Raw genomic sequence first — 57,671 nt, forward strand, 5'->3', positions numbered from 1 at the left:
TGCCAGACGCATTTCGGCGCGTAACCCGCCGGAGGGGCGAGTCTCAAGGTGCAGACTGCCGCCCATGCGATCCATCGCCATGTCAACAATGGCCAGACCCAGACCACTGCCGACGGGCGACCTGTATTGCCCGCGAAAAAAGCGGTCGCGAACCTTTGGCAGGTCTTCGGGCGGAATACCCGGCCCGTCATCTTCGATCACCATCGCAACCCAGTCTTGCGCATCGTGCAGGCTGACTCGCACAGGACGCCCGGGTGGCGCATGATTGCGGGCATTGTCGAGCAGATTGCGCGCCGCCAGAGCGAGCCGTTCGGGCGGCACACGCAGTTGGGCGCGCGCCAGTTCGGGCGCGATCTCAAATCCGTCCGCCCCCATATCCATCGTCAGGGCGGCGAGAAAAGGCCCCATGTCAACGGGCTCTGCCGCATCGTCTGACCGACCATTTTCAACCCCCGTCAGATCGGTTAATTGCCGGACAAGACGGGCGGTGCGGTCAACGCTGATGATCATCTGGTTGAGGGCCTGAAGCCGCACAGCCTCCTGCCTTGCCGCAACCGCAATCTGGGCCTGGGTTTTCAGCCCGGCTATCGGCGTGCGAAGCTCATGCGCGGCGAAGGCCGTAAAATCACGTTCATGGTCGCGCGCGGCGGTCACCCGGTTCAGTAAGCCATTCAGGGCATCGACAAGGGGCCTGATCTCGGTCGGCAATCCGCTGGCGTCGAGCGGCGTCAGATCCGCAGCCCGACGGTGCGACAAGGTATGGGCAAGCCGGCGAAGCGGGGCCAGACCGCGCTGCACGCAAAGCCAGGTGAGCAAGGCCAGCACGGGCAGGATCAGCAAAGCGGGCAAGGCCAGGCCCCGGATCACATCTGATGTAAGCCGGTCGCGCATGGCCAGACTGTCGCCGACCAGAACCCGCACCCCTGTCTGGTCATCGACGGTGGCATAGACACGCCAGCGCGCGCCATTGATCACGGTGTCGGAAAATCCGCTTTTGGCAGGACTCATGGGGGTCACCGGCGCCGAGCCTGACCGGCCGATCAGGGCACCGTCCAGCGACCATATCTGACAGGCCAGTTGCCGCTCATAGGGCCGGTGCGCCGACAGGGTGCCGTGATTGAGGCGCGCTGAGGCATCGGCGGGCGTGACCATCAGGGATTGAACCATGCGGGCCGCCTCAATGAGGCGCGCGTCAAGGACATGTTCGAGCTTGGCGCGGGTGCTGAGGTCGATCCAGACAATGCCTGACAGCCAGACAAGGCCGGTCATCAGCATTAAAACCAGAAACAGCCGACCTCTGATGGATGTCATGATGTCGCCAGCCGGTAGCCCAGGCCGCGCACGGTTTCAATCACCCCGGCCCCCAGCTTGGCGCGCAAATGATGAATGTGCACCTCTACGGCATTGCTTTCAATGTCTTCCTGCCAGCCATAGAGGCGGCTCTCCAGATGCGATTTGGACAGGATCTGCGTGGGCCGGTCGGTCAGGGCCTGAAGAATGGCAAATTCGCGCCGCGACAAACGTGCGCTGCGCCCTTCATAATGCGCCTCCTGCGTCAGCGGCTCCAGACTGAGGGCACCGCAGACGACGATGTGCTGATCACCGGTCGGGGCGCGGCGCATCAGGGCGCGCAAACGTGCGGCCAGTTCATCGAGATCAAACGGCTTGCCCATATAGTCGTCAGCGCCTGCGTCCAGACCGGCAATCCGCTCCGGCACACGGTCGCGCGCGGTCAGCATCAAGGTACGGACATGCGTCCTGTCGGCCTTCAGGGCCCGCAACAGATCCATGCCTGAGCCATCCGGCAACATCAGATCGAGCACGGCGACATCGAAATCGCTCACCGCCAGCGCCGCCAGCCCTTCGGCGCAGGACGCCGCGCCGGTCACGGCGAAACCGGCCAGACCCAGCCCGACCTCAAGACCATTCAGCAGGACGGGATCATCTTCGACCACAAGCGCGCGCATATCGTTCCTTACCACCTTCTCGTAACGGACATTTATCGGCCAAGCTTAAGCCAGCCTTAAGGTGCCCGGTTCAAGCCGGTTTATCCGACATATCTATCAGGAGAGTTCAATTGTCCGTCATCTCGCGCCGCCTGTTTGCGGCTGCCGCCGCTATCGTCCTGACCAGTTTGGCCCTGCCCGTTGTGGCCGGGGCTCAATCCCAACCCGTCACAAAAGACCTGATCCTGAACGATCCCGCCGCCCCGGTCGGCGGCAATCCCGATGGCAAGCTGACGATTGTCGCCTTCATGGACTACAACTGCCCCTATTGCAAAGTCAGCGCGCCCGCCCTCAACCGGATCGTGCGGGAAGATCACGATATACGTCTGGTTTACAAGGACTGGCCGGTCATCCGCGCCACCTCGATGGACGGCGCACAACTGGCCCTGGCGGCGAAATATCAAGGGCGGTACGTTAAAGCCCATGATGCGATGATGGCGATACCGGGCAGTCATCTCACCAGAGCCCAGATGCTTGCCGCCTTGCGCAAGGCGGGCATCGATATGACGCGGCTGCAAAGCGACCTGAAGACCCATCGCCGCGACATCGACGCCCTCATCGCCAGCAATGGCGCTCAGGCCGACGCTCTGGGCCTGACCGGAACGCCGACCTTCCTGATTGGCGGATACCGCGCCGCCACGCTTGATTATAACGGCTTTGTCCAGGCCGTAGCCAGGGCGCGCGCCGCGCCACAGTGACGGTGCGCCCGCCTTGCCTGTTCATGTCTGAGCCTGTAGGATTGCCGAATGACCAAAAATGCCTCTGATCTTCCGCCAAATCCCTGGAACAGTCGCTTTGACCGGGCCGACTATCTGTTCGGCACCGAACCGAGCGCCTTTGTGAAAGCAAATGCGCATTGGCTCACTTCGGGGCTCACTTCGGGGCGCGCGCCTGCCCGTGAGGTTTTTCTCCCCGCCGACGGTGAAGGCCGCAACAGCACCTATCTGGCCGGACTGGGCCACAAGGTCACAGCCTCCGACTATTCGACGGTGGCGCTGGAAAAGGCCCGAACCTTGGCCGCCAGCAAAGGCGTATCGGTCGATTTTCGTCAGGTGGACCTGAATGGCTGGGCCTGGCCGCAGAGCCGGTTCGATGCCGTCGTCGCCGTCTTTATCCAGTTTGCCGATCCGTCCTTCCGAACGGAAATATTCAACGGTATCAAAGGCGCAATCCGGCCCGGCGGCCTGATACTGCTGCACGGTTACACGCCCAAACAGCTCGAATACAAGACGGGCGGCCCCTCGCAGGTCGAGAACCTCTATACGGAGGCGCTGCTGACATCGGCTTTTGCAGGCTGGCAAATCCACCGCCTGACATCGTATGAGGCCGATCTGACGGAAGGGGCAGGCCACAATGGCCGCTCCGCCCTGATCGATTTCATTGCCCGAAAGCCAGACTAGATCGCTCCCCGAAAGATGCGTCAGAACCACCAGATCCAGCGCGGCGTCGTGGCGCAATATTCCCGCCAGTCATCACCAAACCTTGCCGCCAGATGGCGCTCTTCGCGGGCAATGGCCAGTTGGCCCACCAGACCTGTGCTCACAATCGTCATCAGCAAAAGCCAGGGCCATGCGAGGGCAAGGCTCAGACCGGCAATGACCAGCGTATTGCCAAGATAGATAGGATTGCGCGACTGAGAAAACGGCCAGGCGGTCACGAGATGCGAGGCGGCGCGATTGGGCAGGATGGTGGTTCTGGCACGGTGCAGCGCCAGCATGGCGCCGAAATCCAGAACAAGCCCCGGCACGATAAATAGTGCGCCCAGAGCACGACACCACAGCGGGATATGCAGGTGCCAGACCGGCACGAATTCTTGCAGGGCCCAACTCGCGCCGAGCGCCAGCCCATAGATGACCGGCGGCCAGGGAATCCGATTGGGCGCAGTATCCTGAGAAATGGTCATACGGATCCTCGTGTTCGTGGCCTCATTTGCCAAACAGGCTGCTGGCGCTTCGGTACAGGACATAGATGGCGACCAGAAAAATCAAACCGGCAAAAATGCGGTTGAGCGCATTTTTATTAACCGACAGCCGGGTGGCCAGCGCAGTGCCCAGCCAGCCGCCGCCGATGCCCCCGGCGATAAATTCTGCCGCGACCAGCCAGTCCACCCATCCTGACAGCGCGTAGTTCAGGGCCGTCACAAGGCCGAATGTCCCAACCGCGAACAAAGACGTGCCTACCGCGTTAATCGTGGGCATTCCGGTTGCCAGAATGAGCCCCGGCACAATCAGAAAGCCGCCGCCAATGCCAAAAAAGCCCGACGCAAAGCCGGATGCCAGGGCAACGGCGCCGGTCAGAAAACACATTCGGCCATCGACCGTCCGGGCGACGCCGTCAGTCTCACGGCGCGGGCGCAGCATGGCCACGCCAACCGCAAGCATGACAAAGGCGAAGAGAAACAGAAGCGTCTGGCCGCCCACGGCCTTGCCAAGCGTCGATCCCGCCAGGACGCCTATGGTGCCGACAAGCCCGAACACCAGCGCGCACCGCCACCAGACCGTGCCGCGTCTGGCGTGGCCGATCAGCCCGGAATAAGCATTGGCCGATACCGCCAGCGCACCTGTGCCTATCGCCATGTGCGGATCTTTTATCCCGACGACATAAAGAAGCAGCGGCGTTGCCAGAATGGAACCGCCGCCACCGATAAGGCCGAGGCTGAAGCCGACGAGGCTCCCCGACCCGATGGCTGCGATCACTTCGCCGAGCCAGTTCTCCATGTACCTCTCCTGCCTCTGCGCCAAACATTGATCGCCGCCAGAGCGAACCGGATCCCGCTATTTTACGTTTTACCGCATCTCGCATTCAATTTGTAAGTCAAATGAAACGCGCATTGCTCTGGACTGTAACCGCATGACGCCCGTTAGCAATGGAAGAAGGCCCGGACAAGCTCACATTTTTTTATCCCAAAAGATGGCTTTAGCCCAAAAGATGGAGTCACGTTTGGGAAAACGCCCTACGCCTCGAAGGGTTTTGACGGCAGGTCTTCGAGCGCGTCCATGTGCAGCAGATCCTTTACCGCCAGCCGGACGAGATATTGCATACACCAGTGCGCCTCTTCGGCATCGCGCTGCTGAATGGCTTCGAACACGGCCAGGTGGGCCGGAACCGGGTCCCTGCCGAGCAGATTGTGCCTGATCTTGTAGCGCGTCGAAAGCGCCACCGTGGCGCCGATCGAGGCGTTCAGGGCCGAAAGCTGCTCATTGCCCGCCGCCGCCATCAGGGCTGAGTGAAAATCCATATCGGCCTGTAAGCCTGCGTCGGTCAGCAAGGTGTGGCGCGCCATCCCCTTCAGGGCTTCCGACATGGCGTCGAGGTGCGCATCGGTGCGTCTTTGCGCCGCCAGCCGGGCGGCGGCGGGCTCAAGAATCAGGCGCATCTCGAAAAGGTTTTTGACGAGCTGTTCGTCAGGTGTGGAGGCGAACATCCAGCTCAGCACGACCGGATCGAGCATGTTCCACTGCGCCCGGTCGGTGACGCAGGTGCCGCGCTTGCGGCGCGGTTCCACTATGCCCTTGGCGGCCAGAGTCCGTATCGCCTCGCGTACGGCCGAACGCGAAATGGCGTACATATTGGCCATGTCGATCTCACTGGGCAAGACCTCGCCCGGCAGCCAGCGCCGCCCCAGAATGTCGATACCCAGCTTCTGCGCCAACTGGGTGTGCAGTTCTCCCGGCTTTCCCGGCGTCAGGGCGTCGTCTTCCGAATCGCTGGCCAGCCGCTTGCCGCCGAGTTTACTCATGGGTTGCTTCTCCCGCCTGTTCGCCATGCGCTACGCTATCTGCATTCTTTATATATGGCCATATATATGGAAAGATCGCGCGAGTCAGGTCATGGCCGGGATTTTCCTTATATTAGGTCAGACCATAGTCTGACAATAAGCGCGGTCACGAAGATTGCATGGCCCTGAATGGCTGGACAAGGCCAGTTAGCCGCATACCCAGACTTGAACAAGTCAGACATAATATGTTAGGTTTGCGACCAGAACGCCCGCAGAACGCCCGCCGCCTGACAACAGGCTGAGAGGTGCGCGCAAACAGAGCGCATGTTGAGCCAGGGCGGCGGGGGCGGAATGCTGAAAGGCAAGGGCGGCATAAGGTGGTGGATCATCAGCCTGGTCATGCTGGGCACCGTCATCAACTATCTGACGCGCAGCGTGCTCAGCGTCGCCGCGCCGACCATGATGGCTTCGCTGCATATGAGCGAACAAAATTACGGCGTCATCACCGGGGTTTTTCAGTTCGGCATCATGCTGCAACCGGTGGCGGGCTATATGCTCGATCTGACCGGGCTGAGGCTGGGCCTGACCCTGTTTGCCATCGCCTGGGGACTGGTCACAATGGCGCACGCGCTGGCCGGCAACTGGCAGGGATTGGCGTTTCTGCGCGGCCTGCAAGGCTTCGCCGAAGGCATAGCCCAGCCGGGCGGGCTGAAGGTGGTGGCCGAATGGTTTCCCGCCAGGGAACGCGGATTCGCCAGCGGCATCTATAATATCGGCGCTTCCGCAGGCTCGATCCTGGCCCCGCCTCTGGTGGCCTGGGCCATTCTCAGCTACAACTGGCAGGCCGCCTTCATCATCTCCGGCGGCCTGGCCCTGATCTGGGCCCTCGCCTGGTTTTTCGGCTACCAGACGCCCGACCGCCACAAACATCTCTCCGGGGCGGAACGCGCCTATATCCGGGCGGGCCAGAATGTGGGCCAGGACGCCATCGGCCAAACCCAGCCTGCTGTCATGGTGCAAAAGCCTTCGCCGCTGCGCATCCTGCGCCAGCGCAATTTCTGGGGCATGGCCATCGCGCGCTTTCTGGCCGATCCGACCTGGAGCACGCTGGTCTTCTGGGTGCCGCTCTATTTGAGCACGGCGCGCGGCTTCGACCTGAAACACATAGCGCTTTTCGCCTGGCTGCCTTTTGTGGCGGCCGATCTCGGCTGTCTGTTCGGCCCGGCCCTGGCGCTGTGGCTGCAAAATCGAGGCGTCAGCCTGATCAATGCCCGGCGTGGGGCCTTCACCATCGGCGCGTGCATGATGCTATGCGTGCCGTTTGTCGGCCTTGTCGCCAGCCCCTATATGGCCATCGCCCTGCTCTGCGTCGGGGCGTTCGCCCACCAGACCCTGTCGGTCAATGTCATCACCCTGGCGTCGGATCTGTTTGCACCCCATGAAGTGGCCACAGTGGCCGGCATGGTCGGCACCGTGGCCAATCTCGGTGCCTTGCTGATGTCGGTGGCGATGGGGTTTCTGGTGGCGAAGACCGGCTATGGCCCCTTTTTCATGCTGATCGGCGGACTTGATCTGATCGGCGCGGCCTGGCTGTGGCTGATGATCAGGCCCGTGGCCGCCGCGACGGAGCGCCATCCATGATCCGCAACCCTGTTCTGACGGGTTTCAATCCCGACCCCTCTTTCCTGCGCGTCGGCGACGACTATTATCTGGCCACCTCGACCTTTGAATGGTTTCCCGGCATCCAGATCCACCATTCGCGCGACCTGGTTCACTGGCGTCTCGTCAGCCGCCCGCTCAACCGGCCTTCACAGCTCGATCTGCGTGGCGTGCCCGATGGCTGCGGCCTGTGGGCGCCGTGCCTCAGCCACAGGGACGGCCTGTTTTTCCTCACCTATTCGCTGGTGCTGCGCTATGGCCGGACAACGGTCAGCGGGGCGGACGGACTGGCCTTGCGCGACTTTCACAATTTTCTGGTGACAGCCCCTTCGATCGCGGGCGAATGGTCCGATCCCGTCGCGCTCAACAGCAGCGGCTTCGATCCGTCGCTGTTTCACGATGAAGACGGCAGGAGCTATCTGCTCAACATGCTGTGGGATCACCGCTCCGGCCAGCAGCATTTCGCCGGTATCCTCCTTCAGGAATACGACATTGCCAACCGGGCCCTGGTCGGCGAACGGCGCATTATCTACAGCGGCACGACGCTCGGCTTCACCGAAGGCCCCCACCTGCTGCGCCGCAATGGCTGGTATTATCTGATCGTCGCCGAAGGTGGCACGGGCTGGGATCACGCCGTCACGATGGCCCGGTCGCGCCATATCGACGGCCCTTACGAAACCTGCCCGACCGGCCCCATACTGACAAGCCGTGGCCACCCCGACAGGCCGCTGCAAAGGGCCGGACACGGCGATCTCGTCCAGGCCAGTGACGGAAGCTGGCTGATCGCCTATCTGTGCGGCCGCCCCGTGCCCGGTCGGGCCTGCTGCGTCATGGGGCGCGAAACGGCGATCCAGCCCATGCGCTGGCGCGATGACGGCTGGCCGGAAACCCTGAACGGCGACGCCCTGCCCGCCCTGGTGGCCCCAAGCCCGCAGCCCGTGGAAACGCCCCCGCCCGACGCGGCGCACCGCGACTTTGACCAGCCCCACCTGCCCGGCGAGTTTCAGTGGCTGCGTTCGCCACAGCCCGAACGCCTGTTCAGCCTGACGCAGAGGCCGGGCTTTCTGCGTCTTTTTGGCCGCGAAAGCCTCGGCAGCCAGTTCGAGCAGGCGCTGGTGGCCCGCCGCCAGCAGGATTTCTGTTTTCAGGCCACCACCCGGCTCGACTATGCACCGCGCAATTTCCAGCAATCGGCGGGGCTTGTCCTCTATTACAATGCCCGCAAATACCATTATTGCTACATCACATGCGATGAATCCACCGGACGACGCCTGCGTCTTATGTCTGGTCTATCGGGTGCGGAAGGCGCTGAAGCCCGTACAGACAGCCTGCCCCTGAGCGATGGCCCGGTCGAAATCACGGCTGAGGTCATCTATGACCGCCTGCGCTTCGGCTTCCGTCAGGGCGAGACGGCGGACTGGACGTGGTTTGCGGTGACGCTCGACATGTGCGCCCTGTCGGATGAGGCCGGGCCGCGCGACGTGCCGAACTTCACCGGCACATTTGTCGGCATGGCCTGCCAGGACATGTCGGGCGAGCGGCTGGCCGCCGATTTTGACGGGTTCTGCTATCAGCCCTTGCCCGCCGAATCTGCCTGAAAATCGCCCGCAAAAACAGGTTTCTATATTTTACGTTTTTCCGCATTGCGCATGGCGGCGCTCATTTCGCCCATAGACGGCGAGATTCGACCACATTACATCATACCTTATAGATAGCTCATCTACAGAGACATCTATCTGAATTGCCATCAAGTCAGACCTAATTTTCTGAATCCTTCCGTGGGGGCCGTAAGGGCTAAAATGCACGGATTCATTTTTATATATTTGATTTAATTGATGTTATATCGATAAATCCCATAAAATTTTACGATTTACAGCGCAAAATTCCTGTGATGATGCAAATTTGTCGCGCTCATATAATTTTGTTATGTCTGCCATAAAGTCGGTTGCGTAATAGAACTCGTGCTTTTAAGGTCTGACATAACATCCGCGACATATCCTGTCCGGGTGCCAATCGGGCCGCCAGAGCCTGACCGGCAGGCCAGGCGCCATCCATAAAAATTGCCGAATGGCAAGGGAGAGGAAATCAAGATGAAAATGGGAAGCTTATTCCGCAGTTCTGACCGCGACGTGTCGGGTGCGCAAACGCCGTATCTCAAGCGCACATGGCAGATCGGCGGGGCCTCGATGCTGGCCCTGGCCCTGGCCACGAGTACGGCCTGGGCCGCCGATGCGGCCAGCTCCAAGCCCGCCGACGACACGACGGTCGTGGTCGTCACCGCCTCGCGCATCACGACGCGCGGCTTCAAGGCCCCGACGCCGACCACCTCAATCGATACGCTGGACATCGCCAATATGGCCCAGCCCAACCTGTTCACAACCGTGGCGCAACTGCCCTCGCTTCAGGGCTCCAGCGGCGTGGCCACCAACACCTACAGCACGTCGAGCGGCCAGCAGGGGCTCAGCTCCTTCTCCCTGCGCGGCTTAGGCGTCAGCCGCACCCTGACCCTGCTGGACGGCCAGCGCGTGGTGCCGGCCAATATCGGCACCGGCGCGCCCGACATCAGCCTGTTCCCGCAACTGCTGGTCAAGCGCATCGATGTGGTCAATGGCGGCGCATCGGCCTCATGGGGCTCGGATGCGGTGGGCGGCGTGGTCAACTTCATCACCGACAAGCATTTCGAGGGCATCAAGGGCAATATCGAGGCCGGGCAGACCACCTATGGCGACGACCAGCAGGGCCTGTATCAGCTTGCCTTCGGCAAGTCCTTCTTCGATAAGCGGCTGCACACCGAATTTGCCCTCGAATATCACCGCGAGTCGGGCGTTCCGGCCGGGGATTTCGGCGATTCCGCGCCGAATGGCCGCGGCTGGTATCGCAGCTCCACCCTGGTCAATACCGGCATCACCAATAACGGATCGCCGCAATACAGGTTTGTCGATCATGCCCAGTCCTATACCTATTCCAAATACGGCCTGATCACCTCAGGCCCCTTGCAAGGCATCGCCTTCGATCAGAACGGCAGTCCCTACAACTTCGTCTATGGCTCAAACGGCGTGCCGCAAAAGAATGCAGCGGGCGGGGTGACGGGCTGCTATGTCGGCTTCTGCGTCGGCGGCGATACGTCCGGCAATGTCGGCATCGGAGCGTCCCTGCAATCGTCGATCAACCGCGCGGACATCTATAACCGCACCTCGTTCGACCTCAATTCGGACAATGAGGTCTATTTCACTATCAACTATGCTAAGGTCGGCACGGCCAACCAGCCCAATCCGGGCTTTACCGAACCGGGCCTGACGATCCAGTGCGCCAACCCCTATGTGCCCACATCCATCTCGGCCCAGTGCGCCAGCAACAATATTACCAGCTTCAAGCTGGGTACGGTCACGCCCTTCCTGCCGAATATCCGCGTCAATACCGAACGCGAACAGTCGCGCTTCGTGCTGGGCGCCGATGGCCGGTTCAATATGTTCGGCACCGACTGGAACTATGACAGCTACTACCAGTACGGCAAGAACGTCTCCGACATCCTTGTCCACAATCTGCTGGTGAAAAGCCGCTTCACGGCAGCGATCAACGCCATCTCCCTGAACGGCGCTATTGTATGCGCCGATCCGGTGGCGCGCGCCAATGGCTGCCAGCCGATCAATGTCATCGGCGACGAAACACCGAGCGCCTCGGCGATTGCCTATCTGCAACCGGCGGCGGGGGCCTTCCAGCATACGGTGGAAACCCAGGAGGTGGCCAGCGCCAGCCTGTCGGGTGAGCCCTTCTCGCTGTGGGCGGGCCCCGTCTCGGTGGCCTTCGGTGCCGAAGCGCGGCGCGAAGCCTATCATGCCGTCGCCGATCCCTATGGCAATGGCGTGAGCAGCGAAAGCCCGTACAGCGCCGACTATCCCGCCGATCCGTTACTGAGCACCAGCGGCAATAATTTCTACGCCGGCAACTACCGCGACGGCAGAGGCAGCTACACTGTGGCCGAAGCCTTCCTCGAATTCAACGCGCCTTTGATCAACAACACCGGCTTCGGCGTGCTGAACCTCAATGCCGCCGGACGCGCCACCCATTACAGCACGTCGGGCAATGTCAATGCGTGGAAGGTGGGCTTCACCTGGGAGACGCCGTTTGACGGCCTGCGCCTGCGCACGGTCAGGTCGCAGGATGTTCGCGCGCCCAATCTGAACGATCTGTTCGGCCCGGTCACCTCGACCAACCTGCCCAACTTCACCAATCCGTTCAACAATACGACGCTCACCGTCTCGCAGAACAATTCCGGCAATGCCAATCTCAAGCCGGAAATCGCGCAGAACTTCGAATTTGGCGTTGTTCTGGCCAATCCGCACTGGGCGCCCGGCTTCAATGCCTCGATCGACTATTATGACATCAAGCTGGAAGGCGCGATCATCGGCGGCTTAAGCGCCGCCCAGGAAGTGCAGTACTGCTTCGACAAGTCGGTGCCGTCGGCGTGCAGCGCCTTCAATCTGGATGGCCCCAATCCTTATGTGAACGTGACCACCTTCAATGCCGGTTCGATCAAGACCAGCGGCGTCGATTACGAGCTGAGCTATCAGCATCAGCATCCGTTCGGTATGCAGGGCAATCTGGTCTTGCGTGCCCTGGCCACCAATGTGCGCGACTTCACCACCACCAACGCCCTGCCCGGCACCGTGGCCGTGCAGTCCGCCGGGGTCAATTCCGGGGCTACGCCGAAATGGAAGGCCCTGTTCGTGCAGAGCTACTCCACCAAGACCTACAGCCTGACGCTTCAGGAACGCACCTTCAGCGATGGCGTCATCGGCTCGCAATATGTGGTGTGCGACACCGGCTGCCCGGTTTCGACCTCCAACAACCCGACCCTCGACAATAACAACATGCCGGGCGCAACCTATGTCGATCTGGCCGGTTCCTACAATATCAGCAAGGGCGTCGTGGCCTATTTCAAGATCGACAATATGTTCGATGTGGCGCCCTATCCCATGCCGCAAACGGGCACCGGGCTCGATGTCAATCCGGCGCTCTATGACACATTGGGCCGCTTGTACCATGTCGGTGTGCGCTTCTCCTTCTAGTGTAGTGCCTGGCTAGTATCATGTCTGGCTAGTATCGTGCCTGGCGCGGATACACCCTGCCCGAAACCGGGTGTATCCGCCTGAATGCCTGCAAGACTTGCGATTTATGCGATCGGCCCTTGCAGGCCTCATGTTTCCGGATAGGGTCTGGAGCTCCCCCTCACCCGTCCGGAAACATGTCTTTTTTGAATATGACGCCAAAGCTTGAGGGGCCGGTTACAGGCTTTCCGCGTCAAGATTGAGGTTTTCCTGTTGATCCAGTTTCTTCCCGGCATTGTCATCATGGGCGTCAGCGGCTGCGGCAAATCCACCCTCGGTCAGCGGCTGGCCGCAGATCTTGGCTGCCGTTTCATCGAGGGCGACGACCTGCATCCGCAGGCCAATATCGACAAGATGGCCAGCGGCATCGCGCTGGATGATGACGACCGCTGGCCCTGGCTCAAACGGGTGGCCAGCGAACTCAGCCGCCCCGCCGGTCAGGCCGCCGATCAGGGCTGCGTCGTCTCCTGTTCGGCACTGAAGCGCAGCTACCGCGACGCCATCCGCCGCGAGGCCGGTGTCGGCGTGCTGTTCGTCTATCTCGAAGTCCCTGCCGCCACGCTCCACGACCGGCTCGTGCAGCGCCCCGGCCACTATATGCCGGCCAGCCTGCTCGACAGCCAGTTGGCCACGCTGCAAGCGCCGACACCCGATGAAGGCGCTCTGACGCTTGACGGCACGCAGCCGGTCAAGGCGCTGGCCGCCGCCGTCATGACCAGACTGGCAGCGGACGCACCCGGAGAAAGCGAATCATGACCAGCCCCTTAGCTGCCCTCTTCGGCCTGCAACCCATCGCCTGGGCGATGATCGCCGTCCTCATCTCGGTGGCCCTGCTGACCGTCATGATCGCCTGGGGCCGCCTTCAGCCGCTGCTGGCCTTTGTGGTGGCGGCACTGGTGGCGGCCCTGCTGCTCAATATGCCGCTCACCACCATACCCGGCGCCATCGAAAAGGGTATAGGCGACCTGCTCGGCTCGCTGGTGGTCATCATCTGTCTCGGTGCCGTTTTCGGCAAGCTGATCGCCGACAGCGGCGCCGCCCAGCGCATCGCCACCTGGCTGATCGGCGTGTTCGGCCCGAAGCGGGTGCCCATCGCGCTGACCCTGACCGGCTTCATTGTCGGCATTCCGCTCTATTACAATGTCGGCTTCGTCCTGCTGGTGCCGCTGATCTTTTCGCTGGTCTATCAATCCAAGCGCCCGGCCGTCGCCCTGGCCATTCCGCTGCTGGCCGGGCTGTCGATCGCCCACGGCTTTTTGCCGCCGCACCCCTCGCCCACCGCGCTGGTGGCGCAGTTTCACGCCGATATGGGCAAGACCCTGATCTATGGCCTGATCGTCGCCATCCCCACCCTGATCATTGCCGGGCCGGTCTTCGCCATGAGCCTCAAGGGCATCAGGGCCGAACCGGCGGCGATCTTCCATACAGAACCGCGCGCCGAAGCGGATCTGCCCGGCGTGTTCAACAGTTTCGCCACCGCCTTGCTGCCGGTCGTGCTGCTGGCCGCGGCCACCGGCCTGAGCCTGCTGGCAGTCAGCGATCCGGCGCTGAAAAGCCTGATCGGCTTTCTGGCCAATCCCACCATTGTCATGCTGATCGCCTATGCGGTGGCCGTCGTCACCCTGGGCATCGGGCGCGGTCAGGGCCTGCCCGCCGTCATGCAGGGAGCGCAAGGTGCCTTGCGCGATATTGCCCCCATCCTGCTGATCATCGCCGGAGCGGGCGCGCTGAAAGAGGTGCTGGTCGATTCCGGCGTCAGCGCCCAGCTCGGCGTCACGCTCGGCCACTTGCCCCTGCCGCCTCTGGTGCTGGCCTGGCTGGTGGCCACCCTGATCCGCATCTGCCTTGGCTCGGCCACTGTGGCGGGCGTCACCGCCGCCGGGATCGTGGCGCCGCTGGTGCAAAGCACCGGCGCGGATCCCTGCCTGATGGTTCTGGCCGTTGGCGCCGGCAGCCTGATGTGCAGCCACGTCAATGATTCCGGCTTCTGGATGTTCAAGGAATATTTCGGCGTGTCGCTGAAGGACACGTTTCTCTCGTGGTCGCTGATGGAAACCCTGGTCGGACTGTTCGGCCTGTTGTTTATTCTGCTGCTGCAAAACGTCCTGCACCCTTAGAGCGGTTTGCATTCTGATTGAATCGGTCAAAGGCATGCAAACCGCTCTACATTTTACGTTTTTTCCGCATCTCGCCTTCAATTTGTAAGTCAAATTAAACGCTCGTTGCTCTGGAGCCGAATGACTTTAAAACAGGCGCGTTACTCTGTTCTAACCTCTTGATTACGCCTCATGGTTCGAGGCTTAAAAATAAAAACACAGGTATGGATCCCCCATGAAAGCCCAGATGAAAGCCCAGATGTTCGCCCGGAAACTCCCGAAAAGGCTTAAGGTCAGCGCCTCGGTCGCTGCGCTGATCGCGCTGGCCGCCCTGCCCGGTCTGGCCTTCGCCGCGACCAGCCCCGCACCGTCGCATTCGGTTTTCCTGACCCGTCCTGATGATCCGCACGCCATCATCGCTAGGGCCAGCGGCGACGGCAAGACCGACGACACCGCCGCCCTGCAAGCGGCCATCGACAGCGCCGCCCATTCAGGCGATGGCGGCCTCGTCTTCCTGCCGTCGGGCCGTTACCGCATCACGCGCACCCTGCTGGTGCCGCTGGCCGTGCGCATCTATGGTTATGGCCCCACCCGCCCCGTGCTGGTGCTGGCCGATAATACACCCGGCTTCCAGACCGGCGTGGCCAATATGGTCGTCTTTACCGGCGGCGACATCTATGTGTCGGGCAAGGTGCCCGTGCCGGTCATGTCGGCTGTGCCCTATAGCGACACGGTGCGCGACGCCAATTCCTCGACCTTCTATTCGGCGCTCAGCAATGTCGATTTCGAGATCGGCGACGGCAATCCCGCCGCCGCCGCCGTGCGGATGCGCACCGCCCAGCATTCCTTCCTCAGCCACGTCGATTTCCATATCGGATCAGGTCTGGCGGGGCTTTATATGGCTGGCAATGAAGGCGAAGACCTGCATTTCTATGGCGGGCGCTACGGCATCCTGACCGAAAAGACCTCGCCCGCCTGGCAATATACGCTGATCGATTCCAGCTTCGACGGCCAGCGTGACGCCGCCATCCGCGAGCACGAGGCCGACCTCACCCTCGTCCATACCGACATTCGCAACACGCCTGTCGGCATCGAGATCGACCAGGGCTACAGCGATTCCCTGTGGGGCAAGGATGTCCATTTCGACAATGTCTCGAAGGCCGCCGTCATCATCAGCAATGAGGCCAGCGCCTTCACCCAGATCGGTTTTGATCACGCCACAGCGCGCAATACACCCGTCTTTGCCCGCTTCCGTGACAGCGGCAAAACCCTGCCCGGCCAGGGAAAAGCCTATGCGGTCAGCCGCTTCACCTACGGGCTGAACGTCTCAGCTCCCGGCGAAATGGGCCAGATGGCCACCGACATCGCCATGACCCCGCTGTCGGGCCCGTCACCCGTTACGCCCAACGCCATCCGCGCCCTGCCGCCGGTGGCGCAATGGGTCAGCGCCACGACCTTCGGCGCGAAAGGCGACGGCACGACCGACGACACCGCCGCCCTTCAGGCCGCCATTGACGCAAGCCCCGTCGTCTATCTGCCGATGGGCTTTTACCGCGTCACCGACACCCTGCATCTCAAGCCCGACACCGTGCTGCTGGGCCTGCATCCCAGCCTGACGCAACTGATCCTGCCCGACAGCACACCGGCCTTTATGGGCGTCGGCCCGGCCAAAGCCCTGCTGGAAAGCGCGAAAGGCGGGGCGGCGGTCGTTTCGGGCATCGGCCTGTCCACCGGCGTGATCAATCCGCGCGCCACGGCCCTGCTGTGGAAGGCGGGGGCGGATTCACTGGTCGATGATGTCAAGATTCAGGGCGGCCACGGTACGCAACTGGCCAATGGGGCGCGCGTCAACCCCTATGCCGCCGCGCCCGGTTTCGACCCGACCGCCGAATGGGATCGCCAGCACCCCAGCATCTGGGTCACCGATGGCGGCGGCGGCACCTTCGCCGACATCTGGTCGCCCAATACCTATGCCCAGGCCGGTTTCTATGTCAGCAACACCACCACGCCCGGCCACGTCTATGAGCTGTCGGCCGAGCACCATATGCGCAACGAAATCGTCCTCGACCATGTGCAGAACTGGGAGTTTCTGGCCCCGCAGACCGAGGAAGAGGTGCGCGAAAGTCAGGATACGGTGTCGCTCGACATCCGCAATTCATCGCATCTGCTGTTCGCCAATTATCACGGCTACCGCGTCACGCGCACGATCAAACCGGCCCTCAGCGCCATCCGGCTGCAAAATTCCGGCGATTTGCAGTTCCGCAATGTCCACGTCAATGGCGAAAGCGGTTTTGCGATCTGCGACGATAATGGCTGCGGCACCTATCTGCGCGCCAGCAAGTTCCCATTCGACAATGCCCTGATCGACGTGACGCATGGCGGGCTTGAGGTGCGCGAACGCGAATTTGCCACGCTCGATATTCCCGCCGCTACGCCCGCCACGCCCGCAACCTCTTCGGCCTCGCCTAGCGTCACCAGGCTGGAAGATGGTTTTTATTCGATTTCGGGGGCCGCCGTCGATGGCGCGGGCAAGCTCTATTTCGTCGATCACCGCTTCCAGCGCATCTATAGCTGGTCGCAGGCGCAGGGGCTGGCCATTGTCCGCGATGCGCCGCTCGATCCGGTCAATCTGGCCTTCGATGCGTCGGGCAATCTGCTGGTTCTGTCCTCCGATGGGCCAGAAGCCACGGTTTACAGCTTCCGTCCCGATCAACCCGGCAGCACCATCAGCCTGATCGCCCCGACGCCGGTGGCCGATCACCCGCAGGCCGTCATGGCCCTGCCCGGCAATCTGTGGGACAATGGCGAGTTCCGCGACCAGATCGATCCGAAGACCTACCGGTTCACCACGCTGGCCGAAATGTTCGCCCGCGACATGGCCCTGCCCAAGGCGCGCGAATATGTCTCGCCCGACGGCTCGCTGGTTCTGCCCGCCTTCCGCGTCTATCAGCAGGGGCCGTCCAACCACCTCGGCTGGCGCTTTTCCGATACGCTCGATACCTATGGTTTCGTGACGGCCAAAGCAGGTCAGCGCCTCTATGTCGTCAACGGTTCGGAGGACAAGACCTATAGCGCACTGGCGGGCAAGGGCGGCACCCTGACCGATCTCAAGCCGTTCGCCGATCGCGGCGGCGAGAGCGTGGCGGTCGATGCGGCGGGCAATGTCTATGTCGCCAATGGCCAGGTCTTCGTCTATGCCCCGGATGGCCGCGAAATCCGCCGCATCGATGTGCCGGAAAGGCCGCTGCAACTGATCTTCGGCGGGCCGGATGGCAAGACCCTGTTCATCCTGACCCATCACGCGCTGTACGCCGCCAGCCCCGCCTCGTCCTGAGGCGGTAAAAAACCTGACGCAACGGGCTGGACAGCCGTCGTCGTGCAATATATAGGCCCCCATTATATGGGAGCCTATATATTATGTCCGCGCCTGAAGACGAGCTGAAAACCGAGCTGAAAACCGAACGGGCGGGCCCTGCCGGTCAGCCGCAGATCATCATGGACGCCCTGCGCCGCATCGTGCAGAGCCTGCGCCATGCTTCGGCCCGCCATGAGCGCGATTCCGGCCTGACCAGCGCGCAGGTCTTTTTGCTGAAAACCCTGCACGCCCGTCCCGGCGGTTCGGTCAATGATCTGGCGGCGGCGGCCCATACGCATCAGAGCACGGTGTCCGAAATCGTGGCGCGGCTGGAAGGCAAGGGGCTGATCGCGCGCCGCGCCGCGCCGAACGACCGCCGCCGCGTCGAACTGCGGCTGACGCCACAGGGTGAGCAGAGCATCGCCACCGGCGGCCATACGCCGCAGGAAGCCTTGCTGGCCGCCATCGCCGTCCTGCCCGACGCACAGCGCACCGCCCTGGCCGAGGGCTTAAGCGCCCTGATCGCCACCGCCGGTCTGGACGGCGAAACCCCGCATCTTTTCTTTGAATCTCAGGAGACGCCATGAGCGCCGACGCGCTGAAAAAAGCTTCGACCACACCCGGCCTGCCCCTGTCGCTCGGCATAGGGCCGCTGATCGAAAAGGCCGATGTCGAAACCCATCCGCGCGCCCTCGATGCGCGCAGCCTGCTGATCTGCCTCCTGGCCATAGCGCTGGGCGCCCTGATCACGCCCGTGGCGCGCGCCCTGATGCTGCTGATCGGGCTGATCACCAATCTCGTCTTTTACGGGCGCGTGTCGGGCGATCTTGTCTCACCGGCGGGCAGCCCGCTTGGCGTGTTTATCGTTGTCGTGCCGGTGATCGGCTCGGTTCTGGTCGGCCTGATGGCGCGTTATGGCGCAAAAGCCATTCGCGGCCACGGCATTCCCGAAGCGATGGAGCAGATCCTTAACAATGACAGCCGCATTCCGGTGCGCATGACCTTTTTAAAGCCCTTGTCCGCAGCCATCGCCATCGGCACGGGCGGCCCGTTCGGCGCCGAAGGCCCGATCATCGCCACAGGCGGCGCGCTCGGTTCGCTGCTGGGCCAGGTGATCCATGTCAGCGCCCATGAGCGCAAGACCCTGCTGGCGGCGGGCGCGGCGGCGGGCATGACCGCCATCTTCGCCACGCCGTTTTCAGCCATATTGCTGGCTATCGAACTTCTGGTGTTCGAGTTCCGGCCGCGCTCCTTCATTCCCATCGCCCTGGCGGCCCTGACGGCGATCTGGCTGCAGCCCTATCTGTTCGGCGTCCATCCGGTCTTCGCCGTGCCGCACCTGCCCGCCGCACCTCAGGCGGCGCTGATCGGTTATGCGCTGGAAGGCCTGATCATGGGCGGGCTGGCGGTCTGTATCGCGCGCGCCACCTATCTGGTCGAAGACCTGTTCGAGACGTTGCCCCTGCACTGGATGTGGTGGCCCGCCATAGGTGGCCTCGCGGTCGGGCTGATCGGCCTCGTTTCGCCGCACACACTGGGCGTCGGCTATGACAATATCGAGCGCATTCTGAGCGGCCATTTCCTCGGCACGGCGCTTCTGGTCTTCTGCCTGTTCAAGTTTCTGTCATGGTCGATTGCGCTGGGCAGCGGCACATCGGGCGGCACACTGGCGCCGATCTTTACCATTGGCGGCGGTTTAGGCGTGCTGATCGGTCAGGGATTGAGCAGCATGGGCCTCGGCGTCGATGTGCGCATGGCCGGTCTGGTCGGCATGGCGGCCTGCTTTGCCGGGGCATCGCGCGCCCTGTTCGCCTCGATCCTGTTCGCGCTGGAAATCACCGGCCAGTTCAGCCCGCTTGTGCCGCTGATCGCAGGCTGCGTCACCGCCTATCTCGTTTCGGCCTTCCTGATGCGCACCACCATCATGACCGAAAAGCTGGCCCGGCGCGGCACGCATGTACCTTCAGACTATGTGGCGGTGGCGACAGGCTCCCGAAAACCCTGAAGGGACGCCATTGTGACTTGCCTTGGCGGCGGCGGGCGTTACAAGGACGCACCTTTCCCCTCTGAGGCCCCATGACGGATTTCGCCGCCGAACTTGCCCGCCTGCGCGCCGCCGACCGTTACCGCAGCCTGAACCTGCCGGGCGGTATCGACCTGTCGTCGAATGACTATCTCGGCCTGTCGCGCCATCCGGCCCTGGCGCAGGTGGCGATTGCGGCCCTGCAAAACGGTCTGAGCGCCGGGGCCACCGGTTCGCGCCTGCTGCGCGGCCACCAGCAGGCCCATGCCGAACTCGAAGCCTTCGCCGCCCGCTATTTCGATGCGCCGCGCACCCTGTTCTTCGCCAATGGCTTTCAGGCCAATTACGCCCTGATCACCACACTGATCGACCGCCATGATGTGGCGATTTTCGATAGTCTCTGCCACGCCAGTATGCGCGACGGCCTGCACGCCAGCCATTGCCGCAGCCTGAAGGTGCGCCACAATGACCTCGATGCGTTTGAGGCCGCCCTGCAAAAACCGCGCTCAGGCCGGGCCTGGGTGCTGATCGAGTCGGTGTACAGCATGGAGGGCGATGTGGCCCCGGTGGCCGAATTGCTGGGCTTATGCGAACGCCATGACGCCATGCTGATCGTCGATGAAGCGCACGGCACAGGCGTCTTTGGCGCGCATGGGCGCGGCGTCAGCGAGGGTCTGGCCCATGAACGCCTGATCAGCCTGCACACCTGCGGCAAGGCGCTCGGCGTCGCGGGCGGACTGGTCTGCGCGCGCGCCGACATCATCGAGTATCTGATCAATTTCGCCCGCCCCTTCATCTATTCCACCGCCCCCATGCCGCTTCAGGCCGTGCTGGTGCAAAAAGCGCTCGAACTGGTGCGCGACGAACCCGAACGGCGCGAACGGCTCCTTGGCCTGCAAGGCTTTGCCGCCGAACGCCTGAAGATGGCGGTATCGAGCCCGATCATCCCCATCCTGATCGGTGAGGACGCCAAAGCCGTCGCCATCGCACACAGCCTGCAACAGCAGGGCTTTGACATCCGCGCCATCCGCCCGCCCACCGTGCCCGCTAGCACGGCGCGCCTGCGTTTGTCGCTCAATGCCGGTCTGACGCCGGACGACATCGCCGCTTTCGCCACCGCCCTCTCGCCGCTGCTGGAGACGCCATGAGCCGTTTCATCATCACCGGCACCGATACGGGCATCGGCAAGACGGCGGTTTCGGCCATGCTGACGCTTTCGCTTCATGCCGATTACTGGAAGCCGATCCAGTCTGGAGCCGAAGACGGCACCGACCGTAACACGGTACAAAGCCTGACCGGCCTGCCCGATGCGCGCTTCCTGCCCGAAGCCTATATCCTGACCCAGCCCCTGTCGCCGCACCGCGCCGCCGAACTGGACGGCGTGGCGATCGACGAAGCCCGCCTGGCCGTGCCGCCCACGTCCAACCCGCTGATCATCGAAGGGGCGGGCGGCCTGCTGGTGCCGGTGACGCGCCAGCTTTTGCAGATCGACCTGTTCAAAGCTTGGGACGCGCCGCTGATCCTGTGCGCCCGCACCGGGCTTGGCACGATCAACCACACGCTTCTCTCCATTGAAGCCCTGCGCGCCCGCCACATGCCCTTGCACGGCCTCATCTTTATCGGCGACGATAATACCGATAATATCCGCACCATCGCCGACACCTCCGGCGCGCGCGTGCTGGGCCGCCTGCCCCGGCTGGAGCGGCTGGACAAAGACGCCCTGACAGCCGCCTTCGCCGATCATTTCCACAAGGCCGATTTCCCATGACCTCCCCCCTCTGGCATCCGTTTACGCAGCACGCCCTCATGCCGGAACAGGTGTTTATCGACCGGGCTGAGGGTGCCTATCTCTATGATCGCTCAGGAAAACGCATTATCGACGCCATTTCCTCATGGTGGGTCAATATTCACGGCCATAACCATCCGAAGATCGTCAGCGCCGTACAGGCGCAGGCCGCGCAGCTTGACCAGATCATCTTCGCCGGTTTCACCCACGCCCCCGCCGAAGAACTGGCAGCCAGGCTGGTGGCCCTGACCGGCCCCGAACTGACGCGGGTGTTTTTCTCCGACAGCGGTTCCACCGCCGTTGAGGTGGCCCTGAAAATGGCGCTCGGCTACTGGACGCATAAGGGCAAAGCGCGCGGTGGCATCGTCACGCTCGATCACGCCTATCACGGCGATACGTTCGGCGGCATGTCGGTGGGCGGGCGCAGCGTTTTCAACGCCGCCTATGAGCCGATGCTGTTCGATGTCCACCGCCTGCCCTGCCCCATGCCGGGCGCTGAGCACCTGACCGTCGAAGCATTCGAGCGGCTTTTGCAGACGCAAGGCGACGACATGGCCGCCCTGATCCTTGAGCCGCTGGTGCTGGGGGCCGCCGGTATGCTGATGTACAGCCCCACCACCTTGCGCGCGCTTTATGATCTGTGTCAGCGCTATGGCGTGCTGTTCATCGCCGATGAGGTGATGACCGGCTGGGGCCGCACCGGCACGCGCTTCGCCTGCGATCAGGCGGGGATCACGCCCGATATTGTCTGCCTGTCCAAAGGCTTAACCGGCGGCTACCTGCCCCTGGCCGTCACAATGGCCAGCGAAGAGATTTACCAGGCCTTTTATAGTCCCGACCGCGCCAAGACCTTCTTCCACTCCTCGTCCTTTACCGGCAATCCGCTGGCCTGCGCCGCCGCCAATGCGTCACTGGCCCTGTGGGACGAAGAGCCGGTGATGGCGCGCATCCAGACCCTGCATCGCCAGCAGGCCGCCCTGATCCCGCATCTCGCCGCCCGCCCGGACGTGACGAATATCCGCCATACCGGCACGATCCTCGCCTTTGATCTGCGCGTTGACGATCCCGGCTATCTGTCGGGCATCGGGCCGAAGCTTTATCGTTATTTCATCAACCACGGCATTCTGTTGCGTCCGCTCGGTGAAACCCTTTATATGCTGCCACCCTATTGCGTTACGAAAGACGATCTGGATGTTATTGTCGCAACCCTTGACGGCGCCCTTGATGCTCTCGCGCATGGCGAGCTTGAATAGCGAGCAGGAGACGCCGTTTTACGACTTTCTGACGGCTGTCATCGCCCGGCCTGACGACCACATCCGCTTTCTCAACCTGTTGTCTTTGCTCGAACATACCGGCAGCCGCAAGATCATGCTGTCGCAGATGAAGGGTATATTGACGCAGGATATTCTCAAGCATCTGGCTGAGGAAACGCGCCATGCCTTCTTCTTCAAGCGCGAGGCCGAGAAGCTGGCCATGCGCCCGCTCGAAGGCTATCCGCCCGCCGATACGATGTGCGCAGGCCCCGGCCAGCTCTATTTCGGCCGGCTGGATGCGGGCCTGACAGGCGGTTTTCCGGCCAAAAGCCACGCCGAAATCGGCTATCTGTGGGTGTCTCTGGTGGTCGAGCTGCGCGCGCTCTGGGTCTATCGCCTGTACCAGAAGGCGCTCAGCGCCGCCAGCTATCCCCTGCCGCTCAAAGGCATTATCGCCGAGGAAGACAACCACCTGATCAGCATGGTGGAGCGGCTCGACGAACTGGGTTTCGATACCGAAGCCGCCCTCGCTCCCGCCTGTGAGCTTGAAAAGCACCTGTTCGGCAAGCTGTTCGGTCATCTGCGTTCGGCGGTGCTCTGACCGCCCATAAACCGCGATAAGTTAGAGCGGTCTGCATTCTGATTGAATCGGTCAAAGGCATGCAATCCGCTCTATGTTTTACATTTTTCCGCATCTCGCATTCAATTTGTAAGTCAAATTAAACGCTCGTTGCTCTAGAGCGGTCTGCATTCTGATTGAATCGGTCAAAGGCATGCAACCCGCTCTACATTTTACGTTTTTCCGCATCTCGCATTCAATTTGTAAGTCAAATTAAACGCTCGTTGCTCTAGCTTCGGCGCAGGCGGGCCCGCGACAGGCGCTGGTCTTCGAGCGAATAATAGAGCCAGATATTGCCCTGATCGACGATGGCCGAGGCGGCGAAGGCAATATCGGTATCGGTGCGGTTGCTGGTGGGCGGCGGGGTCAGCAGCGGCTGGATACAGCGATCAACCACGCTCAGGCAATCGGGCGAAAACGCCACCCAGCCGATGCGCCAGCGCGCATCGCGCGTCGCGCCGTTGTAAAACATGACCGGCCTTGCGGGATCGTCCATCAGCATCGGCCCGGTCGAGAGGTGCCAGTTGTCCCAGCCGTCCTCGCGCGGCAGAAACGGGGCCGGTTTTTCCTGCCACGGCCCATCAACATCGGGGCCGATGGCCAGACCGATGCGCGACGCCTCATCGGCGGCATATTCGTAAAAGAGTCGCCACTGGCCATCACGGGTGCGCCCGACCGTCGCCTCCTTGGTATTGCCCATCGACTTGCTGGAGGCCAGGGCCACGCCGTTCTTCTTCAGGCTTTGCAGGTCAGGCCCCGTGGCGTAAAACAGTTCGCCGTGCGTCATATCGGCGCTCACCCCGGTATAATAGACGAGATAGCCGCCCTCAGCCAGACAGACCACGGTCGGATCCTCGACCCCGCCCGTATCATTGGGCTGCGGGCCGCCGATAATCGAAGGCTCGTCAAACATATCGAAGGTCACGCCGTCATGGCTCCAGCCGGCCCAGATCTGGCCGGTATCGGTCTGCGGCTGATCCTTCGCGGGCACGGCGCGCACCATGATGCCGAAACGGCCATCAGCCTCCTGCCAGACATAGGGGCTCATCAGGCTCCGCCCGCACAGGGCCAGCGGGCCGTTCAGCCAGACGCCCTGTATCTCCTCGACATTGAAATCGAGGCTCTGACTGGCTTTTTGCATCTTGTCTTTTTTGGGCTTGTTCATCAGGCACCGACTCCGAGCAGCAGCGACAGGCCACCATCAATGACGATGCTGGCGCCGGTAATATAGCCCGCCTCTTCCGAAGCCAGCCACAGGGCAAGCCGCGCCACCTCTTCGGGCTGACCGGCGCGCTGCATGGGAATGTTTTTCTCCAGCTTTTTGCGGTAGGCCTCGTCCTGCATGGCGCGGGCATTCATCGGCGTCAGGATCATGCCCGGCTCGATGGCGTTGATGCGCACACCGCGCGCCGCCTCCTCGATCGCCAGTGTTTCAACCAGATTTTTCAGCCCGCCCTTGGCCGCGCCATAGGCCGCCCCACCGGCCCTGACCACCTCGGCATGGATCGAGGAAATGTGCAGGATGGCGGCGGGGACTGCGCCCTCGCCCCGGCCCTTCAGAAACCGTTTCGAGGTCAGGAACGCACCGGTCAGATCGGTATCGATACGCAGTCGCCAGTCGGCCAGACTCATCTCGCGCACATGGACGCCCTGCATATTGACGCCCGCCGAATTGACCAGCACCTGAGCCGGGCCATAGTCGGCCTCGGTGGCGGTGAAGGCGGCCTCCACCGAGGCCTCGTCATCGACCGAACACTGTACGATGCGGGCGTGGCCGCCCCTGGCGCGCGCTTTCTGGGCCACGGCCTCGGCGGCGGCCCTGTCCTGATGGTAAAGAATGGCCACCCGGTCGCCTGCCCCGGCAAAGGCCATGACGCAGGCCGCCCCTATGCCGGAATCGCCGCCGGTGACGATCACACATCTGCCCTGTGCCTTATCCGATGCCATATTCCGTCTCTTTATATCTGCTTTGTGGCACTATATTGCCGCAGCCAATCTAGGGAGAGCGCGCCTCTGAATCCTATAGGGTTTAGGGCTTTAGAAATAAATTTCCGGTGCTGCATTTAATAAGTACCCAAATATTGGTGAATATTTGCAATATAATTTTGAAATTAAAGCCTGTTTCTCATATTTATCCGAAAGTATCTCAATAGAAATATTTCAATTTAGAAATATATAATCACCGTAATCGACCATTAGGTCTGAATATATACAAACCGAGACGCGAATGCACGTAAAGCGCCAAAGTCATATTTACATAATATTTATATCAGCGCCCGGTTTCAGTCTCACCTCTTCATGGTTTTCGCCTGAAGCGTCTGGTGTCGCTGACAAGTGGGCGGGTTCATTGCCTGCCCTCAAACCTTCCGGCCGTTAGAGCGTGTTCCGATCTGATTGGATCAGATCGGCGCTCTAAGCTTATGTTTTTACGCGCATCCCGAAAAGTGCGTCACACTTTTCGGGATGCGCTCTAGAGCAACGAGCGTTTAATTTGACTTACAAATTGAAGGCGAGATGCGGAAAAACGTAAAATGTAGAGCGGGTTGCATGCCTTTGACCGATTCAATCAGAATGCAGACCGCTCTAGTCAAGAAAGGTGACCCCGTTGGTTGTCGCCGCCCCCCTCCCCTTCTTCGCTTCGCTCGATCGGAAGGGTGGCAGACGGCACAGCCGACGCAGGTGTCTATTTCTTAGCGGACATGATAGCGGACACAGAACCGGTCATATAAACGGCCTTGTTATAAATTTATTGATATTATATAAGATATTATAAACCCTGATGACCGGCATTTATAACGGACATAACATCATGATCGATCGCGGCGAACATGTCGGGCTGATGGAGCCGGTCATTCCCGGCAGCGCGGCGCGCGGGCGCGGCGAGCTGATCGATCTGGCCCTCGAACTGGCGCAGCAATCGGCGGGTTTCCGCCGCAGCCTGCCGCCGGAAATCGCCACCTCCTTAAGCGATCTCGTCCGGGCGATGAACTGCTATTACAGCAATCTGATCGAGGGCCACAACACCCATCCGGTCGAGATCGAAAGGGCGCTGCAACAGGATTACAGCACAGACAGCGCCAAGCGCGACCTGCAACTGGAGGCCGCCGCCCATATCGCCGTCCAGGCCTGGATAGATAAGGGGGGGATAGACAAGGGGGGGATTGATAAGGGCGGACTTGCGTGTGATCCGCTCAGCACCGCCGCCATTTTCGAGATTCACCGCCGCTTTTACGACCACCTGCCCGACAGCCTGAAATGGGTCGAAAACCCCGATACGGGCCAGCGCATCGCGGTGACGGGCGGGGCGGCGCGCACGCTCGATGTCCGCGTCGGACGCCATGTCAGCATCAGCCCCGGCGCCGTCATGCGCTTCATGGCAAGGCTTGAAGAGGCGTTTCGCCATCTCGGCAAGGCGGAGCGGATCATGGCCACGGCGGCGGCCCATCATCGTCTGTTGTGGATCCACCCGTTTCTCGACGGCAATGGCCGGGTGGCCCGCCTCGTGTCACATGCCATGTGGCTGGAGCCGCTCGAAACCGGCGGCCTGTGGTCGGTGTCGCGCGGCCTGGCCCGTCAGGTCGAAACCTATAAGCGCCATCTGGCCCAGTGCGACGAAGGCCGTCAGGGCGACCGCGACGGTCGGGGCAATCTGAGCGAGGCCGCCCTCGTCGATTTCACGCGCTTCTTCCTGCAAACCGCGCTCGATCAGGTGCGCTTCATGGAGAGCCTCGTCCAGCCAGACCGGCTGCGCGCCCGGCTCAGGCTATGGGCGCAGGAAGAGATGGCGCTGGGCACCCTGCCCGCTCGCTGCAACCTGTTGCTCGACGCCCTGCTCTATCGCGGCGAAATCCAGCGCGGCGATGCAGCGGCGATCACCGGCCTTGGTGAGCGGCAGGCGCGCCGCGTCCTGTCGGCCTTAAGCGATGCCGGCGTGCTGGCCTCGCCCTCTCCGCGCGGCGCCATCCGGCTGGCCTTCCCGGCACGACTGGCCGGGCGCTGGATGCCGGGCCTTTTCCCCGAAGCCTGAATCAGACTATCAGATAGCTACCGGATAGCGGTTAGCTATCTTACGTCTTTACGGCTAGCTATCCGCTAGCTGGCCGAAAGCTTTTGTCTATCTGTTAAGTATATATTAGCTTTCGGAAAGCTATGGGTAAGTTGTCTGGTGACTATCTGGCGGCTTTACGGAAGCTTTCTAACCTCAGCCGAATCAGGCTAGCTTCACTGCAAGCATAGGCTATCGGCCAGCTACCAGATAGCCGTCCGCTATCCGTCCGGGTTCACAAAGCCACCTGTGCGCAAATTCAAAGGAAGACCATGCCCGTCATCTCGTTCATTTCCCCCAAGGGCGGGGTCGGCAAGACCACCGCCGCCACGCTGCTGGCCACGCAACTGGCGCGCAAGGCCCGCGTGATCGTCATCGACGCCGACCCGAACCGGCCGATTGCCGCCTGGTCGCAACTCAAGGGCTGCCCGGAAAACCTGACCATTATTTCCGACGCCAATCAGGAAAACATCCTCGACAAGATCGAGCAGGCCGCCGCCGAAGCGCCGTTTGTGGTCGTCGATTGCGAAGGCACGGCGTCGCTGACCGTCGCCTATGCCATCGGCGCCTCCGATCTGGTGGTGGTGCCGACGCAAGGCTCGCAGCTTGACGCCAAACAGGCCGCCAAGGCCTTGTCTCTGATCAAGAATACCGAGCGCCAGTCGCGCCGCCCGATCCCGCACGCCGTCCTGTTGACCCGCACCAATCCGGTCATCAAACCGCGCACCCTGACCAGCATCCACCAGCAATTGCGCGACCACGGCGTCAGCCTGTTCCAGACCCAGATGCACGAGCGCGAGGCCTTCAAGGCGATGTTTTCGTTTGGCGGCACCTTAGAAGGCCTCGACCGCGCCCAGGTCAATAATATCGACAAGGCCATCAGCAATGCGCGCAGTTTCGCCGCCGAGGTGATCGATATTCTCAAAGGCGGGGAGGGGGCGCAAACCCCCGCCGCCACCAGCACAAAGGTCGCCTGATATGACCCCCGACACAAGCAGCGAAACCCATAGCCAGCGCGCCTCGATCTTCGACGATGATCTCGATCTCGACCTGTCGGCCTTTGCGCCGCGCAGGCCCGAAAACGTCAAGCCCGACAAGGAGGCCTTGCGCACGGTCGCCGAATCGCGCGGTTTTTCGAGCCGCGAACCGGTCAGCGCGCCGCCCGCCGCCCCCGAACCGCAGCTTCAGCGCCGTTACCGCACCGGGCGCAACCGCCAGCTCAATCTGAAGGTGACCGACGAGGCGCTGCGCCGCTTCTACGCCCTGGCCGATGCGCAGGGCCTGGTGCTGGGTGAGGTGTTCGAGCAGGCCGTCAGCGCCCTGGAAGACGCCCTGAAAGCCGCTGATAAGACCGGGCGCCCCTGATCATGGCCAGGCGTCACGCAGAAAGCCAGTTCGACCTGTTCATCCCGCTGATCAGCGACCTGTCGCTGAAAGACCAGCGTGAAATCATGGAGCGGCCCTTCTTCTCGCTCGCCAAGCGCAAGCGGCTGAAACCGATCGAATATACCTCACCGGACGGCGATACCTGGGTCAAGGTGTCGGGGAATGCCGAATTCGGCATCGCCACCATCTGGGACGCCGATGTGCTGATCTGGGCGGCGTCGCAGCTCAACCGCATGAAGGAGCAGGGGGTCAATGACCTGCCGCGCACCCTGCGCACCACCTCCTATGACCTGTTGCGCGCCATCAAACGCGATACGGGCGGCAAGAGCTATCAGGAGCTGCACGCCGCCCTGCAAAGGCTGGAATCGACCACCATCCAGACCTCCTTGCGCGCCCCCAAGCGCAAGGACAAGGCGCAGTTCGGCTGGATCGACGCCTTTCAGTTGGAGGTCGATCCCGAAACAGAGGCCCCGCGCGGCATTTCGATCACCCTGTCGGACTGGGTCTATCAGGGCATTGTCACCGACAAGGCGCTGCTGACCATGCACCAGGACTATTTCCTTTTGACCGGCGGCATGGAGCGCGCCCTTTACCGCGCGGCCCGCAAACACGCCGGTGAACAGGAGCAGGGCTGGACGTGCCGGGTGTCCTTGCTGCACGAAAAGACCGGATCGGACAGTCCGCTCAAACAATTCACCTATCTGCTGAAGCGCGTCATCGCCAAGAATGCCCTGCCGGAATATGTGATGAGCCTGACCAGGGTGGCCGATGGTTCGCCCGCCGTGCATTTTGTCCGCCGCGATATAGGGGTGCGGACAGATATTCGTGAGGAACTGAAGCGGCTGGAACGGCTGAACGCCGAAGACCGCCGCCGCCTCGAACTGGATGGTCTGGAAAGATAAGGGCTTGTGGAAAAGCCGTCGGGGGAACAGTGACTTTTTACGGCGCAGATGTCGGGGGAACAGTGACCGGACTTGACACCATCTGTCGGGGGATTAGTGACCGATTCGCACCGGCTGGCGGGCGGCTGAGTCGGGGGAACAGTGACCGGATCAGGCTGATTCGCGCAAAACACGGCCAAAAGCGCCACGCGCCGCTGGAAAAGCGGTTTTCGGGGGAACAGTGACCGATTATCCCCGCTGTTTTGGCTGTGCAGGCGTCCTTCCGGGCCTGCGGATTCATCCCGCCCTGTGGATACAGGCGGGCCGGGCGGGCAAAATCATCGGGGGAACAGTGACCTTCACCACGGGGGATTGATGACTGGACAGGCGGGGGAACAGTGACGAAATCACGGGGGAACAGTGACCGGACACTCTCATATGTCTATGATTTAAAAGGTGTTTTTGCCGTTTATTTCAACCTTAACTTACTTAACTTGACTCCTTAACAAGAGTCTTTAACGCGCCGGAGAACGGGCAGGGGTCAGGGCGCGTCACTGGCCTCGCCGACCCGAAAGACGGTCGGCGGGCCAGACCGGTCAAAAAGAGCGGGAAAAAGCCGGGTGTTTGCGGCGCATTGTGGTCAAAAACCGGCAGCCAGCGGCGATAAGCCTCAGGACTGGACAGGCAGGCGGCAGGCGGTTCATATTGTCTTACAAAAAAGGCCAGTTCAGGAACCACGCAGCATGACATCCGATAAGCTTCATCTCTCACGGCGCGGGCTCTTGGGCGGTCTGGCCCTGACCGGAGCGATCACCACCCGTTTGGGTACGCAGGCTTCAGCGAAGGTGGCCGACAGCGCCCCCGCCGGGCTGGCCGCAACCCCGCCAATGGGCTGGAATAGCTGGAACAGCTTCGCCACCACCATCACCGAGGCGCAGGCCCTGCAAACGGCGCGCATTATGGCCGACAGGCTGCTGCCGCACGGCTATCATGTCTTCACCATCGACATCCAGTGGTATGAGCCGGACGCGACGAGTTACACCTACAGCGCCAAACCGCAACCGGTGATGGATGGCTATGGCAGGCTTTTGCCCGCCCCCAATCGCTTTCCGTCCAGTGCCGATGGCAAGGGTTTCAGCGCCATTGCCGATCAGGTGCACGCGCTGGGCCTCACCTTCGGCATTCACCTGATGCGCGGCATTCCGCGTCTGGCGGTCGAGCGCAACCTGCCGGTGTTCGGCACAGCCTATCATGCCCGCGACATCGCCAATACGGCCAGCACCTGTCCGTGGAACCCCGATATGTACGGCGTTGATATGCGAAAGCCCGGCGCGCAGGCCTATTATGACAGCGTATTTGCCCTCTATGCCGGCTGGGGCGTCGATTTCGTCAAGATGGACGATATGAGCCGTCCCTATGACGCCCACGCGCCGGAAATTGAGGCCGCCCATGCCGCTATCGTCAACAGCGGGCGACCGATCATTTTGAGCCTGTCGCCCGGCGAAACCCCGCTGCCGCGCGCTGATCATGTCAAGCGCTTTGCCCAGATGTGGCGCATCAGCGATGATTTCTGGGACGAATGGCCGCTGTTGGAGGCGCAGTTCACCCGGCTGGAAAACTGGAACGCCCACCGCAGCCCCGGTGCCTGGCCCGATGCCGACATGCTGCCCCTGGGGCGGCTGGCTTTGGGCCAGCGCGACAGCAAATTTACGCCGGATGAGCAGAAAACCCTGATGACTCTGTGGTCGATTGCGCGCTCGCCGCTGATCATGGGCGGCGACCTGCGCTATCTCGACGACGCCACGCTTTCGCTGCTGACGAATGACGAGGTGCTGGCCGTCAATCAGCACAGCCACGATAATCAGCCGCATTTCTTTGCCGACGGCACGCGCATCTGGACGGCGCGGGCGGAGAATAACGACGCCTATCTGGCCCTGTTCAACACAACCGACGCCGAAAAGGCGGTCGGTTTCGATCCGGGTGTGATCGGGCTTTCAGGGGGGCTTTCAGGCACGGTGGCGGTGCGCGATCTGTGGGCGGGCAGGGCGCTTGCACCGGTACAGGGTTCAGTGAGCGCCACCTTGCCGCCACATGGCGCGGCCCTGTATCGCCTGAGCCCGGCCTAGGGCGGTCTGCATTCTGATTGAATCGGTCAAAGGCATGCAATCCGCTCTATATTTTACGTTTTTCCGCATCTCGCCTTCAATTTGTAAGTCAAATGAAACGCGCGTTGCTTTAGGGCGCGGGCAGGGCGCCCGACAGTTGCGCCAGAATGGCCGGATCGGGCAGGGCCTTGCGGTCGAGCGGCAGGTCGTACACGGCGGTTGAGCCATAGCGGTGCGGCGTCTGCGGGTCGTGGCGGCGCTTGTCGAAGGCCAGGACGCGCGTGCCCAGCTTGAAGGCCTCCTTGATGTCGTGCGTCACCATCAGCACGGTCAGGTTCTGCTCCTGCCACAGCCGCGTGATCAGTTCGTGCATGTCGAGGCGGATGCCGGGATCGAGCGCGCCGAACGGTTCATCGAGCAGCATGACGCGCGGTTTTTTGATCAGGGCCTGCGCAATGGCCAGCCTTTGCTGCATCCCGCCCGATAGCTGGCCCGGATAGACGTGCAGGCTGTGTTCCAGCCCCACCGCCGCCAGCATCTCCTCGGCCAGCAGGCGCGCCTCCTTGCGGCGTTTGCCAAATAGCGTGCCAAGAAGGGGCGAGGCGGCGAATTCGAGGCCCAGCACCACATTGTCGCGCACGCTCAAATGCGGAAACACCGAATAGCGTTGAAAAACGACGCCGCGATCCGGCCCCGGTTCGGGCGAAAGAGGCTTGCCGTCCAGCTCGACCGTGCCCTTGGTCGGCGATTCCTCGCCTAAGACCAGCCGCAAAAACGTGCTCTTGCCCGCGCCCGACGGGCCGATGATCGAGACGAAACTGCCCTCGGCAATATCGAGCGAAACGCGCTCCAGCACGATCTTCTCGCCATATTCGACCCAGACATTCTTGAACGACAAAAAGGCCATCAGCCCGCCTTCCTGTGCGCCCAGGGGAAGCTTTCGCGGCTCAAGGCGCGCAGCACGAAATCCATCATCAGGGCCAGTATGGCGATCCACGCCACATAGGGCAGGATGATGTCCATCGCCAGATAGCGCCGCACCAGAAAGATGCGGTAGCCCAGACCGACATCCGACGCGATGGCCTCGGCGGAAATCAGGAACACCCAGGCGGGCCCCAGCGACAGGCGCACGCTGTCGATCAGGCGCGGCAGGATCTGCGGCAGCACGACGCGGATGGCCAGTTGCCAGGTGCTGGCCCCCAGGGTCTGGGCCTTGACGATCTGCTCACTGGGCAGGGCGGCGACGCAGGCGGCCAGATCGCGCACCATAAAGGGGGTGATGCCGATAATGATCAGGATCACCTTCGAGGTTTCGCCCAGGCCAAAGGCGATGAACAGGATCGGCAGGACGGCAATCGGCGGAATGACGGCCAGGGTCGCCACAAACGGCGAAAAGCTGGCGCGCACCAGCGGCACAATGCCCAGCGCCATGCCGATAACCAAAGCCAGAACGGTGGAGATCAGGATGCCGAGGCCGAGGCGTTGCAGGCTGGCCAGTGTGTCGGCCACCATCAGCACATGGCCGGTCATCGGGTCTTGCGTGAAGGCCATTTTGGCGAAGCTGGCGGCCATTTGCGACAGGGTGGGCAGCACCTTGTCGGCGGCATTGGCAGCGTGGCGCAAGGTGGCGGCGTGGACATACACCAGAAAGGCGGCCATCAGGGGCAGGCTGCCCAGCACAAAGGCCAGCCCCCCTTTCGGGGTGATATTCACCAATCGGCGCATACGGCACTCACGGGTTGGAACTTGAGGGTATCGGAAGAAAAGGTGCAGACATAGTCTTCAATCGCTTCCCCTCTCCCCTCGGTGAGGGGAGAGGACGGGAGGCTTGCGCGAAGCGTAAGGTGACCGGGTGAGGGGCATGTCTGGCGTATATAAAGAGCCCCTCATCCGCCCTTCGCTTCGCTCCGGCCACCTTCTCCCCTCTTGAGGGGAGAAGGGAAAGGAAAGCGCATCCTAAAGCGTATTATTCTCCGCCTCTTCCGTATAGGTCGGATCGAAGCGCAGGGTGACATGGGACGCATCACCCAGCGTCTTGTTGCCGGGGAAGGCGATGCCGATGGCGTCCACCGAGGTGGCGCTGGGGCCATATAACCCCTTGGCGAAGCTGAATTTGCGCACCTTGTCCATCGTGTCTTCCAGCGCCTGTGAATCAAATTCCTTCACGGCGGCGTCAGGCGTGGCATAGAGATAGGTGGTCGAAAGCTGGCTGTCGAAATCGGCGGGCGTGGTGCCCGACAAGGCGGCCATAGCGGCGCGCGCCTTGGCCCCTTCGGGCGTCTTGGCGGTCATGATCTTCATCGTGTCGAACCAGATACCGGCCAGCGCCTTGCCGAGCTTCGGATTGGCCTTCAGCGTGGCCGTATCGACCGCCATCAGATCGAGAATTTCGCCGGGAATTTTCGACGAATCAAACACTTCGGTGGCGCCCTTGACCTTTTTGAGCTGCGAAAGCTGCGGGTTCCACGTCACCACATTTTTAATGTCGGGGCTGGCAAAGGCGCTGACAATATCGGCGTCGCCCGTATTGACGGTCTTCACGTCCGACAGCTTCAGCCCGGACATTTCCAGCCCGCGCGCCAGCAGATAGTGCGACACCGAAAACTCGACCAGATTGACCGTCTGGCCCTTGATGGCGCTTAAGGACTTGGCGTCCTTCATGATGATGCCGTCATTGCCGTTGGAATAGTCGCCGATGATGATGGCGCTGGTATCCTTGCCGCCCGCCGCCGGAATGGTCAGGGCGTCCATATTGGTGACGGTCACGCCATCCAGCTTGCCCGCCGTATATTGGTTGATCGATTCCACATAGTCATTGACCTGGATGATATTGATCTTGATGCCGTACTTGTCTTCCCATTTCTTGACGATCCCCGCCTGTTCGGCATAGGGCCAGGGCATCCAGCCGGCATAGATCGACCAGCCGATATTGAAGGTGTTCTTGGCGACGCCGGTGGCCGGTGCGGCGGCGGCGCTGTCGGAAGCCGGAGCCTCGGCCTTCTTGGCGGCGGGGCTACAGGCGGACAGGGCGGCGGCGGTGAGCAGGGCCATCAGGCCGCAGCTAAGAGCTTTGTGCGAAATTGACATCGGGCTTTTCGACTCCGGGAGGGTGACAGCGGGGCAGGCGTATCAGATAGGCGTCAGTATTACTAATTTTAAAATTCATCGCATTTGTGCGCTGCAATCGACAATGGCCAATTCAGGGAGGGCGTCCAATCACAAGGATGAAACAAATGGAAATGTTTATTTTCAATCCGGTGCTTCCTATTAAAAATATTATCAAATAAGGTATTGGTAATATCGCAAATCGGATACCAGAATGAGCGTTTCAGACACCAGCAACCTGGCCCGGCTGAGCATGACATTGCCAGCCGATCTCTTTGAATCTCTTGATCAAATGATCGCAGAGCGCGGCCTGAAATCGCGCTCAAGCCTGATCGTTGAGCTGATACGCGGCGCGGTGGCCGACCACGCCGAAGCCTCGCGCCCCGATGATGTGGTGGCGGGCACGGTCACCATGACCTATCGCTCGGACGCCGGTACGGTGCGCCACCGCATTGCACAAAAACAGCGCGATTATCTGAAGGAGGTCATCTCCTCGCAGCACATATTTTTAGAAAACGATCAGTCGCTTGAGGTGCTGCTGGTGCAGGGGCCGCCGCAGAAACTGGCCGATCTGTGCGATGATCTGCGCCGGGTGCGCGGCGTCTATCAGGTCAAGCTGGTCACCACGGTGGCCCTGCTGCCGCAACTGCACGATCATGCCGGGGGTGGGGCTGAGGGCGCGCATATGGATTCCGAAAGACAAGCGCAATGACGACCACAGCCGATCCGAAAAGCGCTCAGGCCCATGCCCGTTCTCAGGCCGGTACGCAGGTTGAGGCCATGCCGGTTGTGCCCGCCCGCGCCGCCGATGCCCCCGAAGGCGCTGAGGTCATCTGGGAAGAAACCATCGCGGCGGGCGGCTATAGCCACAAATGGCTGAAACGCGGCGCATCTGTGCGCCTGATCGACGTGCATGGCGATGGCTGTCTGTCCATGCTGCTCTTCAATGCCGAACTGCCGACCGAGCGGCTCAATGTCGCCGACACGATCAAGGTGCAGTGGAACGGCTATCTCGGTCAGGGCAGGCTGCTCCTGTCCGATATGGGCCGGGTGATGATGAGCATTGTCGCCGATGAGGCGGGCACGCATGATGTGTTTTGCGGGGCCTCCAATCCGGCGGCCTATACCCGCAAATACGGCGAGGGGGATAATTACGGCCCGCACCCCAATGCGCGCGACCGCTTTATGCTGGCCGTCGGCAAGTACGGTCTGGGCCGCAAGGACGTGCATCCGTCGATCAACTGGTTCAAGGGCGTGCGCATTGCCGAAGATGGCGCAACCCAGCCCGACATCGGCCCGTTTGCCCCCGGTCGCAGCCTGATTTTGCGTGCCGAAATGGATGTGATCATCGTATTGGCCAATACGCCGCATGTGCTCGATCCGCGCCCCGATTACACGGTGACGCCCGTGCGGGTGACGGCCTGGCGCGGGCCGGTGACGCCGCCCGACGACGCCATTCGCAACGCCACGCCGGAGGGCCAGCGCGCCTTTCTCAACACCGAAGATTTTTATGAGCGTTAAGAAGATGACCGAAGATATGGCACTGACAGGCCTTGCGGGGTCGGTTGTTCACGATGAGGTGGTGCCGGCGCGCGCGCCGTGGATGCACACGGTACGCAAGGGCCAGTCTTTGCGCATCCTCGATCTGGAGGGCAATCAGGCCGTCGATTTCCTGATCTATGCGGCGCACGACGATGCGGAACGCTACAGCGCGCAGGATACGATTGCGGCGCAGGGCAATCTGTTTTTGCGCAAAGGGGCGCAGCTTTTATCGAACGAAGGCCGCGTCATGATGACGATCACCGACACCTCGGTGGCCTATCATGACACCATTGGCGGGGCGTGCAGTTGTGAATCGAACACCCTGCGCTATGGCCATCACACCAAATCGCACCACGCCTGCGTCGATAATTTTCTCGACGCCAATGTCCGCGCCGGACGCAACAAACGCGACATGGTGTCGAACATCAACTTCTTCATGAATGTGCCGGTCGAGGCCGATGGCACGCTCGGTATTGTCGATGGTATTTCCGCACCGGGCTTAAGCGTCGATCTCAAGGCGGCGATGGACGTGGTGGTGGTGGTGTCCAACTGCCCGCAGATCAATAATCCCTGCAATGGCTTCAACCCGACGCCGGTGCGCATGGTGGTGGTGAGCAACTGATGTTCAAAAAAGTTCTCATCGCCAATCGCGGCGCCATCGCCTGCCGCATCATCCGCACGCTGAAAAAAATGGGTATCGGTTCGGTGGCCGTGTTCAGCGAAGCCGATGTCGGATCGCTGCATGTGGCGCAGGCCGATGAGGCGGTGTTTATCGGCGCGTCTCCGGCTGCGGAAAGCTATCTGAAGATCGACGCCATTATCGACGCCGCCAGGGCCACGGGTGCCGAGGCCATCCATCCCGGCTATGGTTTCCTGTCGGAAAATGCCGGTTTTGCCGAACGGTGCGCGGCGGAAGGGCTGGTCTTTATCGGCCCGACGCCGGAAAATATGCGCGTCTTTGGCCTGAAGCACACGGCGCGCGACATGGCCGCCAGCTTAGGTGTGCCTCTGGCCCCCGGCACCGACCTTCTGACCGATGCCGAAGCGGCGGTCGCGTCGGCGGTAGCTATCGGCTATCCGGTCATCCTGAAGGCCACGGCGGGCGGCGGCGGCATTGGCATGAAGATCTGCGAAAACCCTGATGACATCCGCGAGGGCTTTGCCACTGTGGCGCGGCTGGGGGCCGGTAATTTCGGCGATGGCGGCGTGTTTCTCGAACGCTATGTCCGCGTGGCGCGTCATATCGAGGTGCAGGTGTTCGGCGACGGCAAAGGCCGCGTCACGGCGCTGGGCGAACGCGATTGCTCGCTGCAACGCCGCAATCAAAAGGTGGTCGAGGAAACGCCCGCGCCCCATCTGCCGCAAGCGACGCGCACAGCCCTGATCGACGCGGCGGTCAAACTGGCCTCAGGGGCCGGATATTTGTCGGCGGGCACGGTCGAATTTTTGTATGATGCGGGGCGCGATGATTTCTTCTTCCTTGAGGTCAATACGCGCCTTCAGGTCGAACACGGCGTCACCGAACAGGTGACCGGCATTGATCTGGTTGAGTGGATGATCAGGGGCGCTGCGGGCGATTTCGCCTTTCTCGATGCGCCAGCACCCACGCCAACGGGTGCGTCAATTCAGGTGCGCCTCTATGCCGAAGACCCGGCGGAGGGCTATCGCCCCAGTTCCGGGCGGCTGATCGAGGTGGGCTTTCCCGGCGATGCGCGCGTCGATAGCTGGGTGGCCAGCGGTTCGGATGTCAGCGCCTTTTACGACCCGATGCTGGCCAAGCTGATCGTCACCGCGCCCGACCGCGATGCGGCGGTGAAGGCCATGCAGGCGGCGCTCGATCAGACGATTCTGGCCGGGATCGAAACCAATCTCGACTGGCTGAAAACGGTCGTGCGCTCGGAAGCCTTCACCAGCGGCGAAGTCTCGACGCGGGCACTGGCCGACATCGCCTATCACCCGCAGACGGTCAGCGTGCTGTCGGGTGGCACGGCCACCACGGTGCAGGACTATCCGGGGCGGACGGGCCTGTGGGACATCGGCGTGCCGCCTTCGGGGCCGATGGATGGCTTTGCCTTCCGGCTCGGCAACCGGCTTTTGGGCAATGAGGACAGTGCGCCGGGTCTGGAAATCACCGCCACGGGGCCGACACTGGCCTTCAAGGCGGCGGCGCGCCTGTGCCTGTCGGGCGCGATCTTTGAAGCGACGCTGGATGGCGAATCCGTGGCCTTTCATCAGCCATTTGAGGTGGCCGCCGGTCAGGTTCTGAAGATCGGCCGGGTCAGCGGGGCGGGCCTGCGCGGCTATGTTTTGTTTGCCGGTGGGCTGAACGTGCCGGCCTATCTCGGCAGCGCCAGCGCCTTTACGCTCGGCGAATTTGGCGGCCATGCCGGTCGTGCCGTCATGACCGGCGACACCCTGCATCTCAACCCCTTGCCTGCTGTGCCCTCGTCCCTGCCGGGGCCGGGCGTGGTGCCGCAGATGTCGCGCACCTGGGCCTTGCGGGTGCTGTATGGCCCGCACGGCGCGCCCGATTTCTTCACGACCGAAGATATTGAGATGATCACCGCCACCGAATGGAAGGTGCATTACAATTCCAACCGCACCGGCGTGCGCCTGAGCGGCCCGAAGCCCAACTGGGCGCGTACGGATGGCGGCGAGGCGGGGCTGCACCCCTCCAATATCCACGATAACGCCTATGCTATCGGCGCGGTCGATTTCACCGGCGACATGCCGATCATTCTCGGGCCGGACGGCCCATCGCTTGGCGGGTTTGTCTGTCCGTTCGTGGTGATACAGGCCGATCTGTGGCAGGTGGGCCAGTTGGCCCCCGGCGATACAGTCCGCTTTCAGGCCGTCGATGACGCTGTGGCGGTGGCCGCCGAACGGGCGCAGGACGCGACCCTGGCCACGCTGACACTGGCCGAAGCGCCGCCCGCCACAGCCCCCGCCGCGTCGCCGATCCTGCATGAGATCGCCGAACAAGATCACAGGCCGCGCGTCATCTATCGCCGTCAGGGTGATCGTCACCTGCTGGTCGAATACGGCCCGATTGTGCTTGATCTCGAACTGCGCCTGCGCATCCACGCCCTGATGCTGGATGTGCAGTCTCAGGTGGCCGAGGGCAGGCTGCCCGGCATTATCGACATCACGCCGGGCATCCGCTCGCTGCAAATCCATTTCGACAGCCGCGTCCTGTCGCAAGGCCGGTTGCTTCAGGCGCTCGAAGTCGCCGAAGACCGTCTGGGCGGGCTTGATGATTTCGAGATACCGACGCGCATCGTCCATCTGCCCCTAAGCTGGGGCGATCCGGCCATCTACCAGACCATCGACAAATACATGGCCTCGGTGCGCGATGATGCGCCGTGGTGCCCCGACAATATCGAGTTCATTCGCCGCATCAACGGACTTAACAGCGTCGAGGATGTCAAGAAAACGGTGTTCGACGCCAGCTATCTGGTCATGGGGCTGGGTGATGTCTATCTCGGCGCGCCGGTGGCCACGCCGATTGATCCGCGTCACCGGCTGGTCACCACCAAATATAACCCCGCCCGCACCTGGACGCCGCCCAATGTGGTCGGCATCGGCGGGGCCTATATGTGCATTTACGGCATGGAGGGGCCGGGCGGTTATCAGCTCTTTGGCCGGACGATTCAGGTGTGGAACACCTATCGCCAGACGGAGGTGTTTACCGACGGCAAGCCGTGGCTGCTGCGTTTCTTCGACCAGATCCGCTTTTTCCCGGTCAGCCACGACGAACTGACCGAATGGCGGCGCGATTTCCCGCTGGGGCGGCGCGCCATCCGCATCGACGAAGAGGTGTTTCGCCTGCGCGATTACCGCGCCTTCCTGAAAGACAATGCCTCTTCGATCACGCGCTTCCAGACCGAACGCCAGACCGCCTTCGAGGCCGAGCGCGCCGACTGGCACCGCCGTGGCGAGTTCGACCGGCTGGCGGCGCTCAGCGAAGAGGCGGGCGGGGCCGCCGAGGTCGCCGCCATCACCGTGCCCGAAGGCAGCGAGGTGATCGAAGCGCCGTTCGGCGGCAGCGTGTGGAAGATGCTGGTCACGCCCGGCATGGCGGTCGAAAAGGGCGAGGTGATCGCCGTCATCGAGGCGATGAAGACCGAATGCGCCGTCACCAGTCCGGCGAAAGGCACGATCCGCGCCGTCTTCGCCGCCGAGAAACAGGCGGTCAGCCCCGGTGCGGCGCTGGTGGCGCTGGAGGCGGCGTCGTGACGCGCTGGCATATCATTCGCCTCGCCGCCGAGGTGCGGGCCGGGCAACGGACGGCGGTGGAGGTCGCCTCGGAGGTGTTACAGCGCCTTGCCGCCTATGACCGCGTGCAGCCGCAGGCGTGGATTTCGCGGCCTGCGCCGGAGGACATCCTGGCGGCGGCGCAGGTGATTGATGCACGCATCGCGGCGGGCGAAGACCTGCCGCTGGCGGGGGTGCCGTTCGCGGTCAAGGACAATATCGATGTGGCGGGCATGGCTACCACGGCGGCCTGCCCCGATTTCAGCTATGTGGCCGAAGATCACGCCCATGTCGTGGCGCGCGTGCTGGCGGCGGGCGCGCTCTATGTCGGCAAGACCAATCTCGACCAGTTCGCCACGGGGCTGAACGGCACGCGCAGCCCTTACGGCGCACCGGCCTGCGTCTTTAACCGCGCCTATATCAGCGGCGGCTCCAGTTCGGGGTCTTCTGTCGCGGTGGGGGCGGGGCTGGTGGCGTTTGCGTTTGGCACCGATACGGCGGGGTCGGGCCGCGTGCCCGCCGCCTTCAATCATTTGACCGGGTTCAAGCCGACCAAAGGGCGCTGGAGCACGTCGGGCCTCGTGCCCGCCTGCCGCTCGCTTGATTGCATCAGCGTCTTTACCGCCTCGCCCGCCGAGGCCGCTCTGATCGATGAGGTGGTGGCCGGGTTCGATGCCAGCGATGTCTATTCAAGGCCGTTGCAGGATCAGGCGCGCCCTATGCGCGTCATCGGCGTGCCGCGCGACGATCAGCTCAACGGGTGCGGCGATGCGCAATCGGCGCGGCTGTTCGCGGCGGCGATGGAGCGGCTGATCGCCACGGGCCATGAGATTGTGCGGCTCGATATTTCGTCGCTTAGCCGTGCCGCCGCGCTTTTGTACCAAGGGCCGTGGGTGGCCGAACGCACGGCGGCGCTGGGCGACCGGCCCTTGAACCGGCCCGAAACGATGGACCCGACCGTGCGCGACATCGTGCTGGGCGGGCTTGGGATCACGGCGGTCGAGGCCTTTAAGGGGCAGTATGAACTGGCAGGCTTCATGCGTGACGCCGAGGCCATCTGGGCGCAGGTCGATGCCCTGATGCTGCCGACCGCCCCCACCATCTACCGCATCGCCGAGATGCAGGCCGCACCCATCGTGCTCAATGCCCAGCTTGGCCTCTATACCAATTTCGTCAACCTGCTCGACATGGCGGCGGTGGCCATACCGGCGGGATTCCGCGCCAATGGCACCGGTTTCGGCGTCACCTTTATGGGCCCCGCCTGGACCGACAAGGCGCTGATCACTATAGCTACAACCTGTGAGGTGGCGGCGGATTTCGCTGTGCCGCCGCTTGATCTTGATAGGGAGACACGTATGGAAACGGTGAAACTGGCGGTCGTCGGGGCGCATCTGAAGGATATGCCGCTGCACTGGCAACTGACCTCACGCGAGGCGGTTTTCGTGACGGCCACCGAAACCGCCCCGACCTACCGGCTCTATGCCATGACCCACACCACCCCGCCCAAGCCCGCCCTGATCCATGATGCGGGCGGCGCGGCGATCCAGGTCGAGGTCTATGAGCTGGACGTGGCCGCCTTTGGCAGCTTCGTCGCCGAAGTGCCTGCGCCTCTGGCCATCGGCACGGTGACGCTTTCCGACGGCAGCGAGGTCAAGGGCTTCGTGGCCGAACCGCGCGCGATGGAGGGGGCCCAGGACATTACGGCGCTGGGTGGCTGGCGCGCCTATATCGCCGCCAGGGCTTAGAGCGCTTTTCGATCTGATAGACTCAGATCGGCGCTCTAAGTTTTTGTTTTATCGCTCTTCCTTATCCAAAAAGTGGATCCACTTTTTGGGGAAACGCTCTGGAGCGGGTCATATGCAATAAAGACAGTACCCCTGCGTCTCGACGCGCTTCGCTTGCTCGCCACCTCCCCATGCCTTCGGCACAGGGAGGAGGGTGTGGTACTGGAAGAAAGACTCAGGCGGCACCTCCCTCCTCCCTGTTGCGCAGCAATGGGGAGGTGGCGCGCAGCGCCGGAGGGGTATCTTCTTGAGAGGATGCGCTCTAAGCCTTTGTTTTTTAAGTCCTAAAGCCCGCCGCCGCCCAGCGCCGCATACAGGCTGGCCAGATTGGCGGCGCGCGCCAGTTGCACGGCGATCAAAGCCTGTTGCGCGCTGTAATCGGTGCGCTGCGCATCAAGCAGGTTGAGATAGGAATCGACCCCCTTGTCGTAGCGCGCCTTGCCTAAGTTTAGCGACACATCGGCGGCGTGGGCGGCCTTATCCGTGGCGCTGAGCCGGGTGGCGATGCTGGCGCGCACGGCCAGGGCGTCGGCCACATCGCGGAAGGCGGCCTGCACGCTCTTTTCATAGGTGGCCACGGCGATCTGCTGCTGCGCCTTTGCGCCCCTGAGATTGGCGATATTATAGCCGCCCCGGAAGATCGGCACGCTGATGGCGGGCGCAAAGCTCCAGGCACCGCTGCCCGATGAGAACAGATGGCCGAGATCGGTGGAGGCCGAACCGGTGGAGCCGGTCAGGCTGATGCTGGGGAAGAAGGCGGCGCGCGCCGCGCCAATATCGCCATTGGCGGCCCTGATCTGGTGCTCGGCGGCCAGAACATCGGGGCGCTGCGTCAACACATCCGAGGGCAGACCGGCGGGCAGGTCGCTGAGCACAGCGTCCCCCGGCAGGCTGTCGGGCAGGTCGGCAGCAGCCAGTTGCGTGCCCGCGATCAGATTGAGCGCATCCTTGTCCTGCTGCACCTGCGCCTCGAACTGCGCCGCGTCGGCGCGCGCCTGTTCGGTCAGGATTTCGAGCCCGCGCAGGTCGGTTTCCGAAGCCGCGCCCAGCGCGAACATGCGCTGGCTGAGATCATAGCCCTCCTGGCGCGAACGCAGGGTTTCGCGGGCCAGCCGCAGCAGATCCTGATCGGCGGCCAGAGTCAGCCAGGCCTGCGCCGTTTGGCTGATCAGCGATATTTGCGTGGCGCGGCGCGTTTCATCCGAGGCGAGGAAGCTTTCCTTCGCCGCCTGAGCCTGCGAGCGCGCCTTGCCGAACAGATCGATCTCCCACGCCGGAACGGCCAGGGCGGCGGCATAGATGTCGCTATCGATGCCCGGCTGACGGGTGCGCGTTTCGCTCAAGGTTCCGTTCAGCGACGGCACGAGGCCGGAGCGCGTCATCAGATAAGAGGCGCGCGCCGTTTCGATATTGAGCGCCGCGATGCGCAGGTCGCGGTTATGGGTCAGGGCCGCGTCGATGACGTGTTGCAGGCGCGGATCGAGGAAAACCTGCCGCCACGGCAGGTCGCCCGCATTTTGGCGCACATCCGGGCCTTGGGTCGTATCGGCGACGGGCCAGGTCTGCGCCACCGGCAGGGCGGGCCGCTCATATTTTGGCGTCATGGTGCAGGCGCTCAAACCCAAAGCCGAAGCCAGGGCAGAGGCCAGAGCAGAGGCCAGCATCAAAGAAGGAAGGGTGACAGATTTCATGACCGGAACCTCACTCAGTGCGCCGACGGGGGATGATCGCCATCATTGGCGGTGCGTTCCAGCTCGGCGTCCTCACGCATCTGCTTCAGCTTCAGCACATGTTTTTCGTCGGCCTTGAACCACTTTTGCACCAGTACGAAGAACAGGGGCACGAAGAAGATGGCCAGGAAGGTGGCCGACAGGATGCCGCCGACCAGACCGGTGCCGATGGCGTGCTGCGCGCCCGAACCCGCGCCGTTGGAAATGGCCAGGGGCATGATACCGAAGGTGAAGGCGAGCGAGGTCATGATGATCGGCCGCAGGCGGATACGCACCGCCTCCAGCGTCGCCTCGGTCAGGCTGCGCCCGTCTTCGTGCAGCGATTTGGCGAATTCGACGATCAGGATGGCGTTCTTCGCCGACAGGCCGATAATGGTCAGCAGCCCGACCTGGAAATAGACATCATTGTTCAGGCCACGGAAGCTCATGGCCACCAGAGCGCCCAGCACGCCCAGCGGAATCACCATGATGATGGCCAGCGGGATCGACCAGCTTTCATAGAGCGCCGCCAGCAGCAGGAAGACGACGGCAATCGACAGGGCATAGAGGGCCGAGGCCTGATTGCCCGATTGTTTTTCCTGCAAGGAAATGCCGGTCCATTCATAGCCAATGCCCGCCGGAAGCTGTTTGGCCAGCTTTTCCATCTCGGCCATCGCCGCACCGGAGCTTTTGCCGGGGGCGGGCGCGCCGTCGATCTCGACGGCGGACTGGCCGTTATAGCGCGTCAGGCTGGGCGCGCCGAAGCTCCATTTTTCGCTGGCGATCGACGACAGGGGCACCATCTGGTTATCGGCATTGCGCACATACCAGCGATCAAGATCGGCCGCGGTCATGCGGTAGGGCGCATCGGCCTGGACATAGACCTTCTTGACGCGGCCACGATCAATGAAATCATTGACATAGGCCCCGCCCCAGGCGGTCGATAACACGCTGTTGACATCGGACAGGGTCAGGTTCATCGCCCCGGCCTTGGCCTGATCGACATCGACATCGAGCTGGGCGGTGTCTTCCTGGCCAGTGGGCCGCACGGCGCTGAGCAGCGGGTCTTTCGCCGCCATGCCGAGCAACTGGTTGCGCGCCTTGATCAGGGTATCATGGCCGACATTGCCCTGATCCTCCAGCATCATGGTGAAGCCGGACGAGGTGCCGAGCGACGAGATGGCGGGCGGCACCACGGCGAAGACGCTGGCATTGGGATAGCTCGCAAAGTGCACGATGCCGCGCATGGCGACGGCGGCGGCCTTGTCCTTGGCGGCGTGGCGCTTGTCGAAATCCTTCAGGCGCACAAAGGCCATCGCCATGTTCTGGCCCTGTCCGCCGAAGCTGAAGCCGGTGACGCCGAACACGGCCTCGACCGCCGGGTCCTTCTGGAAATAGGCGCGCACATCATCGACGACCTTTTGCGTGCGTTCCTGCGTCGCCCCGGCGGGCAACTGGATCAGGGTGAAGATGATGCCCTGATCTTCTTCCGGCAGAAAGGCGGTCGGCAGGCGCGTAAACAGCACCGCCACGGCGATGACGATCAGGGCAAAGCCGATCAGCCAGCGCACGGGCTGAACCAGAATTGTGCGCACAATGCCCTGATAGCGGTTGCTGGCGTCGTCGAAGCGATGATTGAACCAGCCGGCCAGTCCGGTCTGGATATGGCCTTCGCCCTTTTTCACCGGCTTGAGCAAGGTGGCGCACAGGGCGGGCGTCAGGATCAGGGCCACCAGCACCGACAGGGCCATAGCCGACACCAGGGTCACCGAAAACTGGCGGTAGATCATGCCCTGTGAACCGGTGAAGAAGGCCATCGGAATAAACACGGCGGCCAGAACCAGCGCGATGCCGATCAGGGCGCCGGTGATTTCGCTCATCGATTTGCGCGTGGCGACGCGCGGCGGCAGTCCCTCTTCGGACATGATGCGCTCGACATTCTCGATCACCACGATGGCGTCATCGACCAGCAGGCCGATGGCCAGCACCAGTCCGAACAGGGTCAGGGTATTGATCGAATAGCCAACCGCCGCCAGCACGCCGAACGTGCCCAGAAGCACGACCGGCACGGCGATGGTCGGGATCAGGGTGGCGCGCCAGTTTTGCAGGAAGACGTACATGACGAGGAAGACGAGCACGACCGCCTCAACCAGCGTCTTGACCACCTCCTCAATCGACAGGGTGATAAAGGGCGTGGTGTCGTAGGGCACGACATAGTGCATACCGTGGGGGAAGCTCTTCGACAGCTCGTCCATGCGCGCCTTGACCGCCTTGGCGGTGTTGAGCGCATTGCCGCCCGGCGCCAGCTTGACCGCGATGCCCGACGCCGGGAAGCCGTTATAGGTGGCCGAGGAGGCATAGCTTTCCGCCCCCAGCTCAACGCGCGCCACATCGCTCAAATACACCCTGGCGCCATTGCTCTGGGTTTTGACGATGATGTTGCGGAACTGCTCCGGCGTGGTCAGGCGTGATTGCGCCGTGATGGTGGCGTTGAGCATGGTGCCCTTGACGGCGGGCAGGCCGCCCAGTTCGCCCGCCGACACCTGGGTGTTCTGGGTCTGGATGGCCGCCACCACATCGGACGGCATCAGATTATAGCTGGCCAGTTCCTGCGGATCGAGCCAGATGCGCATCGCATATTGCGCGCCGAACAACTGCACATCGCCGACGCCATCGACGCGGCTGATCTGATCCTTGATCGACGAGCCGATATAGTCGGAAATATCGGCCTGAGTGGTCTTGCCGTCATCGGCATAGACGCCGACCACCAGAAGAAAGTTGGTGGTCGATTTCACGACCGAAATGCCCTGGGCCTGCACCGATTGCGGCAGAAGCGCCGTGACGGTTTGCAGCTTGTTCTGCACCTGCACCTGGGCGATGTCGGGATCGGTGCCCGATTTGAAGGTCAGGGTCAGGCTGGCCCCGCCGGTGGCGGTCGAGGTGGCGCTCATATACTGGAGGCCGTCCAGCCCCTTCATGCTCTGTTCGATGATCTGGGTGACGCTGTCTTCGACCGTCTTGGCCGAGGCCCCCGGATAGCTGGCCGAAACCGTCACCTGCGGCAGGGCGATGTCGGGATACTGCTCCACCGGCAGGCGCATGATGGACAGCGCCCCGGCCAGCATGATCACAATGGCGACGACCCAGGCGAAGATCGGCCGGTCGATGAAAAAGCGCGACAGCATGGCGGCGTCCTATCCTGAATCTTTATTCGGCGCTGGTGACGACGGTGGCTTTCACCGGCGCGCCCGGCGCGATCTTTTGCAGCCCCTGCACGACCACCTTGTCGCCTGCGTTCAGGCCGCTGAGAACCAGCCATTTCTGCCCGATATTCGCCCCCAGCGTGACCGGGCGCACCGCGATCTTGCTGTCGGGGCCGACGACGAAGACCGAGGCATTGCCCTTCGGATCGCGCTGCACGGCGGCGGGATCGAGCAGAACGCCATGGGGAGCCACGCCCGTGGTGATGCGGGCGCGCACGAACATGCCCGGCATCAGAAGCCCGTTCGGATTGTTGAACACGGCGCGCAGATTGACCGTGCCCGTGCCTTCATCGACCGTTGCGTCGGAAAATTCGAGATGGCCCGTGATCGGATACACGCTGCCATTATCGAGCACCAGTTGCACCTGAGCGCTGTCCGAAGCGCCGACCGTGCCCGCCTGCACCGCCTGCTTCATGGCCAGCACATCCGAGGACGAGCGGCTGATATCGACATACATCTTATCCGATTCATGGATCGTGGTCAGGGCGTCGGCCTGACTGGCCGTGACCAGCGCGCCCGGCGTGTAGCTCGACTTGCCGATGAGGCCCGAAATCGGCGCGCGCACCGTGGTGTAGCCGAGATTGATCTGCGCCGCCTGCACCTGAGCCTGGGCGGACTGCACCTGGGCCTGCGCCTGTTGCAGGGCGGCCTGGGCGTCGTCATTATCCTGCTTCGAAATGGCGTTGATCCTGACCAGTTCGGCATAGCGGTCGGCCTTGAGCTTCGCCGAGGTCCGGGCCGCCTGGGCATTGGCCAGCGCCGCCTGGGCGCTGCTGAGCGCCGCCTGATAGGTGGCCGGGTCGATCTGGTAGAGCGGCTGGCCGGCCTTGACCGGGCCGCCTTCGGTGAACAGGCGCGCCTTGATGATGCCGCCGACCTGCGGGCGCACATCCGATACGAGGTAGGACGAGGTGCGCCCGCTCAGTTCGGTCGTCAGCGGCACGGCTTCGGTATGTACAATCTCGACCCCGACCTGGGCTGGCGGTTGCTGCATACCGCCGGGCTTGGCCCCGCAGGCGCTTAACAGCACGGCCAGCGCGGCGGCGGGGAGCAGGTGGCGGGCGGGCATGTGGAAAAGGGCGGTCATCAGGGCGGCTCGCACAAAATGAGAATGAGCGTTCACTCAACGGTGGCTTCCCTTAATCGGGAGGCTGTGTTAGGTCAAGCGCGGAGTCATTAAAATAATTGCAACTCAGAATATGTCAGTAGCTTTACAATGATGCGTCCGGTGACGCCTTCGCGCGAACAGCGCCGTCAGGAACGCCGCGCCATCATCCTCGACGCCGCCATTGCCTGCGCCATCCGCTCAGGCTTTCGCGGCGCTTCGATGGACGAGATCGCGCGCGAAGCCGGGCTCAGTGTCGGCGTCATCTATCGCTATTTTTCCAGCAAGGAAGCGATCATCGAGGCGATTGTGGCGCGCGATCTGGACGAGATCCAGAACAAGGTGGCGCGCATCGGGGCGTGTGCGCCCGAAGAGCTGGTGGCGCTGGTTCTGGCCGATGCCGATGATTTCGTCAGCCGCCAGCGTCAGCGCGACCGCGCCGCCCTGCGGCTGGAAATCTATGCCGAAGCGGCGCGCAATCCGCGCGTCGAGGCCATTTTGCGCGCCATTATCGAAGACGAGCGCGAACTGGGCCGCCAGCTTTTCCGCCGCACCCTGCCTTATGCGGCAAGCGAGGCCGAGCTGACGGCGCGCGCCGATATGTTTCGCGTCATGGCCGACGGCCTGCTGGCCAATGGCCTCTACGCGGCGGATGGCGGCGACGCCTTTATCTCCACCCTGCGCACGGTGATGCGGGCCTTGCTGACAAAGGGCTGCGAGGCCTAAAGCCTCGCACCCAGTTGCGGCAGGGCCCGGAAGGCGTCGGTGATGCGGCTGACGGCGCGGTTGCGATAGGCCAGCGGCCCGTCTTCGTCTTCGGGATGGACGAGCATGGTGGCATTGGCCTCGAAGACCAGCACGTGCCCGTCGGGCAGCAGGGAAAAATCCAGCCCGCAATAGTCGAGATCGAGCCGCCGTCCGATTTCGGCGATGGCGGCGCTGGCCCGCGCGCCGAGAAAGGCTGCGGTGTCATAGAGGTAGCGCGCTTCCTCGGCGCGCCGCCAGTCAGCATCGCCGCCCCTGTTCATGTCCGAGCTGTCGTAATGCACCATCCAGTGGCTGGAAATGGCCCAGTGATAGGGCAGGGGCACGCGGTCGATAAAGATCATCCGCCCCTTGCGAAACTGGCCGTCGGCCTGTTGGTAATCGACATATTGGGTGACATAGACCGCCTGACCGTCCAGCCGGGCGACAATCGCGGCCAGATCGTCAGGCGTGTCGGCGCGGTACAGTCCCACCCCGCCGTGCGAGGCCAGAGGGCGCACCAGCACGGGCAGGTCAAGCCCGCCTTGCACAATGTCCTGCGCCATCACCCGCACGGTTCTGGGCGCGCAGACCCCTGTGATGTCGCCGAGCAGGGCGGGGATCAGGTGGCGAAATGTCTGCTGCACGCGCTCCGGCCGGTTGATGACGGGCCGGGTGTTGCGGGCGAGAAACTGCGCCACCGCTTCGGCGGAAGGCCCGGTCAGATCGGGATCGCCGAGGCTGTTGAACACCACATCATAGGGCGGCAAAACCTGATCGGCGCGGGCGTGTTCCATATACCAGACGTGGCGGCTGTACAGGGTGGGCGGCATCAGAAACCGGTAGGGTATATTGCCCTGGGTGCGCGTGGCCAGCACCAGCACGTCGCACAGGCTGTCGGCCACCACATCATGAAACAGGGCGCAGGCGGCATAGGCGCGGTCGAGCCAGGCGTCCGCCGCCGCGCTGTCGCCATCGCGTTCGGCCAGGCTGGACAGGGTCTGGCAGGCCAGGGCCTGAGCCGGTTCCAGCTCTATGGCGGCCAGTGCCGCCTCACGCGCCTGATCGGGCAGACCGGCGCGCAGATAAAGGGCGGCCAGTCCGCCCTGCGCCTCGGCGTGCAGAGGATCAAGCCTCAGGGCGCGGCGAAACTGGCGCTCGGCATCGTGCAGACGTTCGCGCGTCGCATAGGCAAAGGCCAGTTCCATCTGCGGCGCGGCCTGATCAAAATGCAGGGCGGCGGCCAGCTCCAGCCTGATCAGCGCCGGTTCGGCGGCGGCGATCCGTTCGGACAGATGCTTATGCAGGCTGCGGGCGGGCAGGGCGCGCGGATCAAGCGCCCGGGCGCGTTCGACGGCCATCATCGCCTCGCCCAGCCGGTCTGCCTGTGCCAGCTCTCTGGCCGCAGCCAGCCACGGGCCGGAATGACGGGCCAGAGCAGGTGCTATGCCGAAAAACTCGGCCAGAGGATCAGCGGTTGTCGTCACACCGGGTAGCGATCCTTTCGGACAGGGTCAGTTTCAGCCTGGAGGCATGGCGTGAGTCTCAGGCATCAATAGGGCGCCGCGTTGCAAACCTGTCATTTTGCGGACAGCGCCTGTCTGGCCGCCGACTGGACAAGCTGCGCGGCGAGGGCGGCTGTCCGGTCAAGCGCCTGCATGGCTTCGGCGATAACGGCCTCCCGTCCGGCCTGATTTTGCGCCGCCCTGACCAGCAGCGGCGCGCTCAGGCACAGGCGCAGGATGGCGCTGTCGCTGGCGAAACGGATCGGCTGGCCGAGATGCACGGGCGGGCTGGCGGCGGCCAGATTCTGGTGCAGCAAAGCGGCCTGCGCAAAACTCAGGGCGCGTCCGTGTGGTGTGAGCTGAAACGGAAAAATGGTCGGCAGGCTGTCGAAATCATGTCCGCTCAACAGGGCCGAACGGTCAGGGGCGATGCTGTCGAGGGGCGCGAAGGCCGGATCGGCGATCAGGCGCGCCTGAACCGCCCCGGCAAAGGCGGCGGTGGCGGCGCGGCGGCGGGCGACGGGCAGGGCGTAACAGGCGCGCATTTCAAACAGCGCCGCCTGCCAGCGCAGCGCAAGGCCCCAGTTGGGCGCGTCATCCAGCGCCCGTCGGGCCGCCCAGCCGATGGGCCATTCGGCGCGGGCGCTGTAATCGCGCATCGCCGGGTGCAGGCTCTTGTGCCGCAGCCGCCCCGACCAGGCGGGCGGGCAGAGCAGGGCGCCGCTGAAGACGGGGCCTGCGAAGAATTTCGAGCCGGTGATGGCCACCAGAAAATTCTGCGCCAGACAGGCCCGGATCGTATCGGGCGCGAGGCGGCACTGGCAGGCATCGATCAGGATGTCGAGATGGTGCGGAAAGCGCTGTTTGAGGCGCAGCACGCTGGCCAGTCCGGGCGCGATCAGGCCGGTTTTCGACACATCGCTGACCACCAGCAGGCAGGGCTGGCCGCGCGCCACGGCCTCAGCGATGGCCGCTGTCAGTTCGGCCTCGATGTCCGTTTCGCGGCGCAAGCCCCCATCGGTGTCGCGCACGGCAAATTCATGCGTCTCGGCGCGGTCGCCAAAGCTCAGCTCTTCGCCCTTGGCCACGACGCGGCCATGCCGGGCGCTGGCCAGAAAATGACGGCCTGACACGGCCAGACCGACGCCGCTGCCCGTCTCATCGGGGCCGGGCGTCAAGACTTTCAGCGGCGTCTCATAAGCCCCGCCCAGCAGTTGCGACACCAGAAGATGGAGGTCGGTGCCCGACGCGGCCAGAACCACGCCGGTGGCGTCTGGCAGGCCGAACATGGCGCTGATCTCAGCGCGTAAGGCCGCCATCGCCTTTTCGTAAACAAGACCGGCATCTTGCGTTGTCAGCGCCGCGCCAAGCTGGTCGTGCAGGCTTTGCGCCGCCTGAAATGCGCCCGCTGTCGGGGTGGAGGCGGTGGAGGAGCCAAAGGCCAGAGCCTGCGGCACGGGATGGGGGGCATGGCCGTAGCGGTTCAGGCCGGACACAGGATCGGGCGTCAGGCGTTCATCGCCGCCTGACAGCCACGTCTCCATAACCGTGTCCGGCAATGTGTTCATGCGCTGGTCATGGCCATAGCTTGCGGCTCCTGCGCCGCCATGTCGATAAAGGCGTCGAACAGACGCCGCATGGCGGGTTTCTTATAGGCATATAGTGCTTCGTCATCCATGTCATGCACCACCATAGCCACGTCGAGTTCGAAAATCAGCAGGCGGCCATCGGGCAGTTCGGCGCAGTCCATGCCGAAATAGTCGAGCCCGATCAGCGCATAAAGCTCGGCGAAGGCGGCAGCGTGGCGGACGGCGAAATCCTGATCGAAGTCTTTCATCCATTGGGCCTCGGCGGCGCGCTTACCGGCGTTTTCGTGCATGTCGGCATTCATATAATGCACCATCCAGTGGCTGGATATGGCCTCATGGCTGGCGAACGGCCTGCCCTTGATCTGGACGATGCGCTGCTTGGCATAGAGGCCATCGGCATTGCGGTAGTCGATAAAGGGGATGATATAGAAGGCGTCCGCCGTCTCGGCGCGCAAGGCCCCGGCCAGTTCGTCGGGGTTGCTGAGGCGGTGCATACCCTTACCGGCATGGGTGCCGATCGGGCGCAGAATGACCGGAAAATCCATGCCCTGCGCCGCCTCTGTCAGCGACATTGCGCCCTGGCTGACCGCCGCCAGCGCCGCGCGGCCAAGCCTTATCGTGGCGGGCGATAACAGCGCCTGTGCGTCTTTCAGTCGCTGGCTGACGCCATCGCGCGTCAGGGAGGCGATCATGGCCGGGTCATTATTCAGGATCGGCCCCGGCCAGTCTTTCAGCAGAACCTCCAGCCGTTCCAGCACAGGCTGATTGGCCGTCGATTCGCCAACCGCGAGGAAGGCGACATCGTGGGGCGGCAGGTCAGGCAGGCTTTGCGTGCTGGCATCGACAAAACACAGCCACAGGCGGCAGTTTGAACCGTGCAGCAGGAAATCGAGCGGCGTATTGGCCATCATGTCGCCCGCCGTGACGAAGGCGAGGATCGACAGGCCCGAACCATCGCCATGCGTGATGCAGTAATCGCGCTGTTTGCCAATCGCCACGCCCTGCCAGGTCAGGCCGTCCTCCGCCTGACCCCGGCTGAGCAATATGGTCGAAATATCCATCAGGGCTGAGGCATCATCGGGATTATCGGTGGCGCGCTTGATCAGATGATCCCACAGGGGCGTTATATCCTTGCCGTGGTGGCAGGTGCGGACGATCTCGCTCATGCCGGTAATATCATGCAGCGAAGCATGGGTCTTCATAGGGCTGGCCCCTTCAGTTGGCGGGCGAACAATAAGACGCCGTCGATCAGGGCGTCGATGTCGGCCTCCGTGGTGCGGTGGTTGACGATGGCGGCGCGGATCGCTTTTCTGCCGTCGATCAGGGTGAGGGAAGGGGCGACGCGACCCGCCGCGTGCAGGGCTTCGATGATGCGGCCGTTCAAGGCGCCACTGGCGTCATCGCGCACGCCGAAACAGACGATATTGAGGCTGACCGGGGCCAGGACTTCCAGTTCCGGCTCGGCCTCGATGCGCCGCGCAAGACCGGCGGCCAGACGGCAATTGGCGGCCATCGACGCACCCAGCGCATCGAGGCCATAGACCTTAAGCGTGAACCAGGTCTTCAGCGCGCGAAAGCCGCGTGACAGGTCGGGGCCGTAATCGCACGGCCACAGATCGCCCGCCGCCAGACCGTGTTCGGCGCGGGTCAGATAGGCGGCCTCATTGGCGAACACCGCCTTTTGCGCCGCGCCGTCGTGCGTCAAAAGGAAACCGGCATCATAGGGCACCTGCCCCCATTTGTGAAAATCGAAGGCCAGACTGTCGCTTAAGTTTATGCCCGCAAACAAAGGGGCCAGTTCGGGGGCGCAGACGCCGAGCGCCCCCAGCGCGCCGTCGATATGGTAATAGAGGCCGTGCTCAGAGGCGATGGCGGCCAGCGCCGTCAGGTCGTCAATGGCCCCGGTATTGACCGTTCCCGCCGTGCCGATCAGCATGAAGGGCTTGAGGCCCCCTTTCTGGTCTTGCCGGATCGCAGCTTGCAGGGCGTCCGTGTCCATCCGGCCCGCTGCATCCGTGGCGATGCGGCGCAGATGTTGCGCTCCGATCCCCGCCATATCGAAGGCGCGCGGAATGCAGCCATGCGCCGCCTGAGACGTATAGGCCACGAGGGGGGCCTGTGGCGCTGTGGAAAGCGCCCTGTGCCGCGCCAGCAGAACCGCCACGAAATTGGCCTGTGAGGCCCCGGTCAGGAAGAGGCCGTGCGCCGTTTCGGGAAAGCCGAACAGGTCGCGCATCCACAGGGCGATCTGGCGCTCGACCGCGATGGCCATGTGATTGCGTCCGCCGAGATTGGCGTTGAGGCCCGCCGCCAGCATCTCGGCCAGCATCCCGACCGGCGTGCCGCCGCCCTGCACCCAGCCCATGAAACCCGGATGGGCATTGCCGCTGCTAAAGGGCAATATGTCGTCGAGAAATTGCTGATGCACATCGCCCAGCGGTGAGGGGCCAAGCGGCAGGGGGGCATGAAAACGGGCGCGCGCCGCAGCGGGCGGGGCCTGCCATACCGGCTGCTGGCGTAAAGATTCCAGATGATCGAACATATCGTCGAGCATCTGATGGCCATGCGTCCGCAAACCTGACCAGTCCTGTGGGTCGAGTGAGGTGGGCGATGCTGCCGCGGCGGGTTCCGCAGCCTGTTTTTGTGAGACAGCCAAAAGGATACTCCAGAAAACGCAGAAGCCTTTTGGCGCAGAGCCGCACCGTTTTGGCGCGGTTAGGGGCGGAAACGGGCGGAGATTGCATCCGTATGTCCGTGAGTCGCAATCCCCGCTATACCACAATATGCCAAAGAGCCAATGTCAGAGAACCGCTTGCGGCTTCGTCAGCCCGTTCAGGCACCGGCCTCATGGTCTGGAGTCTCAAAATGCTGTGGCGTCGTCCTGTGGCGGCGTGTTTCGGACGGACTTTCACCGAACAGGCGCGCATAATATTGGGCAAAGCGGCCAATATGATAAAAGCCCAGATCGCGGGCAATGGCGCTGATCGGGCGGTGATTATCCGGCGAAATCAACAGTTCGCGCGCGCGCCTCAGGCGTAAGGTGCGCAGATAGATGAGCGGCGTCGTGTCCAGAAAGGTGCGAAACCCGATCTCCAGCGTGCGAAGACTGACCTGAACTTCGTCGGCGATGTCGGCGATCGTCAGGGGTTCGTGGTAGTGCTGGCGCATAAAGTCGCGCGCCCGGCGGATATAGCCCGGCACCGCCCCGCCGCCCGACTGCACCATGCGTTCCGAATAGCGGTGCAGCGAACATTCCAGCACAAGGTGGGTAAAGGCCTCGACCAGCCGCTGCTGTAGCCGTGGCGTCAGGGGCGGGTGGGAATCCGTGTGCGGCAGGGTGCTCAGTTGCTCAATCATCGAGGCGACGATGCGGCCGTGGGTCGTGTCCAGTTCCAGACGGGGCGACAGCTTTAAGTCACTTTCCACGGGAAACTGGAGAATGTCCGACAGGACACGTTCGGCATTGCGAAAATCCATCGTGAAACCGACGCTCTCATGACAGGTCGCGTCCGGTTCGTGCCGCCTGCGGCTATGACCATCGCTCTGATACAATAGGGCGAGGCCCGGTTCGGCTTCAATATATTCGTCCCCGCGGATCAGGGACACCCGGCCGCGCAACGGCATAACCATATTGATGATCGAACGGTCCGGGTGATCGACGCGCGTCCAGGCCCCGTCGCAAATAATACGATAGAAATACATCTCCGGCGCAAGCGATGCCGCGTTCCGGCCCAGTCCGAGAAAGTTCAGTTTCCAGTTAAATTGACCCTTATCGACATCCGGATTCATGTGCGACGCCAGCTTACGCTCGATAAAAAACGCTCTCAGGCTGTCAAAAGTCTCACCCTTCAGAAAATGTTGTGCGCTGGCCTGACCCTGACACTCACTCATGCATTTCGCTCCCTGGCCCCGAAAGCCCTGCTGATGGTTGTGTCTGGTGAGTGACCGGCGTGTAGAAGCAACATTACAAAAAGACGTGATCACGATGCGGGAGGGCGTCCGTTTTCAAACACATCAATCCGGAATCCGAATCAAAATGTAAAATACAGTATTTCCTTGACGATAGTTAGAATTATTGACTCAATTTACAATGGCACGCATTTGACTGAATAAAATACTTTGATTCGGTAATTAACTACTGCTAAATGCGTCAGAAAGCGCAGGCAACATCCATTTTCCGAAACGAAATTCGGACACGGGTGATGAATAGATACCGGTAACATTATCCTTAGGGCTTTATTAACCACACAGGGTGATTTCATCCATATTCCTCAGGGAATGGCTGGTAAAATTCACATCACGCGCTTCCGGCGAGAGCACCTCCCCCCTCTCGCTGACGCCGAACCTGGGATCTTTGAACAGACCTCAAAGCCGACGCCTTTCGGAATCACGTGACACAACTTCTCTTTGAAACGTGAGGTAGAACGTGTCACTCAAAAATATACCGATGATGGGAAAGGTGCTTGCCCTTATGCTGCTTATGTCCGCCGTTACTGTGATCACGGTGGCCTTGACCACGTCACGCATGGCGGCCATCGCCCAAACCTATGGTGCGGTGATCAGCGGGCCCGGCCTGGCCAGCGTCAAGATGGAGCGCGCCGCCAAGCAGATTATCAAATCCGAGGCTGCGCTTTACAAAATGGTCTCCGCCAAAGATCCGGCGGATCTGAAAACGGCCGATAAGGAGCTGAAAAAGGCCGAAGCCACCTTTGATAGCCAGACCAGCGCGGCGCTGAACTTGCTGCCCAAGGAAACGACCCGCATTTCCGGCATCCAGTCCTCCTATCAGTCGGCCATTGCCCAAGCCTGCGGAATGGCGGAAAATGCCGCTTTGCAGGATGATGACACCACAGCCGTGCACCAGATGAACAGCGCCTGTGATCCGGCCATTGTCAGTGTCGAGGCGCGGATGAGCAAGGTGGTTGACGATACGCTCGCCGATAATGTCTCCGCCTCCGCCGCCGCCGGAGCCGCTACGCACAAGACGATCAGCCTGACCTGGGACGCGCTGGGCATTGGTGTGCAGGGCGT

Annotated in this window: 44 protein-coding genes (1 of these 44 running past the window's edge); 26 read left to right on the plus strand and 18 right to left on the minus strand. The window is 62.5% G+C overall.

The annotated features are described in order from the left end of the window. A partial coding sequence (locus QB905_RS14925; protein ID WP_282975996.1) for an ATP-binding protein occupies positions 1–1,311 on the minus strand: 1,311 nt, incomplete at its 3' end. Then, positions 1,308–1,967 (minus strand): response regulator transcription factor, encoded by a 660-nt coding sequence (locus QB905_RS14930; protein ID WP_282975997.1) that lies wholly within the window; start codon positions 1,965–1,967, stop codon positions 1,308–1,310. The genes QB905_RS14930 and QB905_RS14925, both read right to left, overlap by 4 nt. A gap of 110 nt (positions 1,968–2,077) precedes the next feature. Here QB905_RS14930 and QB905_RS14935 point away from each other — a divergent pair, with 110 nt between their 5' ends. Further along, complete coding sequence (locus tag QB905_RS14935; protein ID WP_282975998.1) at positions 2,078–2,704, plus strand: DsbA family protein; 627 nt, start codon at positions 2,078–2,080, stop codon at positions 2,702–2,704. Between the two features lie 48 nt (positions 2,705–2,752). Then, positions 2,753–3,406: a class I SAM-dependent methyltransferase gene (locus QB905_RS14940; protein WP_282976000.1), complete on the plus strand. Its 654-nt coding sequence runs from the start codon at positions 2,753–2,755 to the stop codon at positions 3,404–3,406. A 20-nt stretch (positions 3,407–3,426) separates the two neighbouring features. Here the strand turns inward: QB905_RS14940 and QB905_RS14945 are convergent, their stop codons facing one another. The 3 genes from QB905_RS14945 to QB905_RS14955 form a co-directional block, all read right to left on the minus strand. Next, positions 3,427–3,909, minus strand: a complete 483-nt coding sequence (locus tag QB905_RS14945; protein ID WP_282976001.1) for a methyltransferase family protein — start codon at positions 3,907–3,909, stop codon at positions 3,427–3,429. A 22-nt stretch (positions 3,910–3,931) separates the two neighbouring features. Continuing rightward, positions 3,932–4,723, minus strand: coding sequence for a sulfite exporter TauE/SafE family protein (locus QB905_RS14950; RefSeq protein WP_282976002.1), 792 nt, complete (start codon positions 4,721–4,723; stop codon positions 3,932–3,934). Between the two features lie 236 nt (positions 4,724–4,959). Further along, a complete protein-coding gene (locus tag QB905_RS14955) occupies positions 4,960–5,745 on the minus strand; it encodes a FadR/GntR family transcriptional regulator (protein WP_282976004.1) in 786 nt (261 codons plus the stop codon). Positions 5,746–6,048: 303 nt separating this feature from the next. Here QB905_RS14955 and QB905_RS14960 point away from each other — a divergent pair, with 303 nt between their 5' ends. The 12 genes from QB905_RS14960 (at position 6,049) to QB905_RS15015 (ending at position 23,605) form a co-directional block, all read left to right on the plus strand. Beyond that, positions 6,049–7,365 (plus strand): MFS transporter, encoded by a 1,317-nt coding sequence (locus QB905_RS14960; RefSeq protein ID WP_282976005.1) that lies wholly within the window; start codon positions 6,049–6,051, stop codon positions 7,363–7,365. Next, positions 7,362–8,981, plus strand: coding sequence for a glycoside hydrolase family 43 protein (locus tag QB905_RS14965; RefSeq protein WP_282976007.1), 1,620 nt, complete (start codon positions 7,362–7,364; stop codon positions 8,979–8,981). Before QB905_RS14960 ends, QB905_RS14965 begins: the two co-directional genes overlap by 4 nt. A 492-nt stretch (positions 8,982–9,473) precedes the next feature. Then, positions 9,474–12,452: a TonB-dependent receptor plug domain-containing protein gene (locus tag QB905_RS14970; protein ID WP_282976009.1), complete on the plus strand. Its 2,979-nt coding sequence runs from the start codon at positions 9,474–9,476 to the stop codon at positions 12,450–12,452. Positions 12,453–12,704: 252 nt separating this feature from the next. Continuing rightward, entirely contained in the window at positions 12,705–13,247 is a 543-nt protein-coding gene (locus QB905_RS14975; RefSeq protein ID WP_282976011.1) for a gluconokinase, read from the plus strand. Continuing rightward, positions 13,244–14,608: a GntT/GntP/DsdX family permease gene (locus QB905_RS14980; RefSeq protein WP_282976012.1), complete on the plus strand. Its 1,365-nt coding sequence runs from the start codon at positions 13,244–13,246 to the stop codon at positions 14,606–14,608. The genes QB905_RS14975 and QB905_RS14980 overlap by 4 nt, the downstream gene beginning before the upstream one ends. 214 nt (positions 14,609–14,822) lie before the next feature. Then, positions 14,823–17,921 carry a glycosyl hydrolase family 28-related protein gene (locus tag QB905_RS14985; RefSeq protein ID WP_282976014.1) on the plus strand — a complete coding sequence of 1,033 codons (3,099 nt, stop codon included), beginning with the start codon at positions 14,823–14,825 and terminating at the stop codon, positions 17,919–17,921. Positions 17,922–18,004: 83 nt separating this feature from the next. Further along, positions 18,005–18,529 carry a MarR family winged helix-turn-helix transcriptional regulator gene (locus tag QB905_RS14990; RefSeq protein ID WP_282976016.1) on the plus strand — a complete coding sequence of 175 codons (525 nt, stop codon included), beginning with the start codon at positions 18,005–18,007 and terminating at the stop codon, positions 18,527–18,529. Further along, positions 18,526–19,947 (plus strand): chloride channel protein, encoded by a 1,422-nt coding sequence (locus QB905_RS14995; RefSeq protein WP_282976018.1) that lies wholly within the window; start codon positions 18,526–18,528, stop codon positions 19,945–19,947. The genes QB905_RS14990 and QB905_RS14995 overlap by 4 nt, the downstream gene beginning before the upstream one ends. Before the next feature lie 71 nt (positions 19,948–20,018). Continuing rightward, positions 20,019–21,113: an 8-amino-7-oxononanoate synthase gene (locus QB905_RS15000; protein WP_282976020.1), complete on the plus strand. Its 1,095-nt coding sequence runs from the start codon at positions 20,019–20,021 to the stop codon at positions 21,111–21,113. Further along, entirely contained in the window at positions 21,110–21,733 is a 624-nt protein-coding gene (bioD, locus tag QB905_RS15005; RefSeq protein ID WP_282976022.1) for a dethiobiotin synthase, read from the plus strand. The genes QB905_RS15000 and bioD overlap by 4 nt, the downstream gene beginning before the upstream one ends. After that, positions 21,730–23,004 carry an adenosylmethionine--8-amino-7-oxononanoate transaminase gene (locus QB905_RS15010; protein WP_282976023.1) on the plus strand — a complete coding sequence of 425 codons (1,275 nt, stop codon included), beginning with the start codon at positions 21,730–21,732 and terminating at the stop codon, positions 23,002–23,004. Before bioD ends, QB905_RS15010 begins: the two co-directional genes overlap by 4 nt. Beyond that, positions 22,988–23,605: a hypothetical protein gene (locus tag QB905_RS15015; protein WP_282976025.1), complete on the plus strand. Its 618-nt coding sequence runs from the start codon at positions 22,988–22,990 to the stop codon at positions 23,603–23,605. The genes QB905_RS15010 and QB905_RS15015 overlap by 17 nt, the downstream gene beginning before the upstream one ends. Before the next feature lie 247 nt (positions 23,606–23,852). Here the strand turns inward: QB905_RS15015 and QB905_RS15020 are convergent, their stop codons facing one another. Beyond that, positions 23,853–24,788 (minus strand): glycoside hydrolase family protein, encoded by a 936-nt coding sequence (locus QB905_RS15020; protein ID WP_282976027.1) that lies wholly within the window; start codon positions 24,786–24,788, stop codon positions 23,853–23,855. Further along, positions 24,788–25,570 carry an SDR family NAD(P)-dependent oxidoreductase gene (locus tag QB905_RS15025; RefSeq protein WP_282976029.1) on the minus strand — a complete coding sequence of 261 codons (783 nt, stop codon included), beginning with the start codon at positions 25,568–25,570 and terminating at the stop codon, positions 24,788–24,790. The genes QB905_RS15020 and QB905_RS15025 overlap by 1 nt, the downstream gene beginning before the upstream one ends. A gap of 862 nt (positions 25,571–26,432) precedes the next feature. On the opposite strand from QB905_RS15025, the gene QB905_RS15030 reads away from it, so the two are divergent. The 5 genes from QB905_RS15030 to QB905_RS15050 all read left to right on the plus strand — a co-directional run bounded on the left by QB905_RS15030 (position 26,433) and on the right by QB905_RS15050 (position 32,061). Then, positions 26,433–27,650: a Fic family protein gene (locus tag QB905_RS15030; RefSeq protein WP_282976031.1), complete on the plus strand. Its 1,218-nt coding sequence runs from the start codon at positions 26,433–26,435 to the stop codon at positions 27,648–27,650. Positions 27,651–27,940: 290 nt separating this feature from the next. Then, positions 27,941–28,645, plus strand: a complete 705-nt coding sequence (locus QB905_RS15035) for a ParA family protein (protein ID WP_282976033.1) — start codon at positions 27,941–27,943, stop codon at positions 28,643–28,645. A 1-nt stretch (position 28,646) separates the two neighbouring features. After that, positions 28,647–29,033 carry a stability/partitioning determinant gene (locus QB905_RS15040; protein ID WP_282976034.1) on the plus strand — a complete coding sequence of 129 codons (387 nt, stop codon included), beginning with the start codon at positions 28,647–28,649 and terminating at the stop codon, positions 29,031–29,033. 2 nt (positions 29,034–29,035) lie between these two features. Further along, on the plus strand, positions 29,036–29,956 hold the full coding sequence (locus tag QB905_RS15045) for a replication initiator protein A (protein ID WP_282976036.1): 921 nt from the start codon (positions 29,036–29,038) through the stop codon (positions 29,954–29,956). Positions 29,957–30,678: 722 nt separating this feature from the next. Further along, positions 30,679–32,061, plus strand: coding sequence for a glycoside hydrolase family 27 protein (locus tag QB905_RS15050; protein WP_282976037.1), 1,383 nt, complete (start codon positions 30,679–30,681; stop codon positions 32,059–32,061). Positions 32,062–32,170: 109 nt separating this feature from the next. On the opposite strand, the gene QB905_RS15055 is transcribed toward QB905_RS15050, so the two are convergent. From QB905_RS15055 to QB905_RS15065, 3 genes are all read right to left on the minus strand, one after another. Next, the gene (locus QB905_RS15055) at positions 32,171–32,947 is read right to left on the minus strand and encodes an ABC transporter ATP-binding protein (RefSeq protein WP_282976038.1); all 777 of its coding nucleotides are present in this window, start codon (positions 32,945–32,947) and stop codon (positions 32,171–32,173) included. After that, entirely contained in the window at positions 32,947–33,765 is an 819-nt protein-coding gene (locus tag QB905_RS15060) for an ABC transporter permease (RefSeq protein ID WP_282976040.1), read from the minus strand. The genes QB905_RS15055 and QB905_RS15060 overlap by 1 nt, the downstream gene beginning before the upstream one ends. A 231-nt stretch (positions 33,766–33,996) precedes the next feature. Then, complete coding sequence (locus QB905_RS15065) at positions 33,997–35,127, minus strand: putative urea ABC transporter substrate-binding protein (protein ID WP_282976041.1); 1,131 nt, start codon at positions 35,125–35,127, stop codon at positions 33,997–33,999. Positions 35,128–35,359: 232 nt separating this feature from the next. Between QB905_RS15065 and QB905_RS15070 the strand changes: the two genes are divergently transcribed. Genes QB905_RS15070 through atzF form a run of 5 tightly spaced genes read left to right on the plus strand, consistent with a single transcriptional unit; the run spans position 35,360 to position 42,686 of the window. Then, positions 35,360–35,857 carry a CopG family ribbon-helix-helix protein gene (locus tag QB905_RS15070; RefSeq protein WP_282976043.1) on the plus strand — a complete coding sequence of 166 codons (498 nt, stop codon included), beginning with the start codon at positions 35,360–35,362 and terminating at the stop codon, positions 35,855–35,857. After that, positions 35,854–36,666, plus strand: a complete 813-nt coding sequence (locus QB905_RS15075; RefSeq protein WP_282976045.1) for an urea amidolyase associated protein UAAP1 — start codon at positions 35,854–35,856, stop codon at positions 36,664–36,666. Before QB905_RS15070 ends, QB905_RS15075 begins: the two co-directional genes overlap by 4 nt. A 16-nt stretch (positions 36,667–36,682) precedes the next feature. Next, on the plus strand, positions 36,683–37,309 hold the full coding sequence (locus tag QB905_RS15080; protein WP_282976089.1) for an urea amidolyase associated protein UAAP2: 627 nt from the start codon (positions 36,683–36,685) through the stop codon (positions 37,307–37,309). Beyond that, on the plus strand, positions 37,309–40,923 hold the full coding sequence (gene uca, locus QB905_RS15085; protein WP_282976046.1) for an urea carboxylase: 3,615 nt from the start codon (positions 37,309–37,311) through the stop codon (positions 40,921–40,923). Before QB905_RS15080 ends, uca begins: the two co-directional genes overlap by 1 nt. Next, the gene (gene atzF, locus QB905_RS15090) at positions 40,920–42,686 is read left to right on the plus strand and encodes an allophanate hydrolase (protein WP_282976048.1); all 1,767 of its coding nucleotides are present in this window, start codon (positions 40,920–40,922) and stop codon (positions 42,684–42,686) included. The genes uca and atzF overlap by 4 nt, the downstream gene beginning before the upstream one ends. 323 nt (positions 42,687–43,009) lie before the next feature. Here the strand turns inward: atzF and QB905_RS15095 are convergent, their stop codons facing one another. The 3 genes from QB905_RS15095 to QB905_RS15105 are packed head-to-tail and all read right to left on the minus strand — an operon-like array spanning position 43,010 to position 48,784. Then, entirely contained in the window at positions 43,010–44,416 is a 1,407-nt protein-coding gene (locus QB905_RS15095; protein WP_282976050.1) for an efflux transporter outer membrane subunit, read from the minus strand. Positions 44,417–44,430: 14 nt separating this feature from the next. Continuing rightward, positions 44,431–47,619 (minus strand): efflux RND transporter permease subunit, encoded by a 3,189-nt coding sequence (locus QB905_RS15100; protein WP_282976052.1) that lies wholly within the window; start codon positions 47,617–47,619, stop codon positions 44,431–44,433. 22 nt (positions 47,620–47,641) lie between these two features. Further along, positions 47,642–48,784 (minus strand): efflux RND transporter periplasmic adaptor subunit, encoded by a 1,143-nt coding sequence (locus QB905_RS15105; protein WP_282976053.1) that lies wholly within the window; start codon positions 48,782–48,784, stop codon positions 47,642–47,644. Positions 48,785–48,925: 141 nt separating this feature from the next. Here QB905_RS15105 and QB905_RS15110 point away from each other — a divergent pair, with 141 nt between their 5' ends. Continuing rightward, positions 48,926–49,528, plus strand: coding sequence for a TetR/AcrR family transcriptional regulator (locus QB905_RS15110; protein ID WP_282976054.1), 603 nt, complete (start codon positions 48,926–48,928; stop codon positions 49,526–49,528). Here the strand turns inward: QB905_RS15110 and QB905_RS15115 are convergent. From QB905_RS15115 to QB905_RS15135, 5 genes are all read right to left on the minus strand, one after another. Then, positions 49,525–51,033, minus strand: a complete 1,509-nt coding sequence (locus QB905_RS15115; protein ID WP_282976056.1) for a hypothetical protein — start codon at positions 51,031–51,033, stop codon at positions 49,525–49,527. The genes QB905_RS15110 and QB905_RS15115 overlap by 4 nt on opposite strands. 92 nt (positions 51,034–51,125) lie before the next feature. Further along, positions 51,126–52,619 (minus strand): hypothetical protein, encoded by a 1,494-nt coding sequence (locus QB905_RS15120; RefSeq protein ID WP_282976058.1) that lies wholly within the window; start codon positions 52,617–52,619, stop codon positions 51,126–51,128. Further along, positions 52,616–53,842, minus strand: coding sequence for an ATP-grasp domain-containing protein (locus tag QB905_RS15125; RefSeq protein ID WP_282976059.1), 1,227 nt, complete (start codon positions 53,840–53,842; stop codon positions 52,616–52,618). The genes QB905_RS15120 and QB905_RS15125 overlap by 4 nt, the downstream gene beginning before the upstream one ends. Further along, positions 53,839–55,296, minus strand: coding sequence for a pyridoxal phosphate-dependent decarboxylase family protein (locus QB905_RS15130; RefSeq protein WP_282976061.1), 1,458 nt, complete (start codon positions 55,294–55,296; stop codon positions 53,839–53,841). Before QB905_RS15130 ends, QB905_RS15125 begins: the two co-directional genes overlap by 4 nt. A gap of 176 nt (positions 55,297–55,472) precedes the next feature. After that, the gene (locus QB905_RS15135; RefSeq protein WP_282976063.1) at positions 55,473–56,531 is read right to left on the minus strand and encodes an AraC family transcriptional regulator; all 1,059 of its coding nucleotides are present in this window, start codon (positions 56,529–56,531) and stop codon (positions 55,473–55,475) included. A gap of 580 nt (positions 56,532–57,111) precedes the next feature. On the opposite strand from QB905_RS15135, the gene QB905_RS15140 reads away from it, so the two are divergent. Beyond that, positions 57,112–57,671: the 5' portion of a methyl-accepting chemotaxis protein gene (locus QB905_RS15140; protein WP_282976064.1), read on the plus strand. It continues 1,084 nt past the right edge of the window; 560 of the gene's 1,644 nt are visible here — the first part of the coding sequence; it begins with the start codon at positions 57,112–57,114; its stop codon lies off the right edge, out of view.

The sequence above is a fragment of the Asticcacaulis sp. EMRT-3 genome, from assembly GCF_030027245.1.
Lineage (GTDB): Bacteria > Pseudomonadota > Alphaproteobacteria > Caulobacterales > Caulobacteraceae > Asticcacaulis.

Bases quoted from the DNA above. Each gene is read 5' to 3' on its own strand.
- QB905_RS14930 (WP_282975997.1), bottom strand. From the start codon at position 1,967: ATGCGCGCGCTTGTGGTCGAAGATGATCCCGTCCTGCTGAATGGTCTT.
- QB905_RS14940 (WP_282976000.1), top strand. From the start codon at position 2,753: ATGACCAAAAATGCCTCTGATCTTCCGCCAAATCCCTGGAACAGTCGC.
- QB905_RS14945 (WP_282976001.1), bottom strand. From the start codon at position 3,909: ATGACCATTTCTCAGGATACTGCGCCCAATCGGATTCCCTGGCCGCCG.
- QB905_RS14950 (WP_282976002.1), bottom strand. From the start codon at position 4,723: ATGGAGAACTGGCTCGGCGAAGTGATCGCAGCCATCGGGTCGGGGAGC.
- QB905_RS14955 (WP_282976004.1), bottom strand. From the start codon at position 5,745: ATGAGTAAACTCGGCGGCAAGCGGCTGGCCAGCGATTCGGAAGACGAC.
- QB905_RS14960 (WP_282976005.1), top strand. From the start codon at position 6,049: ATGTTGAGCCAGGGCGGCGGGGGCGGAATGCTGAAAGGCAAGGGCGGC.
- QB905_RS14965 (WP_282976007.1), top strand. From the start codon at position 7,362: ATGATCCGCAACCCTGTTCTGACGGGTTTCAATCCCGACCCCTCTTTC.
- QB905_RS14970 (WP_282976009.1), top strand. From the start codon at position 9,474: ATGAAAATGGGAAGCTTATTCCGCAGTTCTGACCGCGACGTGTCGGGT.
- QB905_RS14980 (WP_282976012.1), top strand. From the start codon at position 13,244: ATGACCAGCCCCTTAGCTGCCCTCTTCGGCCTGCAACCCATCGCCTGG.
- QB905_RS14985 (WP_282976014.1), top strand. From the start codon at position 14,823: ATGAAAGCCCAGATGAAAGCCCAGATGTTCGCCCGGAAACTCCCGAAA.
- QB905_RS14990 (WP_282976016.1), top strand. From the start codon at position 18,005: ATGTCCGCGCCTGAAGACGAGCTGAAAACCGAGCTGAAAACCGAACGG.
- QB905_RS14995 (WP_282976018.1), top strand. From the start codon at position 18,526: ATGAGCGCCGACGCGCTGAAAAAAGCTTCGACCACACCCGGCCTGCCC.
- QB905_RS15000 (WP_282976020.1), top strand. From the start codon at position 20,019: ATGACGGATTTCGCCGCCGAACTTGCCCGCCTGCGCGCCGCCGACCGT.
- bioD (WP_282976022.1), top strand. From the start codon at position 21,110: ATGAGCCGTTTCATCATCACCGGCACCGATACGGGCATCGGCAAGACG.
- QB905_RS15010 (WP_282976023.1), top strand. From the start codon at position 21,730: ATGACCTCCCCCCTCTGGCATCCGTTTACGCAGCACGCCCTCATGCCG.
- QB905_RS15015 (WP_282976025.1), top strand. From the start codon at position 22,988: ATGGCGAGCTTGAATAGCGAGCAGGAGACGCCGTTTTACGACTTTCTG.
- QB905_RS15020 (WP_282976027.1), bottom strand. From the start codon at position 24,788: ATGAACAAGCCCAAAAAAGACAAGATGCAAAAAGCCAGTCAGAGCCTC.
- QB905_RS15025 (WP_282976029.1), bottom strand. From the start codon at position 25,570: ATGGCATCGGATAAGGCACAGGGCAGATGTGTGATCGTCACCGGCGGC.
- QB905_RS15030 (WP_282976031.1), top strand. From the start codon at position 26,433: ATGATCGATCGCGGCGAACATGTCGGGCTGATGGAGCCGGTCATTCCC.
- QB905_RS15035 (WP_282976033.1), top strand. From the start codon at position 27,941: ATGCCCGTCATCTCGTTCATTTCCCCCAAGGGCGGGGTCGGCAAGACC.
- QB905_RS15040 (WP_282976034.1), top strand. From the start codon at position 28,647: ATGACCCCCGACACAAGCAGCGAAACCCATAGCCAGCGCGCCTCGATC.
- QB905_RS15045 (WP_282976036.1), top strand. From the start codon at position 29,036: ATGGCCAGGCGTCACGCAGAAAGCCAGTTCGACCTGTTCATCCCGCTG.
- QB905_RS15050 (WP_282976037.1), top strand. From the start codon at position 30,679: ATGACATCCGATAAGCTTCATCTCTCACGGCGCGGGCTCTTGGGCGGT.
- QB905_RS15055 (WP_282976038.1), bottom strand. From the start codon at position 32,947: ATGGCCTTTTTGTCGTTCAAGAATGTCTGGGTCGAATATGGCGAGAAG.
- QB905_RS15060 (WP_282976040.1), bottom strand. From the start codon at position 33,765: ATGCGCCGATTGGTGAATATCACCCCGAAAGGGGGGCTGGCCTTTGTG.
- QB905_RS15065 (WP_282976041.1), bottom strand. From the start codon at position 35,127: ATGTCAATTTCGCACAAAGCTCTTAGCTGCGGCCTGATGGCCCTGCTC.
- QB905_RS15070 (WP_282976043.1), top strand. From the start codon at position 35,360: ATGAGCGTTTCAGACACCAGCAACCTGGCCCGGCTGAGCATGACATTG.
- QB905_RS15075 (WP_282976045.1), top strand. From the start codon at position 35,854: ATGACGACCACAGCCGATCCGAAAAGCGCTCAGGCCCATGCCCGTTCT.
- QB905_RS15080 (WP_282976089.1), top strand. From the start codon at position 36,683: ATGGCACTGACAGGCCTTGCGGGGTCGGTTGTTCACGATGAGGTGGTG.
- uca (WP_282976046.1), top strand. From the start codon at position 37,309: ATGTTCAAAAAAGTTCTCATCGCCAATCGCGGCGCCATCGCCTGCCGC.
- QB905_RS15095 (WP_282976050.1), bottom strand. From the start codon at position 44,416: ATGAAATCTGTCACCCTTCCTTCTTTGATGCTGGCCTCTGCTCTGGCC.
- QB905_RS15100 (WP_282976052.1), bottom strand. From the start codon at position 47,619: ATGCTGTCGCGCTTTTTCATCGACCGGCCGATCTTCGCCTGGGTCGTC.
- QB905_RS15105 (WP_282976053.1), bottom strand. From the start codon at position 48,784: ATGACCGCCCTTTTCCACATGCCCGCCCGCCACCTGCTCCCCGCCGCC.
- QB905_RS15120 (WP_282976058.1), bottom strand. From the start codon at position 52,619: ATGAACACATTGCCGGACACGGTTATGGAGACGTGGCTGTCAGGCGGC.
- QB905_RS15125 (WP_282976059.1), bottom strand. From the start codon at position 53,842: ATGAAGACCCATGCTTCGCTGCATGATATTACCGGCATGAGCGAGATC.
- QB905_RS15135 (WP_282976063.1), bottom strand. From the start codon at position 56,531: ATGAGTGAGTGTCAGGGTCAGGCCAGCGCACAACATTTTCTGAAGGGT.